Origin of the sequence: Brevundimonas sp., from assembly GCF_031412435.1 — a bacterium.
In the GTDB taxonomy this organism is placed as follows: Bacteria; Pseudomonadota; Alphaproteobacteria; order Caulobacterales; family Caulobacteraceae; genus Brevundimonas.
In genome coordinates this window covers 1-55,965 of sequence record NZ_JANODA010000025.1, presented here as the reverse complement: position 1 = coordinate 55,965, position 55,965 = coordinate 1, and the positions used below count along the sequence as shown (strand labels likewise).

The window sequence follows — 55,965 nt, the reverse complement described above, 5'->3', positions numbered from 1 at the left end:
GATCGTCGCTGGCCCCGAGAACCTGCCGCGCGAGGGCCCGGTTCACCGGCCGATGCTCGGCGTCGAGGCGTTCGACGACGGTCGCGGCGGCCGCCGCCGACCGGTCGATCCGCATCACCAGATAGTCGATCACCCCGTCTCCCGGCGTGATGCTGCGCTCGGCGAAACGCGCGGCGAGGATGGCGGACAGCACCGTATCGTCCGGCGCCTCCATGGCCACGACCCGCACGGCGTCGAGACGCGAGCGCAGATCCGGCACATCAACCTGCCAGCGCCGCGGGGAGGGGCGCGACACCATCAGAAGGGCGCCCCCGTCCTGCTGGGCCAGGTTGATCAGGTGGAACAGGGTCTCGTCGTCGGCGTCCTGGGCGATGTCCAGAAGCACCGGACGGCCCTCCAGCTCCAGCGGATCGGCGAGCGCGGCCTCCGCGCCGTTCAGGGGGATGGCGCCGACCCTTTCAGCCCAGATGGCGGCGAGGTGGCTCTTGCCGCAGCCGGCAGGGCCGCAGATGGCCATGACCTGGCCCGCGCTGTCCGGCCAGGCGGCCAGGGCGTCGACGGCATAGGCGTTGGAGGCCGAGCGGACGAAGGCCGTCGCGCCGTGCGGCACGTCCCGGGTCAGGGGCAGCCTGAGCTGTTCGCGAGGGGGACGGCGCGCCGACATCGGTTCACCATAGCAGATCGGGTCGATTGTCCTGATACGGGATCACGATGCGACGTGGACAGACGATCCAGTCCTGTGGACCGCTGCGACCGCGTTTGACGCCGCACAAATAAAGTCATGTGACGCGGAAGCCCTTCTCTCGTCCCGCCGGGCGGGGTTCCCCACGCCGCGAATGCGCCTTGGTGTCGAAATGAGCTAGACTGGCAGAGCGTCCAGCCAAGGGTTCGTCCACTCTGGGCTATCCGGACTCGCCGGACCCGGCGGACTGTGTTTTCGGGTCCGGCGCCACGGCCGGACTCGCCGCCGACCTTGACTTTCCGGGGCGCGGATGCGCCTTACGCCGCTTCCAATTCCCGCCGTTTCCCGGCCGATTCAGACGATTTTCCCCCCGATGTCCGACATGCACGCCTATCGCTCCCACACCTGCGGCGCCCTCCGGTCTTCGGACGCGGGCTCTAATGTGCGCCTGTCGGGCTGGGTGCACCGCAAGCGCGACCACGGCGGCCTGCTGTTTATCGACCTGCGCGACCACTACGGCCTGACCCAGCTGGTCTTCCACCCGGAGACCCCGGGCTTCGAAGCCGTCGAGCGCCTGCGCGCAGAGAGCGTCATCCGCGTGGACGGCGAAGTCATCGCCCGCGATGCCTCGGTCGTGAACGCGACCCTGCCGACAGGCGAGATCGAATTGCGCGTCTCGGGCGTCGAGGTCCTGTCCGAGGCTGCCGAACTGCCGCTGCCGGTCTTCGGCGAGCCGGAGTATCCGGAGGAAATCCGTCTCAAGCACCGCTACCTCGACCTGCGCCGCGAGACCCTGCACAAGAACATCGTCCTGCGGTCGCGGGTGATCTCCTCGATCCGGCGTCGCATGGTCGATCAGGGCTTCCTCGAATACCAGACGCCGATCCTGACGGCCTCGTCGCCCGAAGGCGCGCGCGACTTCCTGGTGCCGTCGCGTCTGCACCCGGGCAAATTCTATGCGCTGCCGCAGGCCCCGCAGCAGTTCAAACAGCTGCTGATGGTCTCGGGCTTCGACCGCTATTTCCAGATCGCCCCATGCTTCCGCGACGAGGACCTGCGCGCCGACCGCTCGCTGGAATTCTACCAGCTCGACGTCGAGATGAGCTTCGTCACGCAAGAGGATGTTTTCGCTGCGATCGAACCTGTGATGCACGGCGTGTTCGAGGAGTTCGCGGACGGAAAGCCCGTCTCGCCGATCTCCGGGACCCACACGTTCACCAACGACTTCGGCCAGACCCTGGAGCACGCCGGCTTCGAGCGCCTGACCTACGAACAGTCGATGAAGTGGTACGGCACCGACAAGCCGGACACCCGCAACCCGATCAAGATGCAGGACGTCTCGGAGCATTTCCGCGACGGCGGTTTCGGCCTGTTCAACAAGATCCTCGGCGCCGACGCGAAGAACGCCGTCTGGGCCATTCCGGCCCCGACCGGCGGCAGCCGCGCCTTCTGCGACCGCATGAACGCCTGGGCCCAGGGCGAGGGCCAGCCTGGCCTCGGCTACATCTTCTGGTCAGACGACAACAACGCCTGGGGCGGCCCGATCGCCAAGAACCTGGGCGAAGCCACCGACGCCCTGATGACGGCTCTGGGGCTCGGAAAGGGCGACGCCGCCTTCTTCGCCGCCGGCCTGCCGTCGGTGTTCGCCAAATTCGCCGGTCTGGCCCGCACCCGCGTCGCGACCGAGCTGAAGCTGGTCGACGAGGAGCAGTTCAAATTCTGCTGGATCGTCGACTTCCCGATGTTCGAATGGTCGGAAGAAGAGAAGAAGGTCGACTTCTCGCACAACCCGTTCTCGATGCCGCAGGGCGGTCTGGAGGCCCTCGAGACCCAGGACCCGCTGACCATCCGCGCCTACCAGTACGACATCGTCTGCAACGGCTATGAGCTGTGCTCGGGCGCGATCCGGAACCACAAGGCCGAGATCATGCTCAAGGCCTTCGAGCTCGCCGGCTACGACGCCTCGGTGGTCGAGGACCAGTTCGGCGGCATGCTGAACGCCTTCCGTTACGGTGCGCCGCCGCACGGCGGTCTGGCTCCCGGCATCGACCGTATCGTCATGCTGCTGGCCAACCAGGTCGCGATCCGCGAGGTCATCGCCTTCCCGCTGAACCAGCAGGGCCAGGATCTGTTGATGAGCGCGCCCGCAGACGCGCTGGATCGTCAGTACAAGGAACTTCACATCCGCCAGAACCTGCCGCTGAAATAACGGCGGGCTCGACGGCCGCCGCGATCAGTGGCGGTCGGCGCTGGCGAAGTTGCGGCGCGGCGACGGCGGAGCCGGAGGCGCGGGCGGGGCCGGGGGCATGACCCGCGCTCCGCAGCTGCGGACGCTGAGGCCGTTCGGCAGGCGGGTCGAGGAGTCGCCGCAGGCCTGCGAGACCTGGGTCTGGGTCAGGCCCCGGGCCGTCGACAGGTCGGCGCCCCGGATGTCGGCGCGGCGCATCGAGGCGTCGGTGAAGCGGGCCCGTCCGAAGTTCGCCTGGGACAGGCGCGCGCCGTCCAGTTCGGCGTTGCTGAAATTGGCGCTGGCGAAGTCGCCGCCGGCCATGTTGGCGGCGTTCATCTCGGCATTGGCGAAGGAGGCGCCGCGCGCTCTGACATTGGCCAGGGTCGTGCCGAACAGCTCGGTATTCGACAGATTGGTTCCCGACAGGACCGCGCCGTTCATGTTCGCGCCCATGAGCTCGGCGCCCGACAGATTAGCGCGGCTGAGGTCGGCCCGGGTGAAGTTCGATCCCTGGGCCTCCGCTCCGCTGATGTTGGCGTTGATGAAGACAGCGCCGGTGAAGTTCGATCCCTGGATCTCCACGCCGGTCATGTTTGCGTCGGTGAAGTCGCTGTTCGAGAAGTTGGAACCGACCAGTTCGGCGCCGCGCATGTCCGCCCCGACCAGCATCGCGCTCTGGAAGCTGGCGCCGGTGAAGGTCGCGCCGGCCAGGTTGCGGCCCGACAGTTCGCAGCGGTTGCAGGACCCGCCCAGCGAGACCATCCGGGTCACGTCGCGGTCCTGAATCGACAGGCCGACCTCGGCCGCCGCAGGAGCCGCAAGCGCCGAAAGGCCGGCGAACAGCGCGAGCGCCGGCAGGGCGGCGGACAGGTGGCTGGAAAAAGTCACGGTCTGTTTCACGTCCCCTAGATGATCCCTGATCACCGGAAACCCTACTTAAATCGCGGTAAGGATGGAGGTCTTCAACAGGCGGGAATGCGCAGACTTCCGGGCAGGGTCGTCGCGGCGTCGCCGCAGGCCCGGTTCAGCTGGCTCTGGGTCAGGCCGGTGGCGCGCGCCAGCTGGGCTCCGGAGAAGTTTGTCCCGGTCAGGGTCGCGCCCGAAAAGCTGGAGCCTTCCAGATAGGCCCCGACGAAGCTGGCGTTGGTCAGGTCGGCGCGGTTGAAGTTCGAGCTGGAGAAGACACCGCCGTAGGCCTCTACGTCGCGCAGGTCAGCGCCGGAGAACCGCGTGCGGTTCATCTCCGAAAGACTGAGGTCCGCCTGGCGCAGCCTGGAGCCGCTGAGGTTCAGGCCGCGGGCCTCCAGCCCCGAGAAATCGCCCTGGAACAGGTTGCACCCTGAACAGCTGGCCCCGCCGCGCACGCGGGCGATCTGGCCGGCGTTCTGGGCAAGGGCCGGGGCGGCGATGAGGGCGAGGGCGGTCGCCACGAGGATCAGGCGTTTCAAGGCGGTCGTGCTCCGAAGCCGGCGAACCGGCGGCGTTCGTCGTCCCATGGCTACCGCACAGGTGCTTACGATCTGCTGAACCGCGCTCAGTCGGTTCTGACGACCCGGGCCAGCATGGCGCGATAGCTTTCGGACAGGGGTTCAGACTTGCCCTCCAGCGCACGGACATAGGTCAGCGAGACCTCGGTCAGAAGTTGGCCGCTCCGCAAAATGTCGACGCGAAGCTCATAGCTGGAGCGTCCGATCCGGGGCACGGAGACCTGGATGTCCAGGAGGTCGTCAAACCGGGCCGAAGCGCGAAAGCTGGCGCGCGCATCGACCACGTAGCTCTGGCCCATGTCGGGGTAGTCGCCGGTCATCACGCCGGCGGCGCGGAAGAACTCTGTCGCTGCGACATCGGCGTAGACGAAATAGTTGGGGTTGAAGACGACGCCCTGGGCGTCGACCTCGCCCCAGCGAACGCGAAGGGGGCAGCTGAAGGCGGACACCAGGCCTTATCCGCGCATCTGGGGCGCGATGCCGCAGGTGTCGCAGATCCAGGCCCCGCCGCGTTGCTGAAGCGTGAAGTCACCGCAGGCGGGGCAGGCGTCGGCCTCGCCGTGATCACCGTTTCGGCCCGGCATTTCGGCCTTCCGGCCGAACGGCAGGACCACGAGATTGTCCGGCGTGGCCCCCCGGGCGAAACCTTTGGAGATAAAGCGGGCGGCCGGGACCAGTTCATCGGCCTTGCCCGAACCCAGACCGTCGGCGTCGAGCGGCTCCGCATCGGCATTGGCCAGTTCGTGGCGGTCCAGATAGGACACGCCCAGTTCGCGGAAGATGTAGTCCAGGATCGATGTCGCCGATCCGATGGAATCGTTTCCGGTGACCCGCCCCGCCGGCTCGAACCGGGTCAGCAGGAAGGCGTCTACGAACTCGTCCAGCGGCACCCCGTATTGCAGGCCGATGGAGATCGCTATGGCGAAATTGTTCATCAGGCTGCGGAAGGCGGCGCCTTCCTTGTGCATGTCGATGAAGATCTCGCCGAGTTCGCCGTCCTCGTATTCGCCGGTATGGATATAGACCTTGTGGCCCCCGACAGCGGCCTTCTGGATGTAGCCCTTGCGGCGATCGGGCAGTTTTCGGCGGGTGCGGACGCGCTCGATCACCCGTTCCACAACGCGCTCCGTCGTCGCGGGACGAGGCTGTGGCGCGGGTTCCGGCGCGCGTCGGGCGGGTTCGAAATCCGGAAGGTGAAGCAGGGGCTGATTGGAGGCCTGACGGCGCGAGAGGCGAATCGCACGACGACCTTCGGACGCGGCCTGGGTCAGCATGGCCATGGCCGCGCCGATTCCCGCGCGGCTGGGCAGTTCAACCGAGGTCATGTCCGCCACGTCGCTGAACGGCTCGGCTACGCGGGTCAGGTTGGTGGAGGCGGCGTCGAGGTCGGCGAGAATGGCCTTCAGCCGCAACGGCGCGCTCGGCCAGGCGGACAGATCACGGTGGCCGAACACATATTCCGTCGCGGCAGTGATCTCTTTCGGGGTGGCCAGCAAGGCCAAGGGGCCGCTTGGGCCCGCGGTCTCCTGATCGAAGCCGAGGACGTCGCGGATGAAACCGGCTTCCAGGACAGGCGGGGCGAAGGCCTCATCCAGCCGTTCGACATGGGCCAGAGCCGCCTCGACGGCCTCGAGCTCCACCTCGGTAAACCCCTTCGCCGCGAGTTCGGCATAGCCGAGCGCGGGCGAGTCGATCAGCGTGCGGCGGCCCAGGAGCCAGCGTTCGGCGCCCTCGACGTCGCCGCCCTGGGCCGTGATTGCGGCGGCCAGCGCCGGGTGCAGACGGCGAACCATGCCCCCGTCCCGGGTCTCGAACACTTCAATGCCGGACAGCGGTGCAACGCCCAGCCTGAGATCCCGCTCGGCATCCGCCGCCAGGGTCGCGATCAGGCATTGGCGGCGGCCGGAGGCGCTGGCGGCGGCATGGGCCTGGGCGGTTCGCAAGGCGGCCGCCCGCCCGAGCTCGCTCGTCAGGTCGGCGAGGTGGGCCTCGCGCATCTCCAGGGCGGCCAGAACGGCTTCCGCTGCGACGGGCCAGTCGGCGGCCGGGCGCAGTGCTTCGGCGAGTTCGCTGGAGGCGAGGGATGCCGCGGCGGCGAACAAACCGGATGCCGCGGTGAACTCATTTTCGTTGACCACACCGCCAGCCTCGGCGACCAGCCAGTCGAGACCGTTCGCCAGCGTCAGAACAACGGGACGCACGGCGTGACGCCGACGCGCCAGCCGCCCATCCGGGGCGAAACCGCAGGCGACCTCGATCTCCAGAGCCGTCGTCCAAAGCCGGGCGAGAGCGTCGAGGGCATCGATCATGTCGGGCAGGGTGGCGGCCACGGCGGGCAGGGCGATGGCGCAACCCGGAGCGATCGCCAGATCCGCAGCGGCCTCTGCATCACGCACGGAGAAGGCGACCACGAGGTCGTCGGCCAGGCTGCCGTCGGCGGCGGCCCGGAGCGGGGCGTCCATGGGCGAAGCGGGATCGGCGACGGCGACGACCCGCGTCTGCTTCAGCGGCTCGGGCTCCGGCGCGGAGAAGACCCGTCCGGCGATGGCATCCAGAATGGCTGTGTCATCCGCCCCGGCGCGACGAGCGGCGAGGGCGGCGCGTCCGAGAGCGGGATTGGAGGCCGGGTCGGCGCACACCGAGGTCGGGCCTTCGCAACGCCTGACCGCATCGGTTACCGCGCGCAGGGTGCGGGTGACGCCGGACAGGGCATGGGCGGTCACACACGCCGTGCGTCGCCGTGCCGTGTCGCTTTCGAATCGGGCGCGAACACCGGCGTCGCCGAGGTCGAACACGGTCGCGTTGCGGGTGGGGCCGGGCTGGTCTTCGGCGGCGGGCGGCGTCCGGGCGCCTTCGAGCAACCCTGACGACGGCGCGGCGAGACCCAGAAGAACGCTGGCGACCAGTTCCGAGGCGAAGGTTTCAGCATCCGACGCGGACGGGAACACTCCGGTCGACCGACCCCAGGCCGCAAGACGGGCGGCCCATCGATCGAGGGCTCCGTCCAGAACGGGCGGTCCGGCCGCCGCTGTGCGGGAGGGCGCGCCCTCAAGGCGGGGCCAGTCGTCGGGCGACTGGTCGTGCCAGTCCAGCCAGGCCTCAACCCGCGCGTCGCTCCAGCCGGCCGGGGCCATGACCCGGATGACGCGGTCGGCCCGCTCGATCTCGCGCGCTTCGCACGCGACGGAGGCCGCAAGGTCGGTCAGGAAGGGGGTGAAGCGCATTCGCAGGCCCGGACAGGATCGTTTCGTCAGCCTAGGGCGCTCCGGCCCTGCCTCGCAATAGATGTAGCGGTCTGCTTGCGGGTTACCCCCAAGATGTTGCTCGCGGCGATTTCGGCTGGACGCTGGACGCGGACGCGGCCGGTTTCTATGATCGGGAGACTGGATCGGGCCTCCCGCCGATCCGAATCTGTAGACTGGATAAGCCTCGTGCTCGGCAGAATCTTCGGTTGGACGTCCGGCGCGACGATCGGCACCCTCTTCACCATCGCCAAGCGCGGCGAGCTCATCGGGACCGACGAGAACGGCAACCGCTACTACCAGTCGCGCGACAATGTCAGCTATGACGGCCGCAAGCGCCGCTGGGTGGTCTATGACGGCTATGCTGAGGCGTCGAAGGTGACGCCGGACTGGCATGGCTGGCTGCACTACACGTTCGACGAGCCGCCGACGGAGGCGCCGCTGCCGCGCCGTCGGTGGGAATTGGATCACCGTCCGAACATGACTGGCACGCCGTTGGCCTGGCATCCTCAAGGCTCCCTGCTGGAGGAGGGGGTTCGCCCCGCCGCGACCGGCGACTACGAGGCCTGGAAGCCCGAATGAACCGCGCGCGCATCCTGCTGATCGGCACGGCGGTCGTCGGACTGGCCGTTTCCGGCGGCGTGGTCGCCGGCGGCTGGCAGAATGCTCCTGCCCAGGACGCGACCCCGGCAGCCGATCCTGTCGGCGACGCCCTGAGGGCCGACCCGACGCAGGAAGCTGCCCCGGCGGCCGATCCGGCGCCTGCCGTGCCCATCGCCATCACGCCGCCGCCTCCGGTCGAGATCGCTACGGCCGCCCTCGAAGAGGACAAGGGGGGCGATCAGGCGGAAGACGAGGATGCGGAAGACAAGGACGAGGGCGAGTCCGACGAAGACAAGGCCAAACGCCTCGCCGCCGACACGCCTGTCCCGCGCCAGCGTCGCCGCATCGCGATCATCGAGGCCATCGACAAGATCACGGCCGAAAGCATGCGGTTCGAGGTCGAGGTCGGCGGACGGCCCGTGCGCTTCAACCAGTCGCTGATCTTCACCGCCCGCGCCTGCGAGGTCTCGGCCGAGAACGAACTGGTCTCCGACGCGATCGCCTATATCGATGTGACGTTGCAGCCGAAGGCGGCGGGTGCCGCCCCGCGCCAGATCTTCCGCGGCTGGATGTTTTCGTCGACCCCGGCGCTCAGCGGGCTGCAGCACCCGATCTATGACGCCTGGGTCGTGGGCTGCAAGGCGTAGGTCACGGCCTCAGCGCCCGACAGCGGACGGGTCAGGGCGGTCGGATCGGGTATCACCGGCAAGGCGTCAGCCAGGCGCTTCAGATAGGCGCTCTGCGGGATTTCCCGCAGGCCGAACTGGTCCAGATGCGGGGTGCGGAACTGGGCGTCCAGCAACCGCCAGCCGCCGAGCCGCAGGTGCGCCACGAGGTGCACGAGTGCGACCTTGGAGGCGTCCGTTGCCCGGCTGAACATACTCTCCCCGAAAAAGGCGCCGCCCAGGGTGACGCCATAGAGGCCGCCGACCAGGACCTCATCGCGCCAGCATTCGATGCTGTGGGCGTGGCCCCTCATGTGGAGATCCAGATACAGGCCCATGATCGGGTCGTTGATCCAGGTCTCCTCGCGGCCCGGTCCGGACGCGGCGCATGCGTGCAAGACGGCGTCGAACGCCGTGTCCACGCGCACGACAAAAGGCTCTTTGCGGATTGTTCGGCGCAGGCGGGCGGGTACGTGGAAGCCGTCGAGCGGGATGACGCCGCGCTGCTCCGGCTCCACCAGATAGACGCGTGGGTCGTCGCGATCCTCGCCCATCGGAAAGACCCCGTGGGCATAGCACTGCAACAGGGCGTGGGCGTCGAACGGGTCCGGCGGCGAGAAGGCGCTGGCCGCCGGATCAGTCATAATCCTCCCCCTTGGAGCGAGGGGGACCGCGAAGCGGAGGAGGGGAATGGCCCCAGATGCTGGCGTGTACGGATGGCCCCCTCCGTCACGGCGCAAAGGCGCGCCGCGCCACCTCCCCCAACAGGGGAGGAATGGGCGTCATTCGCCCTTCTGACGCTTGGCCCAGTTTTCCAGCCAGTGGATATCGTAATCGCCTGACAGGATGTCGGGCTCCTGCAGCAACTTCTGGAATAGCGGAATGGTGGTGTCGATGCCGCCGATGACCATCTCGTTCAGACTGCGCTTCAGGCGGGCCACGCACTCGGCGCGGTCGCGGCCGTGGACGATCAGCTTGCCGATGAGGCTGTCATAGTAGGGTGGGATCGAATAGCCGGCGTAGATTGCGCTATCGAGCCGCACGCCCAAGCCACCGGGCGCGTGGAAATCGGTGACCGTGCCGGGCGACGGCGCGAAGGTTTCCGAGTTCTCGGCGTTGATACGGACCTCGATGGCGTGGCCCTCGAAATGGATCTCCTCCTGGGTGAAGGACAGTGGCAGGCCCGCAGCGATGCGGATCTGTTCGCGAACCAGATCCACGCCGGTGACGGCCTCGGTGACCGGGTGTTCGACCTGCAGGCGGGTGTTCATCTCGATGAAGAAGAACTCGCCGTCCTCCCACAGGAATTCGATCGTGCCCACGCCCAGGTAGCCGATCTTGCCGATGGCCCGGTTGACGACCTCGCCGATCTGGACACGTTCGGCCGCCGACAGGGCGGGCGAGGGGGCCTCTTCCAGCACCTTCTGATGACGACGCTGCAGCGAGCAGTCGCGTTCGCCGAGGTGAACGACGTTGCCGTGGCTGTCGGCCACGACCTGGATCTCGATGTGGCGCGGTTTCTGGAGGTAGCGCTCCATGTAGACGGCGCCGTTGCCGAAGGCGGCCTTGGCCTCGGTCTGGGCGGTCTGGACGGCCTCCACGAGGTCGTCTGCGGTCAGGGCGACCTTCATGCCGCGTCCGCCGCCGCCCGCCGCCGCCTTCACGATCAGCGGGAAGCCGATGGCCTTGGAGGCTTCGATGGCCGCCTCGATCGTTTCAACCTCGCCGGCCGAGCCGGGAACGCAGGGGATGCCGGCCTCCAGCACCGTCTGTTTGGCGCTGATCTTGTCGCCCATGACCCGGATATGTTCGGGCTTGGGACCGATGAAGGTCATCCCGTGCGCTTCGACGATCTCGGCGAAACGGGCGTTCTCGGACAGGAAACCGTACCCCGGGTGGATCGCCTGGGCGCCGGTGATCTCGGCGGCTGCGATGATCGACGGAATGTTCAGATAGGACTTGGCGGCCGGGGCCGGGCCGATGCAGACGCTCTCGTCCGCCAGGCGGACCCACATGGCGCCGCGGTCGGCTTCCGAGTGCACGGCGACGGTGGAGATGCCCATCTCCTTGCACGCGCGGTGGATGCGCAGCGCGATCTCGCCGCGGTTGGCGATCAGGACTTTCGTAAACACGGGCTCAGGCCTCGAGAACGACGAGGGGTTCGCCGAACTCGACGGGCTGGGCGTCGCCGACCAGGATTTCCTGGACCACGCCGTCGCGGGGGGCCTGGATCGGGTTCATCGTCTTCATGGCCTCGACGATCAGCAGCGTCTGTCCCTTCTTGACACTGTCGCCGACCTTGGCGAACGGCGGGGCCTCGGGCGAGGCCTGCAGATAGACGGTGCCGACCATCGGCGACTTCACCTGCTCGCCCGATTTGGCGACGATGGTGGCCGGGTCCGACGGCATGGACAGCGGCGCGGCCGAGGCAGCGGGGGCGGCGCCGGGCTGCGGGGAAAGGGCCGGGGCGGACGCGTACTGCATCACCGGGGCTGCGGTGATCTCGCGGGCGACGCGGATGCGCAGTTCGCCCCGCTCGACCTCGATCTCGGTCAGCGAGGTGTCGTTGAGAATGTCGGCCAGCTGGCGGACCAGCGTGGTGTCGATCTCCACCGAGGGCTCGTTATCCAGTTTCTTGTCGGTCGCCATGAGAGCTATGCCTTGTGGTCTGGGTTCAACGGGCAGGCGATGCGGAGCGTTCCCGCGCCAGCCGGAGGGCGGCCTTGACGGCCAGTTCGTAGGAATGGGCGCCGAAGCCCGAGACTATGCCTGTGGCCGCCAGCGATACGTAGGAGTGACGCCGGAATTCCTCGCGTGCTGCCGGGTTGGACAGATGGCACTCGACCACCGGGATGGTGAGGGCCTTCAGGGCGTCCAGCAGGGCGACGGAGGTGTGGCTGTAGGCGGCCGGATTGATCACGAGGGCTGTGGCCTTTGTGCGGGCTTCCTGGATCCAGTCCACCAGCTCGCCTTCGTGATTCGACTGGCGGAAGACGACCTTCGCGCCCCCGGCCGCCGCCTCGCACAGGGCCTGCACGTCGGCCAGGGTTTCGCGCCCATAGATGTGCGGTTCCCGCACCCCCAGGAGGTTGAGGTTGGGGCCGTTCAGGACGTAGAGGACGGGAGTTTCGGGCATTCGCTCCGGGCGGGTTGGCGAAGTGGCTGACCGCTTCGGTGGGGCGGCCTTTTAGCGGAACGGCGTCGCTCGTCAAAGCCGAGGTTGCGCCGCACAGGTCAGGTTGACGTAACGACATGCGCATTCAAGTCAACGGAGATACGCGGGAGGTGGCCGCGCGAACGGTCCTGGCGCTCGTCGAGGAGCTCGGCTTCGACGTCCGCAAGGTCGCCGTGGAGCGCAACCTGGCGATCGTTCCCCGGTCCCTGCATGCGGAAACGGTGCTGGAAGACGGCGACCGGATCGAGCTGGTGCAGTTCGTCGGCGGGGGCTGAGCGGGTTCCGTTTCCGGGCGCGCGGGCCTAGATGAAGGCCATGAACGCTCCCTTCGTCGCACCGACCACTGAAACCCCGGCCGACAGCTGGACCGTCGCCGGTCGCAGCTTCAACTCCCGTCTGATCGTCGGCACCGGCAAATACGCCGACTACGCCCAGAACGCGGCCGCGGCCGAGGCTGCGGGGGCCGAAATCGTCACCGTGGCGCTGCGCCGGGTGAACCTCAGCGATCCGTCCCAGCCGATGCTGGTCGACTATCTGAAGCCGGACCGGTTCACATTCCTGCCCAACACGGCCGGCTGTTTCACCGGCGAGGATGCGGTGCGGACCCTGCGGCTGGCGCGCGAGGCGGGGGGCTGGGATCTGGTCAAGCTGGAGGTGCTGTCGAACTCGGCGCATCTGTATCCCGACATGATCGAGACGCTGCGGGCCCTGGACCTGCTGGTCGCCGACGGCTTCGACGTCATGGTCTACTGCACCGACGACGTGGTCATGGCCAAACGGCTCGAGGACGCGGGAGCGGCGGCCATCATGCCGGCGGCCGCGCCGATCGGATCGGGGCTGGGGCTGCAGAACGCCGTCAATGTGCGGCTGATCGTGGAGCAAGCCGGGGTGCCCGTGCTGGTCGATGCAGGCGTGGGTACGGCCTCGGACGCGACTGTGGCGATGGAGCTGGGGTGCGACGCCGTCCTGACCAACACCGCCATCGCCGGGGCCAGGGACCCGATCCGCATGGCGCGGGCGATGAAGCATGCGGTCATCGCGGGACGCGAGGCCTATCTGGCCGGGCGGATGGCGAAGAAGATGTACGCCGACCCGTCCTCGCCACTGGCCGGCCTGATCTGAGCTTGACGGAACAGCGCGCCGGAGACAGGATGTTCCTGTAATGTTCCGGAGTGGCCGATGCGAACCCTGACAGTCCGAGGCTATATCGCAGTGGCGGTGCTCGGCCTGTTGATTGCGCTCGGGGTCATGGTCGCCGGAAGTGTCAAAGCCCAGGAGGCCGTCGTGTATCACGCCACAGGAACGTTTGAGGTCTCGGTCACGCCCGCCGACCCGGAGGTGGTCGAGGCGGGGCTGGGTCTGTCCCGCTACACGCTCGCCAAGACCTTCAGCGGCGGAATGACCGGCAGCGCGACCGGCCAGATGCTGGCCGGCGGTGTCTCGGCCGAGGAGGCGACCTATATCGCGCTGGAGCGGTTCGTGGGCACGCTAGACGGCAGGCAGGGCGCCTTCCTGCTGGCCCATCGCGGCGACATGAACGCGGAGGGCTACACCCTGTCGATCACAGTCGTGCCAGGATCGGGGACGGGCGATCTGGCGGGGATCAGCGGGGACTTCGCCCTGATCCTCGAAGGCGGGGCGCACCGCTACGACCTGGGCTACAGCCTGCCCAACCCCTGAGACGATCGGGGCGCTTGGAAGCGCTCCTCGACTGGTGCAGGATCGTCGCCTCGGATCGAGGGGAAGACGATGCGACTGAAGCTGCTGACGTTCACCGCTCTGGCCCTCTGTCTGGCGGGGCCGGCTGCCGTCGCGGATGCGACCTCGGCGACGGCGGATGCGGAGGCCAGCGCCTCCCTGCTTCAGAACCCCCGGGGCTGCGGCCGGGTCGGGTCGGTGCTGGATGCGGCGCCGGAAGCCTCCATGGTCCTGGTGCCCGGCTTCGGCGAGGTCGCGAGCTGGACCGTCGACACCACAAATCCCGAGGCCCAGGCCTGGTTCGACCACGGGGTGCGGCTGCGCTGGGCGTTCGAACACAAGGAATCGGTCCGGGCCTTCCGCCGGGCACGGGCCATCGATCCCGACTGCGGCCTGTGCGCCTGGGGCGAGGCCTGGGCGGCGGGTCCCAACCTCAACGGCGGCGGCACGGATGACGACTCCCTGCGGGCCGGTTTGAGGTTGGCTCAGCTGGCCCGGCGCGAGGCGGGAGGCGCCACTGCGCTCCAGCGCCAGATGATCGACGCCCTGATCCAGCGCTATTCGGGGGCCAGGGCGAGCCAGGGCGTGCGCTTCGCCCGCGCCATGGACCGGATCGCCCGCCGCAACCCCGACAGCCCGCTGATCGCCGCCATCACGGCCGACGCCTGGATGCTGCAGGCCGACGAGTGGTGGGATGAAGACGGCGCGCCCAAGGACCGGGGCATCAGCCGGGCGATGGAGATCCTCGAGACCTCGCTGACCAGGGCGCCCGACGATCCGGGAACCATCCACCTCTATATCCACCTGACCGAGTGGTCGGACGACCCGCACAAGGCCATTCCCTATGGCGAGAAACTGGCCCGGCTGGCGCCCTCGGCCAGCCATCTGGTGCATATGCCGTCGCACACCTTCTATCGGGTCGGCCGCTATCGGGACGCGATGAGGTCCAATGTCGAGGCCGTGGCGCTCGACAAGCGCTACGACGAGCTGGCCGCGCCTCCGGGCGGGATCACGGGCATGCCGCTGCACGCCCACAACATCCATTTCGGCATGGGCGGCGCCCTGATGGCCGGCGGGGCGGAGGAGGGGCTGAAGCTGGCCGAGGGTTTCCTGGCCACCTGGCCCGACATCCCGGCGGAGAACCAGTGGCGTCAGCTGATGGCCAACGACGCCTATGCGATCTTCGGCCGGTTCGGCTCACCGGCCCAGGTCGCGGCCCTGGCCGAACCGCCCGAGGGCAAGCCCTTGCTACGCGCCAGCTGGCACTACGGGCGGGGCGAGGCGGCGGCCCGGGCCGGGAACGCGGCGACCGTGCGGGCCGAGGCCGAGGCCATCAAGGCGATCCGCGAGGGCGACTCCCTCACGGGTGACCAGGCCGACGACATGAAACTGTTCGTCGAGGTCTCCCAACGGGTGCTGGAAGGGCGTGCGGCCATGCTGGAGGGCAACGCCTCCGCCGCCGTGGCCGCCTTCACCCGGGCCGCCGAGATCCAGGGCATGGAGGAGGAGGGCGGTGACCCGCCGATCATCTGGTATCCGACCCGGCGCAGTCTGGCCGCCGCCATGCTGGCCAACGGCGACGCGGCCGGGGCCAAGGCGAAGATCGAGGAACTGCTGACCGACTGGCCGATGGACCCCTACAGCTATTTCGTCCTCGCCGAGGCCGAGGCGGCCCTGGGCAACACCGCCGCCGCCGGGACCGCACGGGAGAAAGCGCGGGTCGAGTGGATCGGTGGCGAGATGAGCCTGAAGCTGGCCTAGGCTCGGCTGTCTACTTCTCTCCGTTCATCCCGGCGCAGGCCGGGATCCAGATCACAGAGCGAGGAAGCAGGGATTCGATGCCGGGCGTCTTCCGCCCGATCAAGTTCGCTCTCTTGGCTCGCCCTTCCCCGGGGGTGCACGAGGGGGGCTTTCTTTCATTCGTCCGGACGAAACATGCCCTGACAAAACGGCCGAAGCGGATGAGAACCAGGATCAGACTCGATGGAATAGATGAGGCCGTTGACAGCGCAAATTTCGGTAAATAGTGCCAGAGATTGTGTATTTACTGGAAGGTTAGGTCCATCGGTCAATCGAGATAGTAACTCTCATGCGATCAAGTATCCAATTCTGCGTTGGCAGTTAATCTTTCGGTAGGAAAAATTGCACTCAAAGCGTAATTGGATCCGGGCTTAATGCATTTCAGTTTGTCGACGCTCACGGGCGAGCAGATCAGGGCAGGGCGCGCCCTCGCTCGTATAGATCAGTCTGACCTGGCACGGCGCTGCGGCCTCAGCCTGGAGACCATCAAGCGACTGGAGCGGATCCGGGGGCGCGTGGACGCCAACAGCCGGACGCTTCGCGCGCTGTTCGAAGCCTTTTCAACCATGGGAGTGGCGTTTGAAAGTTGCGAGGGCGGCGGCCTGGGCGTCTGCCTCGCGCCGGGGTCGTTTTCCCTGGCGGCTCCCGGCGCGATCCGCCCACCCGGGTCGCTCCGGAAGACGGATCAGACTGGCGCCGACGTCGGATGCCATCGGCTGATATACTACAGCACAGCCAATCCGGAGAGCCCGCGTCCGCTCCACGAACTTCTCGAACAGGTCGAGGTTTCGGGCGGGCGGAGAAAGGCCACCCTGCATGTCACGGGAATCCTCGTCGCACTTAACGGACAGTTCCTCAGCGTCCTTGAAGGCCCCAAGGACAACGTCCGGCAGGTCTATGGGGCGATCTCGTGCGATCTTCGCCCTGCGTCCCTGTCGATCATCAGCGACCAGTCAGCGCAAACGCGATACTTCCCGGACTGGGGCGTCTGCTGCGGCCTGTTCCAGTCAGATGCCGAAACGGTCGAGAACGAACCAGCGCTCAGGGATGGCTTTCATCCCGAAAGCCTGTCCCCGTCCTCGGCGCTGGGACTGCTCAGCATTATGCGGGACCTGAAGGACTCGTCTCCCAGGAAGTACTTGCACTCGCGCTGTCCCTGCCCGCTGGCGGGCGCCTGCCTTGATCATACCTGTGCCAGCGGCGCGTCCGTCGCCTGCCAATCTGATCATGGGGCTCCGGCGCTGTGACAATCCGCCGCACTACGCGCTTGATTGAACCCTGAGTGCAAAGCGGCGCCCTTGGCGGCGCATGAATCGATCCGCCGGTTCAAGGCTCCGGCGCCTGCGTCACTCAACAGGCCCCCCCGTCGCTCGCAGCAGGTTTGCTGCGTCTGCAAATCACCTCAGGCGTGACGGTCAGGACCAATCGGGTGCGGATGTTGAAGTGGATAGATCGAATGCCGAGGCTCCGCTTCCCGATGCTATCCGACCCGGCCTCTCCTTAAGTCCTGACGAGCTCCTGTGGCACCTGAATCGGGCGCAGGCTGTGGCCCAGCTGGGAAGCTGGGAATGGAATATCTCCACGGGCGAGTTGCGCTGGTCCGACGAGGTTTTCAGCCTGTTCGGCCTGCCGGTAGATGCCTTCGGAGCCAGCTATTCCACTTTCCTCGACCGTATTCACCCCGACGACCGAGGGACGGTGGAGGAGACCGTCAGACGCGCTGCCGAAGACAGCGCTGCCTATGAACTCGACTATCGGATCCTTCGGCCCGACGGTGAAATCCGCTTCGTCCACGAGTCCGGCGAAGTCGAGCGTGATCGGGCGGGCGGTCCACTTCGCATGCGCGGAATTGTCCAGGATGTGACCCGCTCGCGAGCCGTCGAGAGATCGGCCACGCGCAATCAGGACATGCTTACAGGAATGTTCCAGATATCGCCGGAAGCGATAATCGTTGCCAGCCAGGAGGGACGGGTCGTCATCTTCAGTGCGGGGGCCGAGGCGGTGTTCGGCTATGCAGCCCACGAAATAGTCGGGGAATCCATTGAATGGCTAATGCCCGAACGCTTTCGCGCCAACCATGGCGAACTCGTCGCCCGTTTCTCCGCGGGGCAGCGTGACAGTCTGCAGATGGCGCAGCGCGCGCCTGTCCACGGACTACGGAAGGATGGCGTCGAAATCCCGATCAAGGCCTCCCTTGCCCGGATCGTCGCGGGGGGCGAAACGCTGTTCACGATCATCGTGCGTGATTTGACCGAACGGCACCAGATTGAGGCCCGTCTGATCGAAGCCCGAGAGCATGCCGAGCAGGCCAACCGGGCGAAGTCAGAGTTTCTCGCCAATATGAGCCACGAGCTCCGGACGCCGCTCAATGGCATTCTGGGGGTGGCTGAATCCCTCGCCATCGACACCGCCGAGCCCAGAAAAAAGGAGATGGTGGAACTGATCGCCACCTCCGCCCGCGCCCTTGAAGCCTTGCTCACCGATATCCTCGACCTCGCTCAAATTGAAGCCGGCCGCATGGATATCCAGCACCAACCGTTCGATCTTGAGACCATGGTGCGAAGTGTGAGCGCGCTCTTCGGTGCGAGCGCCATGTCCAAGGGGCTCGCCTTCGAACTGGACCTGCCCGGGGAAGCCTGTGCGCGCTTCATGGGGGATGAGAAGCGGCTGCGCCAGGTGCTGAACAATCTGCTCAGCAATGCAGTGAAATTTACCGACGCCGGCCATGTGAAGCTGACGTTGGAGGTGGTCGAAATCGTTGGCTCCCCGGGGGTCCGGTTTGCTGTGGAGGACACGGGCATCGGATTCGACAATGCTGCGAAGGTTCGCCTGTTCAACCGGTTTGAACAGGCGGACGGTTCGATCACTCGTCGGTTCGGGGGCACCGGACTGGGTCTGTCCATCTGCAAGGTCCTCGTCGAACTGATGGGCGGAACGATCCGGGTTGAATCCCGACCCGGCGAGGGCGCGACCTTCATCTTCGAGGTGCCGTTGGCTCTTGCCGGAATGGTATCTGCATCACCGGAGCAGGGCGCGACTTTCGTGGTCGCATCGGCCGAGAGGCGCTTGCGTATTCTGCTGGCAGAGGACCATCCGGCGAACCGGCGCGTGGTCGAGTTCATGCTGGAACCATTGGGGGTCGACCTGCTCAGCGTCGAGAACGGGGAACTCGCCGTGGCCGAGGCCGCCGCAGGGTCATTCGACCTCATCCTCATGGACATGCAGATGCCGGTAATGGACGGGCTGGAGGCCATTCGGCGCATCAGGGAGAGGGAGCGGGACGAGGGATTGGACCGCGCGCGTATCTGTATGCTGACGGCGAACGCCCTGCCTCAGTTTAAGGGAATTGCTGAGGAAGCAGGAGCTGACGACTTCCTGACAAAGCCTATCAGCGCCCAGGCCCTGATTGGTCGGGTGCTGGCGGTTGGCTCAGTGACCGAAGTCCCGTCGGGACCGATTTTGAAGGGCTGATGTCACGCATATGTCTGTACTCACCTCCGCAAAGGCTCCGGGGGGCGGCGTAAATCGCTCATCAGTCGGCGGATTTCGCCGGGGGCTCGTGCGCCGTAGGTTCATCTCCAGCCTGAGTAGGCCGGTCGGGAAGATCGGCGTTACTCCGTCCCGGCCCCGCTGCAGATTTTCGAGCCATCGCCCGGAATGAATGCCATGCTTCCGGCGCAGACACTGTTCAGTCTTGCCGCCGATCGGTTACGGCCTCGCAACCCGAACCTTTGCCGTCCGAAGCCGGTCTGATCCCCAGTCCCTCGCCCCCGCTACCCCGCCTTCGCCGCCTCGATCGCTGCAGCGACCTCCTGCGGATTGATGCTGGCCGTGGTCTTGCCGTTGATCAGGAAGGTCGGGGTGCCGACGAGGCCGAGGGTGGCGCCGGTCGTGTGGATGTCGGCCAGAAGGCGGTCGGTGCCCGTGTCGGCGATGACGGCGGCGGCCTGCGCCATGTCGACGCCGTTGGCGGCGAGGATGCGGTCCACGCTCTCGCGGGTCAGGCCGTTCTCGGCCATCAGGGCCTGGTGGACGGCGAGGTATCTGCCCTGGCGGTGGGCGGCCAGGGCGGCGCGGGCGGCGTAGTTGGAGCTGGTGTCGTCGCCCCGGTCGAGGATGGGCCACTCCTTGAAGACGAAGCGGACGTCGGGATTGGCGCGGATCAGGGCCAGATAGTCCTCCGACACTGCCTTGCAGCCCGGGCAGCGGTAGTCGAAGAATTCCACCACCGTGACCTTCGCATCGTCGGGGCCGAAGGCCGGATCGCGCGGGTCGGGGGCCATCAGGGCGGCGTTGGCGGCGACGGCGGCGTTGATGGTGTCGACCCGGTTGCCTTCCTCGGCCAGCTGACGCGCCTGCACGGCCTCGTCGAGCACACCGGGGTTGGCGAGCAGATAGGCGCGCACCTTGCCGCCGAAATCACCGCCGGTCAGGTAGGGGGCGGCGGACAGGCCCAGGGCGACGACCGACACCGCGACGGCGAGGGCGCCGCCCCGGCCACCGGCGAACCAGGCCAGGGGATCGCGTGCGGTCGACTTTTCGTCCGAAGACGGGGCAGGGGCTTCGTCGGTCATTCAGGTCTCGAAAGAAGGCGATCAGGCGCCCGGAGGGGCGACGACGGTCTGGCGGTCGCGGCGTTGCTGCTGACGACGGTCGAGGTCGTCGATGTCGTCCATCGTGGCGCCGGACGCCAGGACGATGTCCATCGCGCGCCGCCACTCGTTCGAACCGCGCGGCAGCATGTCGCGGGCGCGCAGGGCGAACTGGGTGGCCTGTTCCTCGCCGCCGGCCGCGAAATAGTATTCGGCCGAGGCCAGACGCGCCTCGCCCTCCTTGCCCTGGGAGGCATAGGCCTGACCCAGCAGACGCCAGGCCAGGGTGTTGTCGTCCTCGCGGGCCACGGCGCGCTTCAGCTCGTCGACGGCCTCCTCGAGGTTGGCGCTGTCGTTGGTCTCGATCAGGGCGTGGGCCAGGTTGATGCGCAGCAGGGGGGCATCGGGCTTGAGCCGGATCGACTCGCGGTGGGCGTCGATGGCCTCGCGCGGGCGGCCTTCCTCGAACAGGATCTGGCCCTTGAGCTCCCACAGGTAGGGGTTTTCGACGTCGGCGGCGATCAGGACGTCGACAGCATCCAGCGCTCTGGACGTTTGTCCGTCCCTGTACCAGGCGATGGCGCGGGCATAACGGGCCGGCAGGGAGGTGTCGTTGTCCAGATAGGTGCGCAGGGTCTGGGTCGGAGGGTCGGTGAAGGCGCGGATCTTGGCCTGGATCAGATGCAACTGGGCGAGGCGTTCGGGGCTGTCGACGACATTGTAGTGGGATGCCGCCTCGACCGGGCGGCGCAGGGCCTCGATGCGTTGGCCGGACAGGGGGTGGCTGCGGAAATAGGGGTAACGACGGGCGTCGGAGAAGACTTCCTGGGCCCGCATGTTCTCGAAGAATTCGACGAGGCCGCGGCCGGACTGTCCGGCGGCCTCAAGGGCCCGGGCGGCGGTCAGGTCGGCCTCGCCCTCCTGACTCTGCATGTAGCGCAGGGCGCCGAGGGTGCCGAAATACTGGCCGGACCCCACCAGGGCCATGCCGGCGCCGGGCTCGCCCGCCGCGATGGCCAGGGCGCCCAGGGCCATGGACATGAGGAAGGGCTGCATGCCGGCGGCCTGGGCCCCGTCGCGCAGGGTGTGGCGGTTCTTGATGTGACCGCCTTCGTGGGCGATCACGCCCAGCAGCTCGCCGGGCGATTCGGAGCGAAGGATGGTGCCGGTGTTGATGCCCATGATCCGCCCGCGTGTGGCGAAGGCGTTCAGCTCCGGATCGTTGATCAGAAGAACCTCGACCTCGGACGGTTCCAGACCCATGGCCGTGAAGACCGGGTCCGACCATTCGCGGATGATGCCCTCGACCTCGGTGTCACGGATCGTCGACTGGGCGGAGGCGGGGCCGGCCGCCGCCATCACGAGGACGGCGGCGGACGCGGCGACCCACCCGAGGACGGAGGACGCGACGCGGGTCGGCCGGATCATGGCGAACTCCTTCGAACGGCGCCCCCGCCACATGGCCCTAATCTAGGCGCGGTTCGTCACAGACGCCACCATCCGCGTTTCGGCTTGGCGGGCGGGGCGGTGATCTGGTTCGGATCGGCGGCGATGATCGCGGACAGGTCGGCCTCGGGCGCCGGCGGAGCGACGTCCTCGGCCACGACCAGTGTCGCAGGATCGACCGGCGCCGGCTCGACTTCAGCCTCGACGACGGGAGCCGGTTCCGCCTCGACGAAGGCGATTTCGGGCTCCAGCGGCGGGGCGACAGCCTCGACCGGCTCGGTGGAGACCATTTCGGCCTCGACCGCCGAGGCGGCCGTCTTGCGACGGACGCGACGGCGCTGGGGCTCGGGCGCGATCTCCGGAGCGACAGCGTCAGAGGCGTCTTCCGGAAGGATCACGGCCATCGGGGCCTCGGGGTCGCCGTCGGCGGGCATGCCCTCGTTGGTGGCGCGACCCTCGACCTTCAGATCGTGCGGCGTGGCGCGTTCGCCGCGACCCCGGCCGCGACGGCGGCGACGCGAGCGACCGCCTTCGCGATCCCCGGCCAGTTCGCCCTCGGGACGTTCGCCGATGATTTCCTCGACGTCGCGGGCGGCCTCGGCCGTGTCACGCGCGGGTGCGGCCGGACGTTCGGCGCGCGGGGCGGGGTTGATCGGGTCGAACCAGACATAGGGATCGTCCAGCGACGGCGTGCGGCCCCGGACCCAGAAGAAGGAGCCCGTACCGCCGCCGGCGCCTGCGGTGTCCCCGTCCTCGCGGATGCGACGTCCGCCACGGCGACCCCGACGACGGCGGCGACCGGCCTCGCTGTCATCGTCATCGGCGGACAGACCCTCGACCTCGGCGTCGGCGGCCACGGGTGCGGCCTCCTCGTCGCGACGACCGCCGCGACGGCGACGGCCCCGGCCGCGACCCCGGTCGCCGTCCGAACGCTCTGCCCGTTCTGCGCGTTCGCGCGGCTCGTCGTCGTCGGAATCCTCGCGGTCCAGGGCGTCCTCGTCGTCGTCCCCGGCGATGACGTCGTCCTCGTCGTCGTTGTCGTCTTCGTCCTGCCAGGCGTTGTCGTCGAAGTCGTCTTCGAGATCGGCCAGGGTGACGCCGGCTTCCGGCGCGACGAAGTCCTCATTGGTCTCGGTGCGCTCGATGGCGCTCTCGCCCTGACCCATGCGGTCGTCGATCTGGATGATCACAGCCAGGCCGCGACGCTCCAGCAGGCGCTGCAGATAGTCCCGCTTGTGGTTCAGGATGTAGAGGGCGACGGCCGAGGAGACCTTCAGGTTGATCGAACCCGCGCCATTCTTGCCGGCCTCGATGTCCACGGCCCGGAGCACCATCAACGCTGCGCTCTCTGCGGAACGCACGCGTCCGGCGCCCTGGCAGTGCGGACAGACCTCGGTGGCGCCTTCCAGCACGCCCAGACGGCGACGCTGGCGGCTGATCTCCATCAGGCCGAAGCCGGAGATGCGGCCCATCTGGATGCGGGCCCGGTCGTGGCTCAGCTCATCCTTGAGGATGCGTTCGACGGTCCGGTTGTTCTTGGACTCGTCCATGTCGATGAAGTCGATGACCACCAGGCCGGCGAGGTCGCGCAGGCGCAGCTGGCGGGCGGCCTCGACGGCGGCCTCGCAGTTGGTCTTGAAGGCCGTGGCCTCGACGTTGCGTTCCTTGGTCGCGCGACCCGAGTTGACGTCGATGGCGACCAGGGCCTCGGTCTGGTTGATCACCAGATAGCCGCCGGACTTCAGCGGCACGATCGGTTGGTGGATCTGCGTCAGCAGCTCCTCGATGCCGTTGGCCGCGAACAGGGGCCGGGAGCCCTGATACAGATGCACCTTCTTGGCCTGCGAGGGCATCAGCACCCGCATGAAGTCGCGCGCCTCCTTGAAGCCCTCGACGCCCTCGACCTGGATGCCGTCGAAATCCTTGTCGAACATATCGCGCACGGCGCGGCGGACCAGGTTCTCTTCCTCGTAGATCAGAGAGGGGGCGTGGGAGGCGAGGGTGGTCTCGCGGATCGTCTCCCACAGGCGCAGCAGGTATTCATAGTCGCGCTTGATCTCGGCCTTGGTGCGCTTGGCGCCGGCCGTGCGGATGATCAGGCCCATGCCGCGCGGCACGTCCAGGGCGGCCGCAGCGGCCTTCAGGCGCTTGCGGTCGGAGGCCTGGGTGATCTTGCGGGAAATGCCGCCGCCCTTGCCGGTGTTGGGCATCAGGACGCAGTAGCGGCCGGCCAGCGACAGCCAGGTGGTCAGGGCCGCGCCCTTGCCGCCGCGCTCGTCCTTGACGACCTGGATCAGCAGGATCTGGCGACGCTTGATGACGTCCTGGATCTTGTAGCGGCGCATCAGGCGACGCTTCAGGCGTTCCTCTTCGGCCATGCCGCCTTCGGAATCGCCGTCGTCGGAGTCACGGGCGTGCTCGTCGTCGTGATCGTCCTCGGCCGAATGGGCCTCGGCCATGATCGCGTCGCGGTCGGCGGCCGGGATCTGGTAATAGTCGGGGTGGATTTCGTTGAAGGCCAGGAAGCCGTGGCGGTTGCCGCCGTACTCGACGAAGGCGGCCTGAAGGCTGGGCTCTACGCGGGTGACCTTGGCGAGGTAGATATTGCCGCGAAGCTGGCGTTTGGTTTTCGACTCGAAGTCGAATTCCTCAACCTGGCGGCCGTCCACGATAGCGACGCGGGTTTCTTCCGCGTGCGCTGCATCGATAAGCATCGTCTTTGACATTGAAAGTATCTCTCTGGCGCGCTCTGCCGGGGCCTGAATAGGCCGTGGCGGCTCGCCGAACGGGGTAAGGGGCGGACGCGTGCGTCATCCCGTCGTCGCGGCGATGGCCGAAGACGACTGCGACCGGCCCGAAGCGGGCTGTCGGTTCACGGGAGAGACAGGCGGAAATGCCCATGGGTTCTGGTCGGTCCTGGACCCGCACGCGCCGATGGCGTCGCAAGATCCGGTTCGGATAAGCCCGGCTTTTTCGATCGATGGGCCCGCCACAGACTTCAGTCAGAGACAGGGTTCGCACGATCCGCGAAGGCGGGAAGTCAGCGCCGCGCCGGGGCCGCGCCGATCCGACAAAGCGGCGGCGCGATCGTTCGCGGACGGATGCAAGCATAGGCATGCCGCACGCGAATGGAAAGGCGGCGCTCCGCTTTAGGCGGACGCGGGCCGGAAAACGCCGCCGCTTAACCCAATCCAAACCGCCGTCTGTCAGGAAGGACCCAACAAAGAAGGTGGGTCCGCCGTCAGAATGACCGGTCGCAAGTATTTCAACCTGTCCGGCTGGGGCCCGCGAGAGTGGGCCATGACGGCGCTCGCCTTGCTGGTGCTGGGTGTCGTGCTGCTGGTCAGCACGCGCGGCCTGGCCGCCGGTGCGACCGGCGACGTGCGCGGCGTGCGCTTCGGCGGAGATGTGCAGCGGACGCGGATCGTCATCGATCTGGACCGCTCGGCTCGCGGGGAAGTGATCGAGAGCGGGGATCGCGGCTCCGTCGTCCTGACGCTCGCCGGGGTCGGCGCCGGTCGCGGCGTGGACGGCGCGGGCTCGGGTCTGGTCCGCGACTGGCGTGTCAGCGCGTCGGGCACGGCGTCGCGCGTGCAACTGGGGCTGGCCCGGACGGCGCGGATCGAACGCCGCTTCCTGCTGCCGCCTGGCGACGGGGTGCCCCACTATCGCTATGTCATCGATATCGCCGCCACTGGCTCGGCGCCCCTTCCCGCGACCGGGGGCCAGGCGCCGCGTCCCGAACAGCGCCGTACCGAGCGCCCGCTGATCGTGATCGACGCCGGTCACGGCGGCCGCGATCCCGGAGCCCAGGGCGCGCATCGCAGCGAGAGCGAGGTCACCCTGGCCGCTGCGTTGGCGCTGCGTGACGAACTGAACCGGACCGGTCGCTATCGCGTGATGCTGACCCGCGAGACCGATGCCTATGTCGACCTGTATCGCCGCGTGCGCATCGCGCGCCAGGCGGACGCGGATCTGTTCATCTCGCTGCACGCCGACGCGGGCGCGGATCCGGCCACGCGCGGGGCGTCCGTCTATACCCTGTCCGAACAGGGTGCGACGCGGGCGGTCCGCGAGGTCACCCGCAGCGACGACTGGCACCGCGACCTGCATCTGCCCGGGCGCGACCCGTCGGTGGACCGTATCCTGCTCGACATGACCCAGCGCGCGACCCAGAACCGGTCTGCCCAGTTCGCGCGTGTCCTGCTCACTCATCTGGAGGCGGCGGACCATCCGCTGCTGCGCCGCAGCCACCGCGACGCCGGTCTGGCCGTGCTGCTGGCCCCCGACGTGCCGGCCGTGCTGCTCGAGATGGGGTTCATCACCAATCCGGACGACGAGCGGGCCCTGGGCGACACCGCGCAACGCCGCCGGCTGGTCAGGGCCGTGGCAGAAGGGATCGACCGGTATTTCCGCGAGCCGTCTCCCTTGCTTCAGGTCGCCTCCAACGGCGTTTCCGGCGGCCAGCCCTGAGACCCTGCGTCCGAAGCTGACGTCCCGGGCCGTGCAATCGCGCGCCGATCGCCTACATCGGCCGGATGCGACTGCGGGTCATCGATCTCGAAACCACCGGCGGGGACCGGACCTCTGAAATCATCGAGGTCGGAATCGTCGATGTCGTGCAGGATGGGGAGGGCTGGAGCGCCCGGCCGCCGGTGTCGAAACTGTTCCGGCCGAGGGGCGAGATTTCGGTCCATGCCATGGCCGTCCACCATCTGACGCCCGAGCATTTCTGCGACGCCGATCCGCATTGCGACGAATACGCCCTGCGCGCCCTGTTCGCCGAACTGGGGCCCGCCGATGTCATGGTCGCCCACGCCGCGCGGTTCGAACGGAGCTTCATCGCCGATACGGCGCACGGCGGCCTGCCGTGGATCTGCACGGTGCGGTCGTCGAAACAGGCCTGGCCCGAGGCGCCGGGGCATTCGAACCAGGTGCTGAGGTACTGGCGCGGCTTCCGGCTGGACCCGGCCCTCGCCGATCCGGCGCACCGGGCCGGACCCGACGCCTGGGTCACCGCCCATATCCTGATGGATCTGCTGCAGGCGCATTCGGTCGACGAGATGCTGGACTGGACGCGGGCGCCGCGCGAGCTGTCGGTCGTTCCCTTCGGCAAACATCGCCGGAAGCCCTGGTCCGTTGTTCCGGCCGACTATCTGCACTGGATGGCGGCCCAGACGGATATGGACGCGGACGCCGTGGCGGCGGCGCGCGCCGAACTCGAACGGCGAAAAGTCAGCTAGCCCCGCTTGGCGGCGCGGGCTACATCGGGCCGAGCGCGTAGTCGGAGAAGTCTTGGTGAAGGTTGCCGAACGGTGGTTCGTGATGGCGGGCATCGGCCTTTTGGGCGCGATCGCGCTCGCAGGGCTGATCGTGGCGGTCTATGCCGCCTGGCTGTTCCATGACCTTCCTGATGCGTCCGAGCTGGCCGACTACCGGCCGGCGACCGCGACGCGGGTCTATGCCGGCGACGGGACGCTGATCGGCGAGTTCTCGGACGAGCGGCGCATCTATGTGCCCTACGAGCAGATCCCGACGCCGGTCGTGCAGGCCTTCCTGGCCGCCGAGGACCGCAACTTCTTCCAGCACGGCGGCATCGACGTCTCGGGCCTAGGCCGCGCCATGTTCAAGAACGTCTTCAACTTCGCCACGGGGCGCAGGCTGGAAGGCGGTTCGACCATCACCCAGCAGGTCGCCAAGAACGTGCTGCTGACCAATGAGTCGACCATCGGCCGCAAGCTGAAGGAAGCGATCCTGTCCAGCCGGCTGGAAGCGACCCTGTCCAAGGAGCAGATTCTCGAACTGTATCTGAACGAGATCTTCCTGGGCTACCGGTCCTACGGCGTGGCTTCGGCCGCCTACAACTATTTCGGCAAGTCGCTGGCGCAGCTGACGCCGGATGAGGCGGCCTTCCTCGCGGCCCTGCCTAAGGGGCCGAACAACTACCATCCGAAACGCCACCCCGAGGCGGCCAAGGGCCGTCGCGACTGGGTGCTGGGCGAGATGGCGCAGAACCAGTTCATCACCCAGGCGCAATATCAGGAGGCGGTCGCGCGTCCCCTGACCACCCGGGCCGCACCGCGGCGCGCCGAATACCAGGATGCCGACTTCTTCGTCGAGGAAGCGCGCCGTCAGGCGGCGGCCAACCCTGAGTTCGGCTCCCAGCTGAACGCCGGCGGCTTCTATATGCGCACCACCCTGGATCCGTCGTTGCAGACCGCGGCGCGGGACGCCCTGATGCGCGGGCTCGAGAACTATGACCGTCGTCACGGCTGGCGCGGCGCATGGGGCACGACCGATTTCGCTCCGGGCTGGCAGGCCGTGGCCCTGCGCCAGACCGCGCCGCCGGAACGCCGCGAGTGGCGCGCCGCCGCCGTCGAGAGCGTGTCGGGCAATACCGTCCAGATCCGCACCGCGCGAGACGATACGACCGGCAGCCTGATCGTCGCGGACGCCGCTTGGGCCAACGCCAACCGCCCGCTGAAGCGCGGTGACCTGATCTTCGTCGAGCCGCGCAATGGCCAGTTCGCCCTGAAACAGGTTCCGGCCGTCAACGGCGCCATGGTCGCCATCGAACCGCAGTCGGGACGTGTCTTGGCGATGGTCGGCGGCTATTCCTACGCCCTGTCGAGCTTCAACCGTGCGACCCAGGCGCGGCGTCAGCCGGGCTCGTCGTTCAAGCCCTTCGTCTATGCCGCCGCACTGGAAGGCGACTTCACCCCGGCCTCGATCGTGGTCGACGGGCCGATCAGCTTCGCCGGCGGGGCCAACGGGCAGCGTTGGACGCCCGAGAACTACAGCCGCCGCTACTACGGCCCCTCGACCCTGCGTCGCGGTCTGGAGCTGTCGCGGAACGTCATGACCGTGAGGCTGGCCAACACCATCGGCATGGAGCGGGTGGTCGAACTGTCCGAACGAATGGGCGTGGCCGACAACCTGCAACCCAACCTGTCGGTGTCTCTGGGGGCGGGAGAGGTCACGGCCTATCACCTGACCGCCGCCTATGCCGCCTTCGTCAACGGCGGGCGCCGGGTCGACCCGTACCTGATCGAATACGTCCAGGACCGGGACGGCGAGACCATCTACCGCGCCGACCAGCGTCGTTGCCGCGACTGCGGACGCGCCTTCTCCGGCCAGGCATCGCCCTTCCTTGAGGCGCGCGGGACCCAGGTGATCGATCCGATCACCGCCTATCAGATCTCGTCGATGCTCGAAGGCGTGATCCAGCGCGGCACGGCCGCCAGCGCCCGCGGCCTGGGCCGCTGGGTCGGCGGCAAGACCGGCACGACCAACGAGTACCGCTCGGCCTGGTTCGTGGGCTTCACCACCGACATCGTGGTCGGCGTCTATATCGGCTTCGACGACAACCGGTCGCTCGGTTCCGGGGAGGCGGGCGCCTCGGCGGCCGTGCCGATCTTCGTCGACTTCATGGAGGACGCCCTGCGCGAGCGTCCGGCGCGTCCGTTCGTGCGTCCGCGCGGCGCCATCTTCCGCACCGTGAACGGGTTCGAGGAAGCCTTCCGCCCCGGCACCGAGCGTCGGCGCGAGGAAGAGCGCCGCGATACCGGGCCTGCCGTGCCGCAAGGTCCGCAGAACTATAACGAAGTCATTCGTCGCGAGCAGGAAGCGGCCGCCGGGATCACGTCCGGACCCTCCGCGCCCCCGCCGTCCACGCCGCCTGCGCCCAAGCAGGAACCGGCGGCGGACCTGGACGGACTGTTCTAGGTGGCTGGTGGTTGGTGACGGGTGGCCGGACATCCCGTCACCGGTCAAGAGCCACCAATCACTGAAAGCCCTTCCCCTACCGACCGGCGCGCTCTATCTCCGCGCCTTCGCACCGTAAGGATTTGCATATGAGACCGGATGTCGAGGCCATGAAGGCCGACATCGAGCAGAGCGTCGCTCTGCTCAGGAGGCGTCTTTGACTGGGATGTCGCCAACCGAAAGCTTGATGAGCTGAACGCCCGGGTCGAGGACCCGACACTCTGGGACAAGCCCGACGAGGCCCAGGCCGTGAGCCGGGAACGCTCCAGGCTTGAAGCGCAGATCAACACCGTCAAGGCCATGGAGCGCGAGCTTGAGGACGGCGTCATGCTGTCCGAAATGGCCGAGGAAGAGGGCGACGAGGCGACGCTCGACGAAGCCCGCGCCCAGCTGAAGGCCATCAAGGATCGCGCCGCCCGCGCCGAGCTGGAAGCCCTGCTGTCCGGTGAGGCCGATGGCAACGACGCCTATCTGGAAGTGAACTCCGGCGCCGGCGGCACCGAGAGCTGCGACTGGGCCGGGATGCTGCTGCGCATGTATTCACGCTGGGCCAAGGCGCACGGCTATGAGGTCGAGATCGAGGCGTCGGAAGACGGCGACCAGGCCGGCATCAAGTCGGCGACCATCCTGGTCACGGGACCGAACGCCTATGGCTGGCTCAAGTCGGAATCGGGCGTGCACCGCCTGGTGCGTATCAGCCCCTATGATGCGGCGGCCAAGCGGCACACCTCGTTCGCCTCGGTCGGCGTCTCGCCGGTCGTGGACGACACGATCGAGATCGACATCAATCCGTCAGACGTCCGCACCGACACCTATCGCGCCTCGGGCTCGGGCGGCCAGCACATCAACAAGACCGATTCCGCCGTCCGCCTGACCCACATTCCGACCAATACGGTCGTGGCCTGTCAGGCCGGGCGATCCCAGCACCAGAACCGCGAACAGGCCTGGAAGATGCTGCGCGGTCGTCTGTACGAACTTGAGCTGCAGCGGCGCGAGGCGGCGGCGCAAGCCATGGCGGACGCCAAGACCGACATTGGCTGGGGTCACCAGATCCGCAGCTACGTCCTGCAGCCCTATCAGATGGTCAAGGATCTGCGGACCGAGGTCGAGACCTCGGACACCCAGGGCGTGCTCGACGGCGATCTGGACGCCTTCATGGGCGCGGCCCTGGCCCAGCGGGTCGGCGAGACGCGCGGCTCCACCGTCGACTAGAAACAGAAAGGGCGGCTCGTGATCGAGCCGCCCCTGGTCATTCTGGTGACCTTGGCTTTCGCCCTGGTCAAATCCTGGCGAGTTTGGTCACACCGATTTCAGGTCGATAATCTGCGGCTTGTCCTCGACCGGAGGCGCGGCCATGACCGGAGCGACGGGGGCCGCGAGGTCGGCGGCCGGGGTCGGAGCGGCCGGACGCGGAGCCGGGGCGACGGGTGCAGGCGCCTCGCGGCGGCTCTGCAGGACGCGGCCCTGGAAATAGGCCCCAATGTCGATCGACAGCTGCTCGGCCGTGATGTCGCCGTCGACGTAGGCGGTCGAGACCAGCTTGACCTGTTTGCCGGTCACAGCGCCGACGATCCGGCCACGAACCTCAAGATAATCAGCGGTGACGTTGCCTTCGATGGCGCCGGTCTCGCCGACGATCAGCCGGCCGACGCGGACGTCGCCCTTGACCGAGCCGTCGACCTGGAGGTCGCCGGCGCCCGAGACATTGCCTTCGAACTGCAGGTCCGACGACAGGGTCGACAGGCCGCGCGAAGAGGCGATCGGCGACGGAGCCGGAGCCGGAGCAGCCGAGCGGTTCATGCCGGGCGACGGCAGATCCGGCAGCGGCGGGATCGGCGGCGCGTTCGACGAACGGTCCTGCGCGGCGGGGGCGGGGGATTTGGTTTTATTGAACAATCTGGTCTCCTGCTCGGAAGAAGCGGGCGGGGTTCTGGGGTCGGCCATCCATCCACACTTCATAGTGCAGGTGAACGCCGGTGGAGCGTCCTGTCGTGCCCATGGCGCCGATCCGCTGGCCCAGCGCGATGCGCTGGCCGGGCTGGACGGCCATGGCGTTCAGATGGGCGAAGCGGGTCTTGAAACCGCGACCATGGTCTATCTCAACGGTGTTGCCATACCCTGAACGAACACCGGCGAAAGACACGATTCCAGGAGCGGTGGCGAAGATCGGCGTGTTCAGGGGCGCGGCGAAGTCCTGGCCCTGATGAACCGCCGGGCGGCCGTTGAACGGGTCGAAACGGACACCGAAACCCGAGGTGGTGCGGGCCTGGGTCGGGCGGTCGAACGGCAGGTGTTCGGCGGCGTCCGAGAGATTGCGCATTTCCGACAGGTTGTCGGCGGCGTGACGGATACGGACCGCGAAAGGCTCGTCCACGTCGAGAATGGCAGCTAGGGCCTGGGGGTCGCGGGCTTCGACCAGTGGACCGCCGAGGGCGGATCCGGAGGCGACGCCGTAGGCGGCGGGGTTTAGACCCGCGAGGCGGAAGGCGAGGCGCAGCCGCTCAGCGCGGGTCTGGGCGAAGTCGCCGGCCCGTTCGATCAGCCGCTCCTGGTCCATACGGACTGCGACGATACGCTGGACGGGGCGAGCTTCGGTGGCGCTCAGGGCCGGGGAGGGGGTCAGGGCGGCCTCCGCGCCGTCGACGCCGCGGAACATGCCCATGACGTTCGTCAGGGCCGCGTGGCGTCGCTCGACCATCCGGGCCATCTCGTCGAGGCCTCCGGTCGTGGCCGACATGCGGACGACGGCGGTTTCGAGGCGGGCCTGCAGATCGGCGTTCAGGCGTTCGGAGGCGGCGCGTGCCTTGACGACCTCGGAATCCGCCTGGCTGCGAGCGACCATGTCGAAGATGAAGCCGCCCGAGGCGACCAAAGTCCAGGCGGCGGCGGCGATGGCCACGCTCGCCATCATCATCTGCTTGCCGCTGGTCAGCACATAGCCGCGGATGTCGTCTCCGTTCGAGCGCAGATAGACATGCCGCTCCGGAAACCATCGCTCGACCAAAGAGGGCCGGACCACTCCCTGTTCTTCATGCATTCGAACACGCCCCCACGTACCGGGAAGCGTTATCCGTGAACTGTTGCGAGACGGCAATACCGTTCACGCAATGTTAACCACGTTGCCCGTCTCAGGCGGTCAAAACGAATCTATTCAGGCCTAGATTCGCGTGCAGAGCGTATTCCGATAGACTGTCGAGAAGGCAGGCTAGTCTTCCCCGACCCGTCCGTCGTCGGATCAAACCTCTTTCGCGGCCGCGAGTACGGCCTCGGCGTGCCCCTTGACCCGGACCTGACGCCAGACCTTGCGGACCAGACCGGCGCCGTCGATCAGGAATGTGGCCCGTTCGACGCCCATATACTGGCGGCCGTAGAGGGTCTTCTCGACCCAGACCCCGTAGGCCTCGGTGACGGTTTCGGCCTCGTCGGAGCCAAGAACGACCTTGAGGTCGTGTTTGGCCTTGAATCGGTCGAGCTTTTTCACCGGGTCGCGCGAGATGCCGATCACCTGGATCCCCGCCGCGTTGAAGGCGTCGATCTGGGCCGAGAAGTCGATGGCCTCGTTGGTACAGCCGGGCGTGTCGGCCTTCGGATAGAAGAAGACGACCGTGGGGCCGGCGAGGGTCGCGCGACCGCCGCCGTCGGCGGGGATGTCGAATGCGGGGGCTTTGGAGCCTTCGATGATTTCGGTCATGGCCATCAGACCGGCCGCACGAGCAGGAGCTTCTTCTTGCCCGCCGCCAGTTTGATGACCCCGTCCGCATTGACGTCGGACGCCTCGATCAGGCGCGCACCGTCGGCGATCGCCTCGTCGTTCAGCCGCAGGCCCCCGCCCTGGGCCAGGCGACGCGCCTCGCCGTTGGACGCGGTCAGGCCTGCTCGGGTGGCGACGGCGGCCAGCATGGCGCCGATCACCTCGCCCGAAGGCAGTTCAACAGTCGGCAGATCGGTCGACAGCGTGCCCTGTTCGAACGCGCCTTCCGCCGCCGCGCGGGCCGAGGCCGCGGCCTCTGCGCCATGCAGCAATGTCGTGGCCGCGTCGGCCAGCGCCTTCTTGGCGTCGTTGATCGCGGCGCCTTCCAGCGCCTCGAACCGGGCGATCTCGTCCAGCGGCATGTCGGTGAACAGGCGCATGAAGCGCCCCACGTCCGCGTCCTCGGCGTTCCTCCAGAACTGCCAGTAGTCGTAGGGGCTCAGCTGTTCGGCGTTCAGCCAGATCGCGCCTTGCGCCGTCTTGCCCATCTTGCCGCCCGAGGCCGTCGTCAGAAGCGGCGTGGTCAGGCCGAAGGCGGCCTTCTGGTCCACGCGACGCACCAGATCGACGCCCGAGACGATGTTGCCCCACTGGTCCGAGCCGCCCATCTGCAGCGTCACATTCTGGCGGCGGTTCAGCTCAAGGAAGTCCACCGACTGCATCAGCATGTAGTTGAACTCGAGGAAGGTCATCGGCTGCTCGCGCTCGAGCCGCAGCTTGACCGAGTCGAAGGCCAGCATCCGGTTGACCGTGAAATGGGTGCCGTAGTCGCGCAGGAATTCGATGTAGCCGTATTTCGACAGCCATTGATCGTTGTCGATCATGATCGCGTCGGTCGGGCCGTCGCCGAAGGTCAGGAATTTCTCGAACACGGTCCTGATGGAGGCGATGTTCGACTGGATCGTCTCGTCGGTCAGTTGCGGGCGCGAGGCGTCCTTGCCGGTCGGGTCGCCGACCTTGGTGGTGCCGCCGCCCATGATGACGACGGGCCGGCCGCCGGCCTGCTGGAGCCGACGCAGCATCATGATCTGGATCAGGCTGCCGACGTGCAGGCTGGGCGCCGTGGCGTCGAAACCGATGTAGCCGGAGACGACCCCGGCCTTGGCCGCCGCATCCAGCTCGGCCGGATGGGTGATCTGATGGATGTATCCGCGCGCCTGAAGCGTCTGCAGGAAGTCGGACTGGAAGAGGGGGTCGGTCATGGGATCGGCTTTGTACGGGAAGATGGGGCGTGTAGCACTTGGCTGCCCGGCGAGTCAGCCTCGGAACCCCACATGCGCTGGATACAGCTAGCCTTCCTGATCGCATCGTCCCTGCTGGCCGCATGGCTGGTGGGTGCCAATCTGCCCCTGTTGTGGGAATTGATCGCCGACAGCTCGTCCTACACTTGGCGCCTTGCCGGGGCGGCTGTCCTGGTTCCCGTCACCGGCGTGACGGCGGCGTGGAGTCTGTGGTCCCGGCGCCGACCCTTGGCAGCCTGTTTCGTCACGCTGTGCTGGATGGCGCTCCAGATGTCCGGTCTGCCATGGAGGCTGGTGTCGTGACCCGCCAAACCTTGACGGCGTTCGGGCAGGGTCGCGGCGTGGTGTCGGCGATTACGGCCGATGTCATATCCACGCCGTCGGGGTTGCACGTCAGCTTCCGGGTGGATGGCGATCTTCATCGCGTGAACGTGCCTGATCCTGCATCCCCGCAGCGCACCGACGGGCTCTGGCGCACCACCTGCCTTGAGGTCTTCGTGCACGCCGGCGAAGGATACTATGAATTCAATCTGTCTCCGTCGGGACAATGGGCGGCCTATCGTTTCGGCAGCTATCGGCAAGGCATGGCCGAGGCTGATATCGGAGCGCCGACGCTCTCAACGGAGCGAGACGACCGCGGTTTTCGACTGACGGCGCGAATGGAATTGCCGCACGACGCCGACGGCCGGCTGGCCTTGTCGGCGGTGATCGAACAGACCGACGGGGCGAAGACATATTGGGCGCTGGCCCATCCGTCCGATAAGCCTGACTTCCATCATCCCGATTCCTTCGTTCTGGACCTGCCATGAAATTCGGCATCGACCGCGTTCTCTCCGAGCCCGATCTGCAGGCCGCGCTGAAGGGGCGGCGGGTGGCGCTGGTGGCGCATCCGGCCTCGGTGACGGCCGACCTGACGCATTCGATCGACGCCCTGATCGCCTCCGGCGTGCGGATCAGCGCCGCCTTCGGGCCCCAGCACGGGATGAAGGGCGATCTGCAGGACAACATGATGGAGAGCCCGGACGAGACCGACCCGGTCCACGGCTTCCCCGTCTTTAGCCTGTATGGCGAGGTGCGTCGCCCGACCGGCCAGATGATGAGCACGTTCGACGTGGTGCTGATCGACCTGCAGGACCTGGGCTGCCGCATCTACACCTTCATCACGACCCTGCTGTACGTGCTGGAGGCCGCCGCCGAGCACGGCAAGGAGGTCTGGGTGCTGGACCGGCCCAACCCCGCCGGACGGCCGGTGGAGGGCACGACCCTCGTCGCGGGCTGGGAGAGCTTCGTCGGCGCGGGTCCCATGCCGATGCGCCACGGCATGACCCTGGGCGAACTGGGCCACTGGTTCATCGATCACTTCAAACTGAACGTCGCCTATCGTGTCATCGAGATGCAGGGCTATAACCCCGAGGCCGGGCCGGGCTACGGCTGGCCGTTGGGTCAACGCGCCTGGATCAACCCCAGCCCCAATGCCCCGAACCTGTCGATGGCGCGCGCCTATCCCGGCACGGTGATGGTCGAGGGCGCGACCTTGTCGGAGGGCAGGGGCACGACCCGGCCGCTGGAGCTGTTCGGGGCCCCCGACATCGACGCCCGCGCCGTGATCGCCGAGATGAAGGCCTTCGCGCCCGAGTGGGTGAAGGGCTGCGTGCTGCGCGACATGTGGTTCGAACCGACCTTCCACAAACACGTCGGCCAGCTGTGTAGCGGAGTTCAGATCCACGTCGAGGGGCCGCACTACGACCACGCCGCCTTCCGGCCCTGGCGGGTCCAGGCGCTTGGGTTCAAGGCGATCCGGCGGCTGTATCCGGACTACGGCCTGTGGCGGGACTTCCCGTATGAATACGCCTTCGGGAAGCTGCCGATCGATGTGATCAACGGCGGGCCGAGCTTGCGGGAATGGGTCGACGACGCGAGCGCGACGGCGGCCGATCTGGATGCGATCGCGGAGCCGGATGAGGCGGCCTGGATCGAGACGCGCAAGCCGTTCCTGATCTACTGACCTAGAACCTCCGGGCGACGCCCATGCCGAACTCTACATCCGGGCTGTCGTCGTTGAGGCCGAAGTTGAGGCCGAAATCGACCTGGGCGTTCGGCATCGACGGCGGAGTCCAGACTGCGGTCAGGTCGAAGGTCGACTGGGTCGTCGCCTCGATCGGATCGTCGTCATGGCTAACCCAGACCTCGGCGCCCAGGGCCCACTGGCCGACGCCGCGCCCGACGCCCGCGACCATCGTATAGGCGGCGTGGCGGCCGTCGCCGTCGCTATCGGCCACGATGTCGATCTCGGGCGACAGCGACAGGCCCCAGTCGTCGTTCAGCGGCAGGGAGATCGGCAGGACGATCCCGCCCTCGAAGCCGTCGCCACGCACGTCGCGCGATCCGGTCGGGGCTGTGATGAAACCGGCCAGGGCGACCGACACGCCCGACCCGTCGGGATTGGCGAGCGAGTGGCGGAAGCCGATCTGGATGTCGCTGACGCCATCGACCGTCTCGCTGACGCCCGTCGAGCGGTCCGTGACCTTCTCGGTCGTCCAGGACGTGATGCCGAACTGGATCTCGGTCAGCGGCGTCAGGCCGTAACGGAGAAACAGGTCGCCATAGGCCCGGCTTTCGGCTCTCGAGGCGCTGTCGGTCTGGCGTGCGCCGTCGATCAGGCCGACCTCCGCCTGCCAGCGGCCGACATCAAGAATGCAGGTCGGCGTGCCCTTGCCGGGCCGGTCGGCGCAGAAGTCGCGCAGATCCGCGTCCGGAACCCTTTGGGCTGCTGCGGGCATGGCCGCGACGCATGCGGCAGCAAGCGCGAACGCGCCGAAGGTCATCTTGCGGATCATCACGTCCCCCGAATCCAGAGTTGGACCATAGAGGGTGACGGCTGACGGAAGAAGCGTCTGTGAACCGCCGTCAGACGATGTCAGGCCGGCTTTTCTTCCAGACGCTTGTCCAGGTACAGGCCGACGCGGCGATCGACCGCGCCGATGTGGTCCTGCCAGAAGTGGCTCGCGCCTTCTTCCAGCTCATAGTCGATGACGATGCCCTTCTGGGTGCGCAGCTTGTTGACCACCCGCTCGACCTCGACCGGTGGCACGATGGTGTCGGCCGTGCCGTGCAGGAACAGGCCCGAGGCCGGGCAGGGGGCCAGGAAGGAGAAGTCGTACATGTTCGACGGCGGCGAGACCGAGATGAAACCGTCCGTCTCGGGGCGCCGCATCAGAAGCTGCATGCCGATATAGGCGCCGAACTGATAGCCGCCGACCCAGGTCTGGGTGGCGGCGGGGTTGTTGGACTGCAGCCAGTCGAGGGCCGTGGCCGCGTCGGCCAGCTCGCCGATGCCCGAGTCGAACTCGCCCTGGGACTTGCCGACGCCGCGCGAGTTGTAGCGCAGGGTGGCGAAGCCGCGTTTCTGGAACAGCTGGTAGAGGGTGACCGTCACCGGGTTGTTCATATGCCCGCCGGCCTTGGGGTGCGGGTGCAGGATCAGGGCGATGGGCGCGTTGGCGCGCTTGCCGGGAGAGTAGCGGCCTTCGATGCGACCGGAGGCGCCGGGCAGGATGACTTCAGGCATGGGGCTCTGGAATCCGTTCAATTCTGTCGTTTCGGGCCCGCCGAATACTTGACCGCAGGGGTAGGACTTTCTAAGTCCCGTCTGCGTTCGGCCGCCTCGCGAAGCGGCGGGTCATAGCACAAGACCCCTGAAAAGCGCGCGATTTTTGAGGATGGGCGATGCGACTGTCGACCAAGGGACGATACGCCGTGATGGCGATGGCCGATCTGGCCCGGCATGGCCGGGCGGAAGCTGGCGAAGGCCGCGCCGTGTCTCTGGCCGAAATCGCCACGCGACAAGAGATTTCATTGAGTTATCTGGAGCAGTTGTTCGCACGGCTAAGAAAAAGCGGGCTTGTGCGCAGCGTCCGCGGTCCGGGCGGCGGCTATCGTCTGGCCAAGACGGCCGGCGAAACCGTGGTGTCCGAAATCGTCCTGGCGGTCGATGAACCGATCCGCGCGGTGCGTTGCGCGGCCCACGGAACGCCGCGCGGCTGCATGCTGGGCGGCGAACGCTGCATCACCCACAATCTGTGGGAGGATCTGGGCGACGAAATCCACCGCTATCTGTCCAGCGTGTCTCTGGAAGACGTGATCCTGAACCGCACCAGTCGTCGCCCGACACCGGGCGGGCGCCCGGTCGCGAGCGAAGTCGGGGTGGCGGCATGAGCGGCGTCTATCTCGACTACAATGCCTCCGCCCTGGTGCGGCCAGAGGTGCTGGCGATCATGGCCGAGGCCCTGGCCGACAACGGGAATCCGTCGGCCGTCCATGCGGCCGGGCGGCGAGCAAGGGCGCGGGTCGAGACGGCGCGGGCGAAGGTGGCGGGACTGGTCGGCGCCGATCCAACGGCCGTCATCTTCACCTCCGGAGGCACCGAGGCCAATGCCCAGGCCCTGCAGAGCGCCTTGGCGGCCGGGTGTGAGCGGCTGATCGTCTGCACGACCGAACATCCCTGCGTGGTCGAGGCGGCCATGGCCTCGGGCAAGCCGGTCAAGCCGCTGCCGGTCGACGACCGCGGCGTCATCGACCTGGTCAAGCTCGGACAGCTGCTGAGCCAGACCGGCGGCCGGGCCGTCGTCGCCATCCACCACGCCAACAACGAAAGCGGCGTGGTCCAGCCAATCGCCGAGGCGGCGCGGATGGTGCGGGCGGCCAAGGGCTGGCTCCACGTCGACGCCATCCAGTCGGCGGGCAAGATCCCGGTCGACATGCGCGCCCTGGGCGCCGACAGCCTGACCCTGTCCGCACACAAGCTGGGCGGACCCCAGGGCGTGGGCGCGCTTGTGCTCGGCGAAGGCTCGTCGGCAGTTCGCATCCTGCACGGCGCCGGTCAGGAACGCGGCCTGCGCGCCGGGACCGAGAACGTGCCTGGCATCGCCGGCTTCGGCGTCGCGGCCGACTGCGCCGTGCGCGACCTGCCGCAGGCCGGGGCGCACAAGGCCTGGCGCGACGCGGCCGAGGCGGCCGTCGAGGCGGCCGGAGCCACGATCCTGGGCAAGGGCGCGCCGCGCCTGCCCAACACACTGTTCCTGTCGGTCGCCGGCTGGGACAGCCCGCAACAGCTGATCGTGCTCGATCTGGACGGCGTCATGGTCTCGGCCGGCAGCGCCTGCTCGTCCGGCAAGACCAAGCCCAGCCGCGCCATCGTCGCCATGGGGCGGATGGACCTGGCGACCGGCGGCGTGCGCGTCTCCGGCGGCTGGGGCACGACCGAAGACGATTGGTCGCGCTTCGCTTCGGCCTGGGCCTCCGCATATGAAAAGCATCGCGCGCGACAGTCGCAGCGCGCCAAGGAAACCGCCTAAGCCATGGCCGCCGTTCAGGAAACCATCGACGCCGTCGCCGCGCTGGAGAAGTACGAGCACGGCTTCACCTCCGACATCGAGACGGAATACGCCCCGCGCGGGCTGAACGCCGACATCGTCCGCTTCATCTCCGAGAAGAAGGGCGAACCGGAGTGGATGCTGGAATGGCGCCTGGCCGCCTATGAGCGCTGGCTGGCGATGGAGGAGCCGACCTGGGCGTCGGTGAAGTATACGCCGGTCGACTACCAGTCGCTGTTCTATTACGCCGCGCCCAAGAAGAAGGACGGGCCGAAGTCGCTGGACGAGGTCGATCCCGAAATCCTCGAAATCTACAAGAAGCTGGGCATCCCGCTGAAGGAGCAGGAGGTCCTGGCCGGCGTCGAGGGCGCGCCCCGCTACGCCGTGGACGCCGTGTTCGACAGCGTCAGCGTGGTCACCACCTTCAAGGCCGAGCTGGCCAAGGTCGGCGTGATTTTCATGCCGATTTCCGAGGCCTTGCGCGAATATCCTGATCTGGTGCGGCAATATCTGGGGTCGGTCGTTCCGGTCTCGGACAACTATTTCGCGGCCCTGAATTCGGCGGTCTTCTCCGACGGATCGTTCGTCTACATCCCGCCGGGCGTGCGCTGCCCGATGGAGCTGTCGACCTATTTCCGCATCAATGCGAGCCAGACCGGCCAGTTCGAACGCACCCTGATCATCGCCGACAAGGGCAGCTATTGCTCCTATCTGGAGGGCTGCACCGCCCCGATGCGCGATGAGAACCAGCTGCATGCGGCCGTGGTCGAGCTGGTGGCGCTGGACGACGCCGAGATCAAATATTCGACGGTCCAGAACTGGTACCCCGGCGACGCCGAAGGCAGGGGCGGCATCTACAACTTCGTCACAAAGCGCGCCGACTGCCGCGGCGACCGGTCGAAGGTCAGCTGGACCCAGGTCGAGACCGGCTCGGCCGTGACGTGGAAATATCCGTCCTGCGTCCTGCGCGGCGAGGAGAGCTCGGGCGAATTCTATTCGATCGCCATCACCAACGGACATCAGCAGGCCGACACCGGCACCAAGATGATCCATCTGGGCAAGAACTCGAAGAGCCGGATCATCGCCAAGGCCGTGTCGGCGGGGAAGTCGGACTCGACCTATCGCGGCCTGGTGTCGGTGCACCCCAAGGCGACGGGCGTGCGCAACTTCACCCAGTGCGACAGCCTGCTGATCGGCAAGGACTGCGGCTCCCACACCGTCCCCTATATCGAGGCCCGCAACGGCTCGGCCCAGCTGGAGCACGAGGCGACGACGACGCGCCTGTCCGACGACCAGCTGTTCTACGCCCAGCAGCGCGGGCTTTCGCAGGAAGAGGCGGTGGCCCTGCTGGTCAACGGCTTCGTCCGCGACGTGATGCAGAAACTGCCGATGGAGTTCGCTGTCGAGGCACAGAAGCTGGTGGCGATCAGCCTCGAAGGCTCGGTCGGATAATCAAGAAGAAACAATGCTCAAGATTCAAAACCTGAATGTGTCCGTCGGCGACAAACCCATCCTCAAGGGGCTGACGCTCGACGTTCCGGCGGGCGAGGTGCACGCCATCATGGGGCCGAACGGCGCCGGCAAGTCGACGCTCGGCTACGCCCTGTCGGGACGGCCGGGCTATGAGGCGACCGAGGGCTCGGTCGCATGGCGCGGCGAGGACCTGCTGGAGCTCGACCCGGCGGCGCGGGCGGCGAAGGGCGTGTTCCTGTCGTTCCAGTATCCGATCGAGATCCCCGGCGTCCCGGCCCTGACCTTCGTGCGCACGGCGCTGAACGCCCAGAAGCGCGCGCGGGGGGAGGAGGAGGTGTCGGCACCGGCCTTCCTGAAACAGGTCCGCGAGGCGTCGAAGGCGCTGAAGATGGACTTCGACATGCTGAAGCGGCCGCTGAACGTCGGCTTCTCCGGCGGCGAGAAGAAGCGGATGGAGATCCTGCAGATGGCCCTGCTGGAGCCGTCGCTGCTGATCCTCGACGAGACCGATTCCGGCCTCGACATCGACGCCCTGCGGATCGTGTCGGAGGGGGTCAACGCCCTGCGCAGCCCCGACCGCGCCATGCTGGTCATCACCCACTATCAGCGGCTGCTCGACTATATCAAACCCGACCGGGTGCATGTGCTGGCCGCCGGCCGGATTGTGGCCTCGGGCGGCCCGGAACTGGCGCACCAGCTGGAGGCGGAAGGGTACGACAAATACCTGCCGCAGGCGGCATGACGGCGGTCGATCTTCGCGATCCCTCGACCTTCCCGTCGCGGCGGGTCGAGGCGTGGAAATACACAGACTTGGCCCGCGCGCTGCGCGAGACGCCGCCGCCGTCGCCGGTCGTCGGGATCGTTCCGGGCGGACCCTTCGCCAAGCTCGACGGCGAGGAGATCGCCTTCGCCAACGGTCGGGCGGTCGGGGCCGACGCCTTCGTCGCTTCGGGCGAGCAGACGCTGCGACTGCGGTTCGTGTCGGATGCGACGGGCACGGGGCACAGCGCCTCGGTGCGGATCGCGGTCAAGCCCGGCGCGCGGCTGACCCTGCTGGAGAGCCATGAAGGTTCAGGCGCAGGCTATGTCGCCAACACTCGGATCGAGCTGGATGTTCCGGCGGGCGCCGAGGTGACGCGGGTGGTGATCGTCGACGAGCCGGCGGACGCGATCTCGATCGCCGTCGCCCATGTGAAGACGGCGCCGGGCGCGGTCTATCGCCAGACCACCATCACCGGCGGCGCGAAGCTGCAGCGCCAGGAGACGCATCTGGCCCACGGCGGCGAGGCGACGGCGGTGACGCTCGACGGCCTCTATGCCCTGTCCGGAGAGCGCCACACCGACCTGACCAGCGTCGTCCGCCACAAGGGCCTGAACGGCGTCACCTCCCAGCTGACCAAGGGCGTCGTCCGCGACACCGCGCGCGGCGTTTTCCAAGGCAAGATCGTGGTCGAGCGCGGGGCCGACGGCACCGATGCGCGGATGGGCCACCACGCCCTGATCCTGGGCGAGCGGGCCGAGGTCGACGCCAAGCCGGAGCTCGAGATCTACGCCGACGACGTGCAGTGCGCGCACGGCAATACGGTCGGCAATCTGGACGAGAGCGCCCTGTTCTACATGCAGTCGCGCGGCATTCCGGCGGATGAGGCGCGAGCGCTTCTGACCCAGGCCTTCCTGTTCGAGGTCGTCGATCGCATCGCGCACGAAGGCGCGAGAGAGGTGGTGAGGTCATGGCTGACGGCCAGACTCTAGGAAGAGGGGCCGCAATCGCCCGCTTCGACCCCTACGCCGCCCGGGCCCAGTTCCCGATCCTGTCGCGGACGGTGAATGGCAAGCCGCTGGTCTATCTGGACTCGGCCGCCTCGGCGCAGAAGCCGCGGGCGATGATCGACGCCATGGTCGCAACGATGGAGGGCAGCTATTCCAACGTCCACCGCGGCCTGCACACCCTGGCCAACGAGACGACCGAGGCCTTCGAACAGGCGCGCGAGACCGTGGCCCGGTTCCTCAATGCCGAAAGCCCCGACCAGATCGTCTGGACCAAGGGTGGAACCGAGGCCTTCAACCTGGTCGCGGCGGGGCTGGCGCTGAGCCTGAAGCCCGGCGACGAGATCATCACGACCCAGATGGAGCACCACGCCAACATCGTGCCCTGGTCGATGCTGCGGGACCGGCTGGGCATCGTGCTGAAATGGGCCCCGGTGGCGGATGACGGGTCGCTCGACATGGCGGGTCTCGCCGCCCTGATCGGGCCGAGGACGAAACTGGTCGCCGTGACCCATATGTCGAACGTGCTGGGCACGGTGAACGATGTCCGCGCCGTGGCCGATCTGGCCCATGCGGCCGGGGCGCTGGTGCTGGTCGACGGCTGTCAGGGGGCGGTCCACTGCAGCCCGGACGTCCAGGCCCTGGACTGCGACTTCTACGTCTTCACCGGCCACAAACTGTACGGCCCGACCGGGATCGGCGGCCTCTACGGCAAGCGCGCCGCGCTCGAGGCCCTGCCGCCGTATCAGGGCGGGGGCGAGATGATCGCGACCGTGACCGAGGACGCGGTGACCTATGCCGGCATCCCGCACCGATTCGAGGCGGGGACGCCGCCGATCCTTGAGGCGATCGGTCTGGGCGCCGCTCTGGAGTGGTTCATGGCCTTTGACCGCGCAGCGATCGCCGCGCACGAAACGGCCCTGTACGACCATGTCGTGGCGCGGCTGTCGGGTCTGGACTGGCTGCGGATCATCGGCGAGGCGCCCGGCAAGGGGGCGATCCTGACCTTCACGGTCGAGGGCGCCCACGCCCACGATGTGGCCCAGATCCTGGACCGGTACGGCGTCGCCGTGCGGGCCGGGCTGCATTGCGCCGAGCCCCTGTCGAGGCGATTTGGCATCACGTCGAGCGCGCGGGCCAGCTTCGCCCTATATAACACCACCGAGGATGCAGACGCCTTCGTGGACGCGCTGATCAAGGCGCGGGAGTTCTTTGTGTGAGCGAGATGGACGGAAAGATCAGCAGCAGCGAGACCTTCGCCGAGACCTGGGCGGAGCCGCAGACGGCCGCCCTGCCGCAGGCCGAACTGGACCGGCTGACCGACGAACTGATCGCGGCGCTGAAGACCGTGTACGACCCGGAAATCCCGGTCGACATCTATGAGCTGGGCCTGATCTACAAGGTGGACCTGTCCGACGATAAGGACGTCCTGATCGACATGACCCTGACGGCGCCCGGTTGCCCGGTGGCCGGCGAGATGCCGGGCTGGATCGAGGACGCGGTCATGAAGGTCGAGGGGATCAGGTCGGCGCGGGCCAATCTGGTGTTCGACCCGCCGTGGGATTCGTCGAAGATGAGCGACGAGGCCAAGCTGGCCTTGAACATGTTCTGAGGGTGACGCGATGACCGACTTCCAGACATCGTCATCCTCCGGTCTTACCGGAGGACGCCCCCGCCGCCCGCGCCCCAAGGTCATCACCCTGACCGACGCCGCCGCTGATCGTGTGCGCGAGATCATGGCCAATGCGGAGAAGGCCTATGTCGGCCTGCGCGTCGGGGTGAAGAACGGCGGCTGCGCCGGGCAGGAATACACCTTCGCCTATGCGGAGGAGATCGGCCCGATGGACGAGGTGGTCGAGGACAGGGGCGTCACCATCCTGATCGAGCCCAAGGCGATCCTGTTCCTGATCGGGTCGGAGATCGACTACGAGACGACGAAGCTGGCGTCCAAATTCGTGTTCCGCAATCCGAACCAGACCGACGCCTGCGGCTGCGGCGAGAGCGTCACCATCATCCCGGCTGCGGCGCTGGACGCCGACTGACATGATCCGGCTGGAGGGTGTGACCAAGCGCTATCGCAGCGCGGCGGGCGAACGCGTGGCGCTGGACGCCGTCGACCTGTCTGTGGCGAAGGGCCAGGTGTTCGGGGTGGTCGGCCGCTCGGGCGCCGGCAAGTCGACCCTGATCCGCACCATCAACCGGCTGGAGACGCCGGACGCCGGAAAGGTCTTCGTCGGCGAGCAGGAAATCACGGCGATGAAACCGGCCGAGCTGCGCGCCGCGCGTCGCCGGATCGGCATGATCTTCCAGCATTTCAACCTGCTGAACGCGAAGACCATCGCCGAAAACGTCGCCTTCCCTTTGCAGCTCGAAGGGCGGCCAAGGGCGGAGATCGAACAGCGGACGGCGGACCTGCTGGACCAGCTCGGTCTCGCTGAGCATGCGAAGAAGCACCCGGCCCAGCTGTCTGGCGGTCAGAAGCAGCGTGTCGGCATCGCCCGCGCGCTTGCCTGTGGCCCCGACGTCCTGTTGTGCGACGAGGCGACCAGCGCCCTCGACCCCGAGACGACCGACGAGATCCTCGGCCTGCTCGACGGGCTCAACCGCGACCTCGGCCTGACCATCGTCCTGATCACCCACCAGATGGAGGTGGTGCGCCGCGTCTGCGACCGCGTGGCGGTGCTCAAGGACGGGCGGCTGGTGGAGGAGGGGGCGACGGCCGATGTCTTCCTGCATCCGCAGTCGCCGGTCACGCGCGCCATGCTGGCCGAAGGCGAAGGCGGCGAGACCCATGACGCCTCTGTCGTTCCCGCCGGTGGGCGGCTGGCCAGACTGACCTTCCGGGGCGGTTCGACCTACGCGCCCGAACTCAGCCGCGTCGCGCGGACGACGGGCGTCGACTATTCGATCCTGTCCGGCCGCATCAGCCGTATCCGGGGCGAGCCCTACGGCCAGATGGTCGTGGCCTTCACCGGCGGCGACGCCGAGGCGGCTGTGGCCCAGCTGACCGCGCGCGGGGTCGTGGTGGAGGCGCTGTGATGGACTTCTTCGTCAACATCGACTGGCCCGAGATCCTGCGGGCGACCCGCGACACCCTGCTGATGCTGGGCGGCGCCATGGTCCTGACCGTCGTGTTCGGCGTGCCGCTGGGCGTGCTGCTCTATCTGTCCGGCAAGGGACGGCTGGCGGCCAATCCGGTGCTGAACGCGGTGCTGTCGCTGGTCGTCAACATTCTCAGGTCCGTGCCCTTCATCATCCTGCTGATCGTCATGCTGCCCGTGACGGTGCTGCTGGTCGGAACCTCGCTGGGCGTCGCCGGGGCCATTCCGCCCCTGGTCGTCGGGGCCGCCCCCTTCTATGCGCGCCTGGTCGAGACGGCCCTGCGCGAGGTCGACAAGGGCGTCGTCGAGGCGACCCAGGCCATGGGCGGCTCGACCTTCCAGATCGTCACCCGCGCCCTGCTGCCCGAGGCCATGCCGGGCATCATCGCCGGGGCCACCGTCACGGCCATCGCCCTGGTCAGCTACACCGCCATGGCCGGCGTGGTCGGGGCCGGCGGTCTCGGCGACCTGGCCATCCGCTTCGGCTATCAGCGCTTCCAGACCGACGTCATGGTGGTGACCGTAGTTCTGCTGCTGGTGCTCGTACAAATTCTGCAGATGATCGGCGACCGTCTGGTCGCTAGAGTCTCGCACCGCTGACTTTGATGACCCGAGAGTTCCCATGCTTCGACGCACCCTGATCCTCGCCGCCGCGACCCTGGCCCTGGCCGCCTGCGGGCAGGGGGCCGAGAAGGCCGCCGACGGATCGGCGCCGCTGATCGTGGGCGCGACGGCCGTGCCGCACGCCGAGATCCTCGAATTCATCAAGCCGTCGCTGGCAGCCGAAGGGTTCCCGATCGAGATCAAGGTGTTCAACGACTATATTCAGCCCAACACCCAACTGGCAGAGCGTCGGATCGATGTGAACTATTTCCAGACCAAGCCGTATCTCGACGAGTTCAACGCCGCCCGCAGGTCTGACCTGATCACCGTCGCCGGCGTCCACGTCGAGCCGCTGGGCGCCTATTCCCGCAAGTTCCAGACGCTGGCCGAACTGCCGGACGGCGCCGATGTGGCCGTCCCCAACGATGCGTCTTCGATCGGGCGTGCCCTGATCCTTTTGCAGACGGCGGGGCTGATCCGCCTGAACGATCCGACCAACCCGCTTCAGAGCGTGCGGGACATCGCCGGAAATCCCAAGGCCCTGCGCTTCCGCGAGCTTGAATCGGCGACCCTGCCGCGCGTGCTGGACCAGGTCGATCTGGCCGTGATCAACACCAACTATGCGCTCGACGCGGGCCTGAAGCCGAGGACCGACGCCCTGGCGCTCGAGGGCGGAGACAGCCCGTATGTGAACTATCTCGTGGCTCGCCCGGACAACCAGAACGACCCGCGCATCCAAGCTCTGGCGAGGGCGCTGCGCAGCCAGGCGGTGAAGGACTTCATTGCGCAGAAGTACGACGGGGCGGTTGTGCCGGCGGCCTGATCCATGGCCTACGATCCCGACTTCGGTGAGTGGGTGCGGGAGCATTTCGCGGCCCTGGGCCCGATCGAGATCAAACGGATGTTCGGCGCGGGGGCCGTCTATGCCCACGGCTTGATCTTCGCCCTGCTCGACGACGGGACCGTCTGGCTGAAGGTCGACGAGGTCAACGAACCGCTGCTAAGGGCGGCGGGATCCCGCCAGTTCAGCTATCCGACCAAGGGGGGTGAGACAATGAGCATGGCCTACTGGTCCCTGCCGGAGGCCGCGCTCGACGATCCGGAGGAAGCCGTCGACTGGGCGCGCCACGCGATCGATGCGGCGCTGCGCAAGGCCGCGGCGAAGAAACCGCGCAAGGCCAGGGTCAAGCCGTAGCGGGCGCCTTGGCCCGGGCCGCTTCATCCGGCGCGAGCACCCGGACGCTCGGAACGACCGGTCCGCCCCGCGCCTGGGCGATCAGTTCTGCAGTTCGATCCTCGACCATGGCTTCGAGTCGGGCGAGGAATTCCTCCTTGCCGAGGCCGGTCGGGATGGGATCCAGGAACTCCAGCGTCGCCGTGCCCGGGTGTTTCTCATAGGCCTCCTGCGGCCAGAACAGGCCGAGGTTCGACGCCAGGGGCACGACCGGCATGTCGAAGTCGCGGTACATGTGCCAGACGCCGGAGCGATAGCGGAACTTCTCGCCGACCCTGGCCAGATTGCCCTCGGGATAGATCAGGATCCTGCGCCCCTCGGCATGGGCGGTGGAGCCGCTCTGCTTGAGTGAATCGCGGGCTTCGCGGCCGCCGCAGTTGTTGACGACGATCGCGCCGAGCTTGCGCAGAACCGTGCCCAGCAGCGGGAATTTCTCAAGGTGATCGCCCGTGACGAAGGCCAGGTCGTCGAACTGGTCGTAGGTGGCGAAGCCGTCGCCCCAGCTCTGGTGTTTGGAGGCGATGATGAAGGCGCCGGTCGGCAGACGCTCCTTGCCGCGCACCTCGATCCGGATGCCGGCGAAGACTCGCATGGCCTGGACCATGCGTCTCACATACCGGCGAATCACCCAGGCGGTGGCGTCGCGGCCGGGTGCGAGGGCTGCAAAGGCGGCGGTCAGGCCGTAGCCGATCGACAGAAACCAGTAGGCGACATTGAACGCAAAACTTCGCATCCGGTCAGCCTAGCAGAGTGTGCTGTCGAGTTTCACCAGATTGGCGTCGTGGCCTGACGCGTTTGATCAGGCCGCTTCTTCCAGCCGTTCGCCGTTGGTGACCTTGTTCCGACCGGTGCGCTTCGAGGCGTAAAGGGCCTCGTCGGCGCGGTCCAGCAGGGAGGAGCCGCTCTCGCCGGGGCGACGCTGGGCGACGCCAGCGGAGATGGTCACGGCGCCGAGTTCATCGTTGGTCGAGCGGCGGCGCAGGGCCCGGGTGCCGACTTCCTCACGCATGGTGTTCAGTGCGGCCTCGACGACGGAAGCGGTCTCCGACGGGAAGATGATGGCGAACTCCTCACCGCCATAACGCGCAGCGACGCGGGGAGCCTTGGAGACGCGACCGATGACACTGGCGACGTAGCGGAGGACCTGGTCGCCGGTCTGGTGCCCCCAGGTGTCGTTGAACCGCTTGAAGTGGTCGATGTCGATGACGGCGAGGCTCAGCGTCTGGCGTTTCTTTTCGGCCTCGTCGCAGGCGCGCAGCAGTTCCTCGTCGAAAGCCTTGCGGTTGGCCAGGTTCGTGAGCGCATCCGTCATGGCGTCGCGGCGGACCTGTTCCAGGTGCTCGCGCAGGCGAGCGACTTCCTTGGTCGACGTCTCCAGACGCTTCTCGAGTGTGGCGTTCTCGGCCTGGACCTGGGTCGTGGCCTTGGTCAGTTTGGACACGACGCCGAGCAAGGCGCTCGGCTCGGACGCGCCTTCGAGGTGGGCTGAGGCGCCGGCCAGGGTCTCGCCATAGGCAGCTTGCGAACGCTGCGCCTTGGCGATGGCTTCCGAGACGGTCGACAGTTCGCGGTTCAGGACGGCGCCGGCGTCGCGGATCTCCTCGGAGAGGCGGCCGCGGGGCAGGTATTCGGCAGCCAGCATTTCGGCCGTGCCTTCGGTGAAGGCGTCGCCGACGGCCAGAAGGCGGATCATTTCCTGGCCAAGGGCGCCGTCGGGATCGCCCAGATAGTGAAGCCAGAGCTCGAAGTTGAGCGGGGTCGGCCACACGCCGGCACGCTCCATCTCCTCGACCGCGCGACGGGCCAGGCCAAAGGCTTCGGGCCCCCGGAGCGTGGTCTGCACCTGTGTGGACATTCTGTTTTCCCGACCTGCGTTCTTGAGGAGACGCTTTACTGGTCGGAACCTAGTCCGATGTTCCGTAACGCCGGGTTAAGCGGGGCCGCAAGTCGATAAAACAGGACCCGAATTCAACTTTTACGAGTGGCGGGCCGGCGGAGGAACGCAGGGATGTCCCCTCCGAAACCGGCCCCTTCACGCGCGGGCGGCGCATCGCGTTCGGTCCGGCCGCCGGGACGGCGATCGGCCTGGCGCAGGCGGGGTTCGGCAGCGGTGACCGTGTGTGGGATGTCATCCGACACAGGGGGAGCCGGAGCCGGGGCGACCTCAACAGGCGCTGCCTCTGTCCGAACGGCTTCGGCGGACTTGCTGGGGCGACGGCTGCGGGTGCGGCGGGCGGGCGGTGCGATTTCGCCTTCAGCAGCGGGGGCCGCAGGGACGGGAGCGGCAGTCGCTACCGCGACCTCGGCGACCTCGGCGGCCGGTTCGGGCGCCGGGCGTTCGCTACGGCTGCGACCCCGGGCCGGACGGGCTTCGCCGCGCGCATCAGGCTTGCTGTCCGGACGGCGGGCGGCGCCCCCCGACCCGGAAATGTTCGACCAGTCGATGTCGAGCACCAGTTCTTCCGGCTGCATCTTGATCAGCTTCATGACCTTGTCGAGCGACTTGTCGTCGGCCGGGGTCACGATCATGAAGGCCTGTCCCAGCTTGCCGGCCCGACCGGTGCGGCCGATGCGGTGGACGTAGTCGTCGGCGTGGTGCGAGACGTCGTAGTTGAAGACGTGGCTGACGTCGGGAATGTCCAGGCCGCGCGCGGCGACGTCGGACGCCACCAGGATTTTCAGCGCGCCCGATCGGAAGTCGGCGAGTGTCTTCGTTCGGAGGGACTGGTCGAGATCACCGTGGATCGGCGCCGCGTCGAAGCCGTGCTGCTTCAGCGACTTGGCGACGACGTCAACTTCCGACTTCCTGTTGCAGAAGACGATGCCGTTCCTGACGTCGGCCCGCTCCATCAGGGCGCGCAGCGCCGCGCGCTTGGCCTTGGGGTCGCTGGAGGGAATGCGCACCAGATACTGGGTGATGGTTTCGGCCGTCATGGCCGGGCGCGAGGCCTCGATCCGGGTCGGATCCTTGAGGAAGGCCTGGGTCAGACGCGTGATCTCGGGCGGCATGGTGGCCGAGAAGAACAGGGTCTGTCGCTTGGGCGGGGTCAGTTTGAAGATGCGTTCGATGTCGGGGATGAAGCCCATGTCGAGCATGCGGTCGGCTTCGTCGACGACCATAAGCTCCACGCCGTTCAGCATCATCTTGCCGCGTTCAAACAGGTCCAGCAGACGGCCGGGCGTCGCGATCAGGACATCGACACCCTTGTTCAGCGCCGCGACCTGGTCGCCCATGGAGACGCCGCCGATCAGCAGCACCCAGGTCAGTTTGGTGCCCTTGGCGTATTTCTCGAAGCTCATCGCGACCTGGTCGGCCAGTTCGCGGGTCGGGGCGAGCACCAGGGCGCGGGGCATCCGGGCCCGGGCGCGTCCCTTGGACAGTCGTTCGATGAGCGGAAGGGTGAAGGCGGCGGTCTTGCCGGTGCCCGTCTGGGCGATGCCGAGCACGTCACGGCCCGCGAGGGCCACGGGAATGGCCTGGGCCTGGATCGGAGTTGCGGTCGTATAGCCGGTGTCGATTACGGCTTGCAAAGTCGTGGGCGAGAGGCCCAGTTGGGAGAATTCGGTCATGCGTCCTTAGGACAAAGGCCCGGTCGCCATGGGCGCCGGGTTGGGACTGTTCGACCGATGCGAGACGGATCGGTCGGGAAGGCCGCGCCATCGGTGGCGAGGCGGGGAACACGCGGAACCACCCTGTCTCTTGGGCGAGCGGGTGGCGCGGTAGCCAGTCCTGTCCCGAGCGTGGCCCGCGTATAGAAGACCCCTCGCCAGAGTCAAGTTTTCGCAAGCCACGGCAGCGCTTGGCAATTCGTGAACGAACGTTAATATTGGCCTCGGGGATTGGGATGCCGCGTGAGGTCAGGGCATGAGGAAATGGATCGGCGTGTTGGCGCTGGCGGTCGCCGTGGCGACCCCGATGACGGCATCGGCTGAAATCGACGAGACCTTCGGCAACACCGTGCTGTCGCGGTATCCGGACGGTGGCTGGGTCAAACACTGGTTCGATCGCGACGGCTCCTATTCAGCCGAATTCTCCGACGGGCGACGGTTGGCGGCGCGCTGGCGCGTCGAGGGCGAACGCGTCTGTCTGAACGGTATCCGCCCGGCCTTCATGATGATCTCCCGCTTCTGTTCACCGATGATCCAGGCCGGCGTCGGCCAGAGCTGGGTGTCGCGCGATCCGCTGGGACGGCGGGTGACCAACGTCCTGCAGCAGGGGCGGTAGACAGGCGGCTCCGCCCCGCCTGGCCATATATTGCCCGGGTAATATTGACGCACTTGTTTTACCCGGGTAAATGGCACTCCGCGAGTCCGTGTTCGATCGGACGCCCCGGAGGAAGACGCGATGCAACAGGACCTGACTCAGGGATCGATCACCGGGAAGTTGGTGGGGATGGCCGGGTTCATCGGCATCGGCCTGGTGTTCCAGACCCTGTATTTCATCATCGACCTGTATTTCGTCGCGGGCCTCGGGGCGGCGGCGATCGCCGGCGTGGGACTGGCGGGGAACGCCTTCTTTCTCAGCCTGGCTCTGGCGCAAATGGTCGGGGTCGGGGCCCTGTCGCTGATCGCGCGGTCGATCGGGGCCAGGGATTTCGACGCGGCGGAAGGCGTCTATCGCCAGTCGATGATCCTGTCGCTGGGGCTGGGCGCCCTGACGCTTGTGGCCGGCTATCTGCTGGCCGAACCGGCGCTGGCCTCGATCGCGGCGGATGCGGAGACGACGGCCATGGGCAAGGCCTATCTGTTCGGCTTCCTGCCGGCGCTGGCCCTGAGTTTCCCGAGTAACGCCATGGGATCGGCGCTGCGGGCGGCGGGCGTGGCGCGTCCGACCACGCTGCTTCAATCCGGATCGGTCATCCTGAACGCCGTGCTGGCGCCCATACTGATCGCGGGCTGGGGCACGGGCATGCCGCTGGGCGTGTTCGGCGCGGGGCTGGCCAGTTCGATCGCGGCGGCGGCCGGATTCCTCGGCATGCTGTTCGTGTTCGGCCGGTCCCAGACCCTCATCGCCCATCCGCTGAAACTGCCCCGGCCCGACTGGAGCGTGTGCCGGCGAATCGTGGGCATCGGCCTGCCGACGGCGGGTGAGTTCCTGTTGATGTTCGTCATCACGGCCGTCGTCTATGGCGTCATCCGCCAGTTCGGCAGCGAGGCCCAGGCGGGCTACGGCGTCGGGGCGCGGGTCATGCAGGCGATCTTCCTGCCGGCCATGGCGGTGTCCTTCGCCGTGGCGCCGGTTGCGGGCCAGAATTTCGGCGCCGGACTGGCCGACCGGGTCAGGCGCACGGTGCGCGACGCGGCGGTGCTGTCGTCCGGGCTGATGCTGGTGCTGACCCTGCTCTGCCAGGTCTGGCCGCACGCCCTGATCGCCGTCTTCGCCGGTGATCCCGCGGTGATCGAGGTCGGCGCCGCGTTTCTCAGGATCGCGTCGATCAATTTCCTCGCGACCGGTCTGATCTTCGTGGCCTCGGGGACGTTCCAGGCCTTGGGCGACACCCGGCCGGCCGTGTGGGGAAGTTTCAGCCGACTGATGACCTTCGCAGTCCCGGCGATCTGGCTATCGGGCCAGCCGTGGGCGCGGCTGGAGCATATCTGGTGGCTGTCCGCCGCATCGGTGGCGGTCCACTGTCTGGTGGCGCTGTGGTTCCTGAGGGCGCAACTGAAGCTCAAACTGGCGGGGCTGACGCCCCCTGCGCCGGCCGTCGCCTAGACGTCGAGATCGGCTTGCGCGAACTGCGCATTGTCCTGGATGAACCGGAAGCGGGCGTCGGCCTTCTTGCCCATCAGCCGCTCGACCAGATCCTCGATCTCGTCTTCAGACTCCGGAACGGTGACGCGGGCGAGGGTGCGCTTCTTCGGATCCATGGTGGTCTCCTTGAGCTGGGAGGCCATCATCTCGCCCAGACCCTTGAACCGGCCGATCTCGGTTTTCTTGCCCTTGAAGACGGTGGCGATCAGCTCGTCGCGGTGGGCGTCGTCGCGGGCGTATTCCGACAGGGCGCCGGCGCTGATCCGGTAGAGCGGTGGCAGGGCCATAAACAGTCGACCCTGACGGATCACCTCGGGCATCGAGCGATAGAAGAAGGTGATCAGCAGCGCCGCGATATGGGCGCCGTCGACGTCGGCGTCGGTCATGATCACGACCCGCTCGTATCTCAGCGCATCGATATCGAACCGCGGCCCAAGGGTGACGCCGAGCGCCAGGGTCAGATCCGACAACTCGATATTCTGGCGCAGCTTGTCGGCCGTGGCCGAGGCGACGTTCAGGATCTTGCCGCGCAGGGGCAGGATGGCCTGGGTCTGGCGGTCGCGCGCCTGTTTGGCCGAACCGCCGGCCGAGTCGCCCTCGACGATGAACAGTTCGGTGCCGTTGGCGGACTGACGCGAGCAGTCGGACAGCTTGCCGGGCAGGCGCAGTTTGCGGGTCGCCTGGGCGCGCTGGACCTCCTTGTCCTTGCGGCGGCGCAGTCGGTCCTCGGCCCGCTCGATGATGAAGCCGAGCAGGGTGTTGGCCTGCCGCGGATTCTCGGTCAGCCAGTGGTCGATCGGGTCCCGCAACAGGGCCTCGACCAGACGCTGGCCCTCGGGCGAGGACAGCCGGTCCTTGGTCTGGCCCTGGAACTCGGGATTGCGGATGAAGACCGAGATCAGGGCGCCGGCGTTAGCGGTGACATCCTCGGCCGTGATCTGGACCGCGCGCTTCTCGCTCGTCAGTTCGCCGTAGGCCTTGAGGCCCTTCACCAGGGCGGCGCGGAAGCCGGCCTCGTGGGTGCCGCCGTCGGGCGTCGAGACCGTGTTGCAGTAGGATTGGACGAAGCCGTCGGCCTCTCCGAAGCCGATGGGCGACCAGGTCACGGCCCATTCGACCGCGCCGGCCTCGCCCTTGCGTTCGACGCGGCCCGAGAAGGTCGGGGTCACGGTCTCCAGTTCGCCGATCCGTTCAGACAGGGCGTCGGCCAGACCATTGGGGAAGTGGAAGGTGGCGGTCTCCGGCGTCGCGTCGGTGATCCGCTCGGGCGCGCAGGTCCATCTGATCTCCACGCCGCGGAACAGATAGGCCTTGGACCGTGCCATGCGGAACAGGCGCGCGGGCTTGAAGGCTGCGCCGACACCGAAGATTTCCGCATCAGGATGGAAGCGGATCAGGGTGCCCTTCTTCTTGGACGGCTGGAGCTGCTGGATCGGACCCAGCGGGATGCCGCGCGAGAAGGACTGTTTCCACTCGAACCCGTCGCGCCAGACCGTGACGTCCAGAACGTCGGACAGGGCGTTGACGACCGAGACCCCGACGCCATGCAAACCGCCAGAGGTTTCATAGGCTTTGCCGGAAAACTTGCCGCCCGAGTGGAGGACAGTCATCACCACTTCGAGCGCGGACTTTCCCGGGTGTTTGGGGTGCGGATCAACCGGAATGCCGCGGCCGTCGTCGCGGACCGACAGGACGCCGTCTGCGTCCAGATCGACGGTGATCAGCTTCGCGTGCTTGGCGACGGCCTCGTCCATCGCATTGTCGAGGACTTCGGCGAACAGGTGGTGCAGGGCCCGTTCGTCGGTGCCGCCGATATACATGCCGGGGCGTTTGCGGACGGGCTCCAGCCCTTCCAGCACCTCGATCGAGGAGGCGGAATAGCTGCCGGGGACGTGCGGTGCGACCGGCTGCGCAGGCGCGGCGGCTTGCGGCTTCAGGGCCGGTTCGGGCGCGGGCGCAGGCTTGGGGTCCGCAGCCGCCGGCTTCGGCGCTTCGGGCATGTCATCGAACAGGGACGGGACGGTGGACGCGGGCATGGGCGGAGTGTGCGGCGATTCGGGGAGCCGTCTGGTAGGCCCGTGACCGCCCTGTAGCAAGCGGCGCACGGACGGCATCGGGCTCGAACGCCAGGGCGCGCGCCAGGATGGCCAGCAGCAGGGTCCAGGGCAGGTTGGCGTGGCTCAGCAGCACGCTCTCTGACAGGCTGAGCAGCAGGAAGACGAGCAGGTATCCGACCGCCCAGTAGCCTTCGCGTGCGCCCGACCCGGGGATGCGGAAGAGGGTGACG

At 67.5% G+C, this 55,965-nt stretch carries 52 protein-coding genes and 1 pseudogene (1 of these 53 only partly in view); 30 read left to right on the top strand and 23 right to left on the bottom strand.

Annotated elements, in window-relative coordinates; genetic code table 11:
* On the bottom strand, positions 1 to 664 hold the 5' portion of the coding sequence (locus RMO01_RS04705) for a chromosomal replication initiator DnaA (protein ID WP_309627884.1). 50 nt of this gene lie to the left of the window's left edge; only the first 664 of its 714 coding nucleotides appear in the window; its start codon is at positions 662 to 664; its stop codon lies beyond the left edge, outside the window.
* 391 nt (positions 665 to 1,055) lie between these two features.
* On the opposite strand from RMO01_RS04705, the gene aspS reads away from it, so the two are divergent.
* A complete protein-coding gene (gene aspS, locus RMO01_RS04700; protein WP_309627883.1) occupies positions 1,056 to 2,891 on the top strand; it encodes an aspartate--tRNA ligase in 1,836 nt (611 codons plus the stop codon).
* A gap of 24 nt (positions 2,892 to 2,915) precedes the next feature.
* On the opposite strand, the gene RMO01_RS04695 is transcribed toward aspS, so the two are convergent.
* The 4 genes from RMO01_RS04695 to RMO01_RS04680 all read right to left on the bottom strand — a co-directional run bounded on the left by RMO01_RS04695 (position 2,916) and on the right by RMO01_RS04680 (position 7,623).
* On the bottom strand, positions 2,916 to 3,800 hold the full coding sequence (locus tag RMO01_RS04695) for a pentapeptide repeat-containing protein (RefSeq protein WP_309627882.1): 885 nt from the start codon (positions 3,798 to 3,800) through the stop codon (positions 2,916 to 2,918).
* A 74-nt stretch (positions 3,801 to 3,874) separates the two neighbouring features.
* The gene (locus RMO01_RS04690) at positions 3,875 to 4,360 is read right to left on the bottom strand and encodes a pentapeptide repeat-containing protein (RefSeq protein WP_309627881.1); all 486 of its coding nucleotides are present in this window, start codon (positions 4,358 to 4,360) and stop codon (positions 3,875 to 3,877) included.
* 86 nt (positions 4,361 to 4,446) lie between these two features.
* Positions 4,447 to 4,848, bottom strand: coding sequence for a thioesterase family protein (locus tag RMO01_RS04685; protein WP_309627880.1), 402 nt, complete (start codon positions 4,846 to 4,848; stop codon positions 4,447 to 4,449).
* Between the two features lie 6 nt (positions 4,849 to 4,854).
* A complete protein-coding gene (locus RMO01_RS04680) occupies positions 4,855 to 7,623 on the bottom strand; it encodes a TSCPD domain-containing protein (protein ID WP_309627879.1) in 2,769 nt (922 codons plus the stop codon).
* A gap of 207 nt (positions 7,624 to 7,830) precedes the next feature.
* On the opposite strand from RMO01_RS04680, the gene RMO01_RS04675 reads away from it, so the two are divergent.
* Both RMO01_RS04675 and RMO01_RS04670 read left to right on the top strand, forming a co-directional pair.
* A complete protein-coding gene (locus RMO01_RS04675; protein WP_303695551.1) occupies positions 7,831 to 8,223 on the top strand; it encodes an NADH:ubiquinone oxidoreductase subunit NDUFA12 in 393 nt (130 codons plus the stop codon).
* The gene (locus RMO01_RS04670; protein ID WP_309627878.1) at positions 8,220 to 8,891 is read left to right on the top strand and encodes a DUF2155 domain-containing protein; all 672 of its coding nucleotides are present in this window, start codon (positions 8,220 to 8,222) and stop codon (positions 8,889 to 8,891) included. The genes RMO01_RS04675 and RMO01_RS04670 overlap by 4 nt, the downstream gene beginning before the upstream one ends.
* Here RMO01_RS04670 and aat read toward each other — a convergent pair.
* The 4 genes from aat to aroQ all read right to left on the bottom strand — a co-directional run bounded on the left by aat (position 8,858) and on the right by aroQ (position 12,045).
* Positions 8,858 to 9,553, bottom strand: coding sequence for a leucyl/phenylalanyl-tRNA--protein transferase (gene aat / locus RMO01_RS04665; protein ID WP_309627877.1), 696 nt, complete (start codon positions 9,551 to 9,553; stop codon positions 8,858 to 8,860). The genes RMO01_RS04670 and aat overlap by 34 nt on opposite strands.
* Before the next feature lie 138 nt (positions 9,554 to 9,691).
* A complete protein-coding gene (gene accC / locus RMO01_RS04660) occupies positions 9,692 to 11,041 on the bottom strand; it encodes an acetyl-CoA carboxylase biotin carboxylase subunit (RefSeq protein WP_309627876.1) in 1,350 nt (449 codons plus the stop codon).
* Positions 11,042 to 11,045: 4 nt separating this feature from the next.
* Complete coding sequence (gene accB / locus RMO01_RS04655; protein ID WP_309627875.1) at positions 11,046 to 11,558, bottom strand: acetyl-CoA carboxylase biotin carboxyl carrier protein; 513 nt, start codon at positions 11,556 to 11,558, stop codon at positions 11,046 to 11,048.
* 25 nt (positions 11,559 to 11,583) lie between these two features.
* Complete coding sequence (gene aroQ / locus RMO01_RS04650; RefSeq protein WP_309627874.1) at positions 11,584 to 12,045, bottom strand: type II 3-dehydroquinate dehydratase; 462 nt, start codon at positions 12,043 to 12,045, stop codon at positions 11,584 to 11,586.
* 116 nt (positions 12,046 to 12,161) lie between these two features.
* Between aroQ and thiS the strand changes: the two genes are divergently transcribed.
* From thiS to RMO01_RS04620, 6 genes are all read left to right on the top strand, one after another.
* Positions 12,162 to 12,359, top strand: coding sequence for a sulfur carrier protein ThiS (gene thiS / locus RMO01_RS04645; RefSeq protein ID WP_309627873.1), 198 nt, complete (start codon positions 12,162 to 12,164; stop codon positions 12,357 to 12,359).
* Between the two features lie 40 nt (positions 12,360 to 12,399).
* Complete coding sequence (locus RMO01_RS04640; protein WP_309627872.1) at positions 12,400 to 13,206, top strand: thiazole synthase; 807 nt, start codon at positions 12,400 to 12,402, stop codon at positions 13,204 to 13,206.
* Between the two features lie 57 nt (positions 13,207 to 13,263).
* Complete coding sequence (locus tag RMO01_RS04635) at positions 13,264 to 13,764, top strand: DUF3224 domain-containing protein (RefSeq protein WP_309627871.1); 501 nt, start codon at positions 13,264 to 13,266, stop codon at positions 13,762 to 13,764.
* A 69-nt stretch (positions 13,765 to 13,833) separates the two neighbouring features.
* Entirely contained in the window at positions 13,834 to 15,543 is a 1,710-nt protein-coding gene (locus RMO01_RS04630; protein WP_309627870.1) for a hypothetical protein, read from the top strand.
* Positions 15,544 to 15,956: 413 nt separating this feature from the next.
* A complete protein-coding gene (locus tag RMO01_RS04625) occupies positions 15,957 to 16,829 on the top strand; it encodes a BLUF domain-containing protein (RefSeq protein WP_309627869.1) in 873 nt (290 codons plus the stop codon).
* 196 nt (positions 16,830 to 17,025) lie between these two features.
* On the top strand, positions 17,026 to 19,053 hold the full coding sequence (locus RMO01_RS04620; RefSeq protein WP_309627868.1) for an ATP-binding protein: 2,028 nt from the start codon (positions 17,026 to 17,028) through the stop codon (positions 19,051 to 19,053).
* 302 nt (positions 19,054 to 19,355) lie between these two features.
* On the opposite strand, the gene RMO01_RS04615 is transcribed toward RMO01_RS04620, so the two are convergent.
* The 3 genes from RMO01_RS04615 to RMO01_RS04605 are packed head-to-tail and all read right to left on the bottom strand — an operon-like array spanning position 19,356 to position 24,346.
* Complete coding sequence (locus tag RMO01_RS04615) at positions 19,356 to 20,156, bottom strand: thioredoxin domain-containing protein (RefSeq protein WP_309627867.1); 801 nt, start codon at positions 20,154 to 20,156, stop codon at positions 19,356 to 19,358.
* Between the two features lie 21 nt (positions 20,157 to 20,177).
* On the bottom strand, positions 20,178 to 21,602 hold the full coding sequence (locus RMO01_RS04610) for a M48 family metalloprotease (protein ID WP_309627866.1): 1,425 nt from the start codon (positions 21,600 to 21,602) through the stop codon (positions 20,178 to 20,180).
* A gap of 56 nt (positions 21,603 to 21,658) precedes the next feature.
* Positions 21,659 to 24,346: an Rne/Rng family ribonuclease gene (locus tag RMO01_RS04605; RefSeq protein WP_309627865.1), complete on the bottom strand. Its 2,688-nt coding sequence runs from the start codon at positions 24,344 to 24,346 to the stop codon at positions 21,659 to 21,661.
* Positions 24,347 to 24,866: 520 nt separating this feature from the next.
* Here RMO01_RS04605 and RMO01_RS04600 point away from each other — a divergent pair.
* The 4 genes from RMO01_RS04600 to prfB all read left to right on the top strand — a co-directional run bounded on the left by RMO01_RS04600 (position 24,867) and on the right by prfB (position 30,596).
* On the top strand, positions 24,867 to 26,093 hold the full coding sequence (locus RMO01_RS04600; protein ID WP_309627864.1) for an N-acetylmuramoyl-L-alanine amidase: 1,227 nt from the start codon (positions 24,867 to 24,869) through the stop codon (positions 26,091 to 26,093).
* A 65-nt stretch (positions 26,094 to 26,158) separates the two neighbouring features.
* Complete coding sequence (locus RMO01_RS04595) at positions 26,159 to 26,863, top strand: exonuclease domain-containing protein (protein ID WP_309627863.1); 705 nt, start codon at positions 26,159 to 26,161, stop codon at positions 26,861 to 26,863.
* A gap of 55 nt (positions 26,864 to 26,918) precedes the next feature.
* On the top strand, positions 26,919 to 29,345 hold the full coding sequence (locus tag RMO01_RS04590) for a penicillin-binding protein 1A (protein WP_409013043.1): 2,427 nt from the start codon (positions 26,919 to 26,921) through the stop codon (positions 29,343 to 29,345).
* A gap of 128 nt (positions 29,346 to 29,473) precedes the next feature.
* A protein-coding gene (prfB, locus tag RMO01_RS04585; protein ID WP_309627862.1) for a peptide chain release factor 2 occupies positions 29,474 to 30,596 on the top strand; the annotation gives its coding sequence in 2 pieces (ribosomal slippage) (positions 29,474 to 29,542 and positions 29,544 to 30,596; 1,122 coding nt in all).
* A gap of 87 nt (positions 30,597 to 30,683) precedes the next feature.
* On the opposite strand, the gene RMO01_RS04580 is transcribed toward prfB, so the two are convergent.
* The 4 genes from RMO01_RS04580 to tyrS all read right to left on the bottom strand — a co-directional run bounded on the left by RMO01_RS04580 (position 30,684) and on the right by tyrS (position 34,337).
* The gene (locus tag RMO01_RS04580; RefSeq protein WP_309627861.1) at positions 30,684 to 31,280 is read right to left on the bottom strand and encodes a polymer-forming cytoskeletal protein; all 597 of its coding nucleotides are present in this window, start codon (positions 31,278 to 31,280) and stop codon (positions 30,684 to 30,686) included.
* Positions 31,270 to 32,421 carry a peptidoglycan DD-metalloendopeptidase family protein gene (locus RMO01_RS04575; RefSeq protein WP_309627860.1) on the bottom strand — a complete coding sequence of 384 codons (1,152 nt, stop codon included), beginning with the start codon at positions 32,419 to 32,421 and terminating at the stop codon, positions 31,270 to 31,272. The genes RMO01_RS04580 and RMO01_RS04575 overlap by 11 nt, the downstream gene beginning before the upstream one ends.
* A 198-nt stretch (positions 32,422 to 32,619) precedes the next feature.
* Entirely contained in the window at positions 32,620 to 33,075 is a 456-nt protein-coding gene (locus RMO01_RS04570) for a peroxiredoxin (RefSeq protein ID WP_309627959.1), read from the bottom strand.
* A 5-nt stretch (positions 33,076 to 33,080) separates the two neighbouring features.
* Positions 33,081 to 34,337 carry a tyrosine--tRNA ligase gene (tyrS, locus tag RMO01_RS04565; RefSeq protein WP_309627859.1) on the bottom strand — a complete coding sequence of 419 codons (1,257 nt, stop codon included), beginning with the start codon at positions 34,335 to 34,337 and terminating at the stop codon, positions 33,081 to 33,083.
* A gap of 72 nt (positions 34,338 to 34,409) precedes the next feature.
* Here tyrS and RMO01_RS04560 point away from each other — a divergent pair, with 72 nt between their 5' ends.
* Genes RMO01_RS04560 through RMO01_RS04550 form a run of 3 tightly spaced genes read left to right on the top strand, consistent with a single transcriptional unit; the run spans position 34,410 to position 36,381 of the window.
* Positions 34,410 to 34,679, top strand: coding sequence for a hypothetical protein (locus RMO01_RS04560; RefSeq protein WP_309627858.1), 270 nt, complete (start codon positions 34,410 to 34,412; stop codon positions 34,677 to 34,679).
* Positions 34,676 to 35,185 (top strand): DOMON-like domain-containing protein, encoded by a 510-nt coding sequence (locus RMO01_RS04555; protein WP_309627857.1) that lies wholly within the window; start codon positions 34,676 to 34,678, stop codon positions 35,183 to 35,185. The genes RMO01_RS04560 and RMO01_RS04555 overlap by 4 nt, the downstream gene beginning before the upstream one ends.
* Positions 35,182 to 36,381, top strand: a complete 1,200-nt coding sequence (locus RMO01_RS04550; RefSeq protein ID WP_309627856.1) for a DUF1343 domain-containing protein — start codon at positions 35,182 to 35,184, stop codon at positions 36,379 to 36,381. The genes RMO01_RS04555 and RMO01_RS04550 overlap by 4 nt, the downstream gene beginning before the upstream one ends.
* A 1-nt stretch (position 36,382) precedes the next feature.
* Here the strand turns inward: RMO01_RS04550 and RMO01_RS04545 are convergent, their stop codons facing one another.
* Both RMO01_RS04545 and RMO01_RS04540 read right to left on the bottom strand, forming a co-directional pair.
* Complete coding sequence (locus RMO01_RS04545; RefSeq protein ID WP_309627855.1) at positions 36,383 to 37,213, bottom strand: transporter; 831 nt, start codon at positions 37,211 to 37,213, stop codon at positions 36,383 to 36,385.
* A gap of 80 nt (positions 37,214 to 37,293) precedes the next feature.
* Positions 37,294 to 37,944 carry an alpha/beta hydrolase gene (locus tag RMO01_RS04540; protein WP_309627854.1) on the bottom strand — a complete coding sequence of 217 codons (651 nt, stop codon included), beginning with the start codon at positions 37,942 to 37,944 and terminating at the stop codon, positions 37,294 to 37,296.
* A gap of 158 nt (positions 37,945 to 38,102) precedes the next feature.
* On the opposite strand from RMO01_RS04540, the gene RMO01_RS04535 reads away from it, so the two are divergent.
* Genes RMO01_RS04535 through RMO01_RS04480 form a run of 12 tightly spaced genes read left to right on the top strand, consistent with a single transcriptional unit; the run spans position 38,103 to position 47,887 of the window.
* On the top strand, positions 38,103 to 38,591 hold the full coding sequence (locus RMO01_RS04535; protein ID WP_309627853.1) for an Rrf2 family transcriptional regulator: 489 nt from the start codon (positions 38,103 to 38,105) through the stop codon (positions 38,589 to 38,591).
* Complete coding sequence (locus tag RMO01_RS04530) at positions 38,588 to 39,730, top strand: cysteine desulfurase family protein (RefSeq protein WP_309627852.1); 1,143 nt, start codon at positions 38,588 to 38,590, stop codon at positions 39,728 to 39,730. The genes RMO01_RS04535 and RMO01_RS04530 overlap by 4 nt, the downstream gene beginning before the upstream one ends.
* A gap of 3 nt (positions 39,731 to 39,733) precedes the next feature.
* Complete coding sequence (sufB, locus tag RMO01_RS04525; protein ID WP_309627851.1) at positions 39,734 to 41,200, top strand: Fe-S cluster assembly protein SufB; 1,467 nt, start codon at positions 39,734 to 39,736, stop codon at positions 41,198 to 41,200.
* A 13-nt stretch (positions 41,201 to 41,213) separates the two neighbouring features.
* Complete coding sequence (sufC, locus tag RMO01_RS04520) at positions 41,214 to 41,963, top strand: Fe-S cluster assembly ATPase SufC (protein ID WP_309627850.1); 750 nt, start codon at positions 41,214 to 41,216, stop codon at positions 41,961 to 41,963.
* On the top strand, positions 41,960 to 42,973 hold the full coding sequence (gene sufD / locus RMO01_RS04515; RefSeq protein ID WP_309627849.1) for a Fe-S cluster assembly protein SufD: 1,014 nt from the start codon (positions 41,960 to 41,962) through the stop codon (positions 42,971 to 42,973). Before sufC ends, sufD begins: the two co-directional genes overlap by 4 nt.
* Positions 42,952 to 44,208: a cysteine desulfurase gene (locus tag RMO01_RS04510; RefSeq protein ID WP_309627848.1), complete on the top strand. Its 1,257-nt coding sequence runs from the start codon at positions 42,952 to 42,954 to the stop codon at positions 44,206 to 44,208. Before sufD ends, RMO01_RS04510 begins: the two co-directional genes overlap by 22 nt.
* Positions 44,209 to 44,213: 5 nt before the next feature.
* On the top strand, positions 44,214 to 44,600 hold the full coding sequence (locus tag RMO01_RS04505; protein WP_309627958.1) for an SUF system Fe-S cluster assembly protein: 387 nt from the start codon (positions 44,214 to 44,216) through the stop codon (positions 44,598 to 44,600).
* Between the two features lie 10 nt (positions 44,601 to 44,610).
* Positions 44,611 to 45,030, top strand: coding sequence for an iron-sulfur cluster assembly accessory protein (locus RMO01_RS04500; protein WP_309627847.1), 420 nt, complete (start codon positions 44,611 to 44,613; stop codon positions 45,028 to 45,030).
* A 1-nt stretch (position 45,031) separates the two neighbouring features.
* A complete protein-coding gene (locus RMO01_RS04495) occupies positions 45,032 to 46,027 on the top strand; it encodes a methionine ABC transporter ATP-binding protein (RefSeq protein WP_309627846.1) in 996 nt (331 codons plus the stop codon).
* Entirely contained in the window at positions 46,027 to 46,689 is a 663-nt protein-coding gene (locus RMO01_RS04490; protein ID WP_309627845.1) for a methionine ABC transporter permease, read from the top strand. The genes RMO01_RS04495 and RMO01_RS04490 overlap by 1 nt, the downstream gene beginning before the upstream one ends.
* Positions 46,690 to 46,711: 22 nt before the next feature.
* A complete protein-coding gene (locus RMO01_RS04485) occupies positions 46,712 to 47,515 on the top strand; it encodes a MetQ/NlpA family ABC transporter substrate-binding protein (RefSeq protein WP_309627844.1) in 804 nt (267 codons plus the stop codon).
* Between the two features lie 3 nt (positions 47,516 to 47,518).
* On the top strand, positions 47,519 to 47,887 hold the full coding sequence (locus RMO01_RS04480) for a TfoX/Sxy family protein (protein WP_309627843.1): 369 nt from the start codon (positions 47,519 to 47,521) through the stop codon (positions 47,885 to 47,887).
* Here RMO01_RS04480 and RMO01_RS04475 read toward each other — a convergent pair.
* From RMO01_RS04475 to RMO01_RS04465, 3 genes are all read right to left on the bottom strand, one after another.
* Positions 47,877 to 48,659: a lysophospholipid acyltransferase family protein gene (locus tag RMO01_RS04475; RefSeq protein WP_309627842.1), complete on the bottom strand. Its 783-nt coding sequence runs from the start codon at positions 48,657 to 48,659 to the stop codon at positions 47,877 to 47,879. The two genes, RMO01_RS04480 and RMO01_RS04475, sit on opposite strands and share 11 nt — an antisense overlap.
* A 66-nt stretch (positions 48,660 to 48,725) precedes the next feature.
* Positions 48,726 to 49,781, bottom strand: coding sequence for a diguanylate cyclase domain-containing protein (locus tag RMO01_RS04470; RefSeq protein ID WP_309627841.1), 1,056 nt, complete (start codon positions 49,779 to 49,781; stop codon positions 48,726 to 48,728).
* A gap of 113 nt (positions 49,782 to 49,894) precedes the next feature.
* Positions 49,895 to 51,496, bottom strand: a complete 1,602-nt coding sequence (locus tag RMO01_RS04465; protein ID WP_309627840.1) for a DEAD/DEAH box helicase — start codon at positions 51,494 to 51,496, stop codon at positions 49,895 to 49,897.
* Positions 51,497 to 51,791: 295 nt separating this feature from the next.
* On the opposite strand from RMO01_RS04465, the gene RMO01_RS04460 reads away from it, so the two are divergent.
* Together RMO01_RS04460 and RMO01_RS04455 are read left to right on the top strand one after the other, a co-directional pair.
* Positions 51,792 to 52,151: a hypothetical protein gene (locus RMO01_RS04460; RefSeq protein ID WP_309627839.1), complete on the top strand. Its 360-nt coding sequence runs from the start codon at positions 51,792 to 51,794 to the stop codon at positions 52,149 to 52,151.
* Between the two features lie 120 nt (positions 52,152 to 52,271).
* Positions 52,272 to 53,639, top strand: a complete 1,368-nt coding sequence (locus tag RMO01_RS04455; RefSeq protein ID WP_309627838.1) for an MATE family efflux transporter — start codon at positions 52,272 to 52,274, stop codon at positions 53,637 to 53,639.
* Here the strand turns inward: RMO01_RS04455 and RMO01_RS04450 are convergent.
* A complete protein-coding gene (locus tag RMO01_RS04450) occupies positions 53,636 to 55,714 on the bottom strand; it encodes a DNA topoisomerase IV subunit B (RefSeq protein ID WP_309627837.1) in 2,079 nt (692 codons plus the stop codon). The two genes, RMO01_RS04455 and RMO01_RS04450, sit on opposite strands and share 4 nt — an antisense overlap.
* A pseudogene (locus RMO01_RS04445) lies at positions 55,680 to 55,965 on the bottom strand (O-antigen ligase family protein); the annotation flags it as partial. The pseudogene RMO01_RS04445 and the gene RMO01_RS04450, both read right to left, overlap by 35 nt.

What these genes read in the sequence shown, in the direction of transcription:
- RMO01_RS04500 (WP_309627847.1), top strand. Translation starts at nt 44,611, where the DNA reads ATGACCGACTTCCAGACATCGTCATCCTCCGGTCTTACCGGAGGACGC.
- RMO01_RS04600 (WP_309627864.1), top strand. Translation starts at nt 24,867, where the DNA reads ATGACCGGTCGCAAGTATTTCAACCTGTCCGGCTGGGGCCCGCGAGAG.
- RMO01_RS04615 (WP_309627867.1), bottom strand. Translation starts at nt 20,156, where the DNA reads ATGACCGACGAAGCCCCTGCCCCGTCTTCGGACGAAAAGTCGACCGCA.
- aroQ (WP_309627874.1), bottom strand. Translation starts at nt 12,045, where the DNA reads ATGCCCGAAACTCCCGTCCTCTACGTCCTGAACGGCCCCAACCTCAAC.
- RMO01_RS04640 (WP_309627872.1), top strand. Translation starts at nt 12,400, where the DNA reads ATGAACGCTCCCTTCGTCGCACCGACCACTGAAACCCCGGCCGACAGC.
- RMO01_RS04545 (WP_309627855.1), bottom strand. Translation starts at nt 37,213, where the DNA reads ATGATCCGCAAGATGACCTTCGGCGCGTTCGCGCTTGCTGCCGCATGC.
- RMO01_RS04465 (WP_309627840.1), bottom strand. Translation starts at nt 51,496, where the DNA reads ATGACCGAATTCTCCCAACTGGGCCTCTCGCCCACGACTTTGCAAGCC.
- RMO01_RS04560 (WP_309627858.1), top strand. Translation starts at nt 34,410, where the DNA reads ATGCGCTGGATACAGCTAGCCTTCCTGATCGCATCGTCCCTGCTGGCC.
- RMO01_RS04610 (WP_309627866.1), bottom strand. Translation starts at nt 21,602, where the DNA reads ATGATCCGGCCGACCCGCGTCGCGTCCTCCGTCCTCGGGTGGGTCGCC.
- RMO01_RS04550 (WP_309627856.1), top strand. Translation starts at nt 35,182, where the DNA reads ATGAAATTCGGCATCGACCGCGTTCTCTCCGAGCCCGATCTGCAGGCC.
- tyrS (WP_309627859.1), bottom strand. Translation starts at nt 34,337, where the DNA reads ATGACCGACCCCCTCTTCCAGTCCGACTTCCTGCAGACGCTTCAGGCG.
- aat (WP_309627877.1), bottom strand. Translation starts at nt 9,553, where the DNA reads ATGACTGATCCGGCGGCCAGCGCCTTCTCGCCGCCGGACCCGTTCGAC.
- RMO01_RS04490 (WP_309627845.1), top strand. Translation starts at nt 46,027, where the DNA reads ATGGACTTCTTCGTCAACATCGACTGGCCCGAGATCCTGCGGGCGACC.
- RMO01_RS04605 (WP_309627865.1), bottom strand. Translation starts at nt 24,346, where the DNA reads ATGTCAAAGACGATGCTTATCGATGCAGCGCACGCGGAAGAAACCCGC.
- RMO01_RS04635 (WP_309627871.1), top strand. Translation starts at nt 13,264, where the DNA reads ATGCGAACCCTGACAGTCCGAGGCTATATCGCAGTGGCGGTGCTCGGC.
- RMO01_RS04670 (WP_309627878.1), top strand. Translation starts at nt 8,220, where the DNA reads ATGAACCGCGCGCGCATCCTGCTGATCGGCACGGCGGTCGTCGGACTG.
- RMO01_RS04575 (WP_309627860.1), bottom strand. Translation starts at nt 32,421, where the DNA reads ATGCATGAAGAACAGGGAGTGGTCCGGCCCTCTTTGGTCGAGCGATGG.
- RMO01_RS04680 (WP_309627879.1), bottom strand. Translation starts at nt 7,623, where the DNA reads ATGCGCTTCACCCCCTTCCTGACCGACCTTGCGGCCTCCGTCGCGTGC.
- RMO01_RS04595 (WP_309627863.1), top strand. Translation starts at nt 26,159, where the DNA reads ATGCGACTGCGGGTCATCGATCTCGAAACCACCGGCGGGGACCGGACC.
- RMO01_RS04540 (WP_309627854.1), bottom strand. Translation starts at nt 37,944, where the DNA reads ATGCCTGAAGTCATCCTGCCCGGCGCCTCCGGTCGCATCGAAGGCCGC.
- RMO01_RS04570 (WP_309627959.1), bottom strand. Translation starts at nt 33,075, where the DNA reads ATGACCGAAATCATCGAAGGCTCCAAAGCCCCCGCATTCGACATCCCC.
- thiS (WP_309627873.1), top strand. Translation starts at nt 12,162, where the DNA reads ATGCGCATTCAAGTCAACGGAGATACGCGGGAGGTGGCCGCGCGAACG.
- RMO01_RS04510 (WP_309627848.1), top strand. Translation starts at nt 42,952, where the DNA reads ATGGCTGACGGCCAGACTCTAGGAAGAGGGGCCGCAATCGCCCGCTTC.
- RMO01_RS04450 (WP_309627837.1), bottom strand. Translation starts at nt 55,714, where the DNA reads ATGCCCGCGTCCACCGTCCCGTCCCTGTTCGATGACATGCCCGAAGCG.
- RMO01_RS04485 (WP_309627844.1), top strand. Translation starts at nt 46,712, where the DNA reads ATGCTTCGACGCACCCTGATCCTCGCCGCCGCGACCCTGGCCCTGGCC.
- sufC (WP_309627850.1), top strand. Translation starts at nt 41,214, where the DNA reads ATGCTCAAGATTCAAAACCTGAATGTGTCCGTCGGCGACAAACCCATC.
- RMO01_RS04480 (WP_309627843.1), top strand. Translation starts at nt 47,519, where the DNA reads ATGGCCTACGATCCCGACTTCGGTGAGTGGGTGCGGGAGCATTTCGCG.
- RMO01_RS04495 (WP_309627846.1), top strand. Translation starts at nt 45,032, where the DNA reads ATGATCCGGCTGGAGGGTGTGACCAAGCGCTATCGCAGCGCGGCGGGC.
- RMO01_RS04630 (WP_309627870.1), top strand. Translation starts at nt 13,834, where the DNA reads ATGCGACTGAAGCTGCTGACGTTCACCGCTCTGGCCCTCTGTCTGGCG.
- aspS (WP_309627883.1), top strand. Translation starts at nt 1,056, where the DNA reads ATGTCCGACATGCACGCCTATCGCTCCCACACCTGCGGCGCCCTCCGG.
- RMO01_RS04505 (WP_309627958.1), top strand. Translation starts at nt 44,214, where the DNA reads ATGGACGGAAAGATCAGCAGCAGCGAGACCTTCGCCGAGACCTGGGCG.
- RMO01_RS04625 (WP_309627869.1), top strand. Translation starts at nt 15,957, where the DNA reads ATGCATTTCAGTTTGTCGACGCTCACGGGCGAGCAGATCAGGGCAGGG.
- accB (WP_309627875.1), bottom strand. Translation starts at nt 11,558, where the DNA reads ATGGCGACCGACAAGAAACTGGATAACGAGCCCTCGGTGGAGATCGAC.
- sufB (WP_309627851.1), top strand. Translation starts at nt 39,734, where the DNA reads ATGGCCGCCGTTCAGGAAACCATCGACGCCGTCGCCGCGCTGGAGAAG.
- RMO01_RS04470 (WP_309627841.1), bottom strand. Translation starts at nt 49,781, where the DNA reads ATGTCCACACAGGTGCAGACCACGCTCCGGGGGCCCGAAGCCTTTGGC.
- RMO01_RS04460 (WP_309627839.1), top strand. Translation starts at nt 51,792, where the DNA reads ATGAGGAAATGGATCGGCGTGTTGGCGCTGGCGGTCGCCGTGGCGACC.
- RMO01_RS04530 (WP_309627852.1), top strand. Translation starts at nt 38,588, where the DNA reads ATGAGCGGCGTCTATCTCGACTACAATGCCTCCGCCCTGGTGCGGCCA.
- sufD (WP_309627849.1), top strand. Translation starts at nt 41,960, where the DNA reads ATGACGGCGGTCGATCTTCGCGATCCCTCGACCTTCCCGTCGCGGCGG.
- RMO01_RS04535 (WP_309627853.1), top strand. Translation starts at nt 38,103, where the DNA reads ATGCGACTGTCGACCAAGGGACGATACGCCGTGATGGCGATGGCCGAT.
- RMO01_RS04475 (WP_309627842.1), bottom strand. Translation starts at nt 48,659, where the DNA reads ATGCGAAGTTTTGCGTTCAATGTCGCCTACTGGTTTCTGTCGATCGGC.
- RMO01_RS04455 (WP_309627838.1), top strand. Translation starts at nt 52,272, where the DNA reads ATGCAACAGGACCTGACTCAGGGATCGATCACCGGGAAGTTGGTGGGG.